Genomic DNA, 48658 nt, shown 5'->3' with positions numbered 1-48658 from the left:
GATATGATTCAACATAATGTTTTTAATAAATATAAAGTAAATGTCGTAATTATAAAGTTTGCCGTATAGTATAAAAATTTAGCGTTTTTGACCAGCGCCAAGCTGAATTTTATGGCACTTTGTGACGTAAATTGACAATATAGAAAGGAAATTATGCAGTATTATTTACGCTATAGATGCATGATGTAGTGATTAAAAACACTTTAAATATTCAATTCCAAATTTATAATTAATATGATTAAAAATCAAAATGATAAGTTTAATTCATTTCTTAAATCTCTATCCATTTTTTAAGGTGCTTTATAAGAGACTGACTCACAGAATATTTGACCGAATTCAGTTTTTTATGTTTACAAAATTATTTTCACTATGCGCGTATATTGCTGAGAAGATCAAGCCTGCGCTTTTAACCACGTCACAAAAACCTCGACTTTGGGTAATAAGCGACCATGTGCTGAAGCAAGATAATAATGTTGCTCACACGCCATTAGCATTTCAGGAAATGGAATGATCAACTCGCCTCGTTCAAGCTCTGGCTGAACCAGTCTTTTTCTGCCCATACAAATGCCCAAATGCTGTTTAGCTGCCAAAACCGCCAAATCCGAGCGGTCAAACTGCATGCCCTTCGAGGTATCCAGTTCTAACCCAAAATGATGTGCCCAGCTCTGCCACTCTTCGGTTCCCCTACCATTGTTCCATGCTTGGCTGTCATGCAGTAAAGTACAATCCTGTAGCTGCTGCACATGCCCCATCAAATTCATCTTTTTGGCATATGCTGGACTACACACGGGAATGATCTGCTCATCCATCAAATACTGATAATTCAAATTGGCTGAAGGTTGATGATCAAAATAAAGCGCCAAATCAATGCCTGTGCGTTGAAAATTAACACTGTCATTGCCGGTTAAAATCGACAGCTCAATCAATGGATATTGCTGAATAAAATCCTGCAATCTGGGCATCAGCCAACATTGGGTAATTGAAGGACGTGCATAAAGGGTCAGTGAGCCCGCCAAAGCCTGATTTTGAATGGCATTCAGTTCATGGTTCAAATGTTCCAATGAGGACTGTAATACAATAAAAAGGCGCTGCCCTTCAGACGTTAGTTCCACCTTACGGTGTAATCTTAAAAAAAGCTGGAGCTGAAGCTCTTTTTCAAGCTGGTTGATTTGATGACTCACCGCACTTGGGGTCAGACATAATTCTTCGGCAGCCAAGGCAAAGGACTGATGTCGAGCTGCGACTTCAAAGGTATACAATTTGGAGAGTTGAAAACCCGTTAAACTGCTCTTTGCCATGTGTACGTTCTCCACGGGATTCAATTTCCTTCATCAACTAGCGAAATCATATGGGTGATGAATTTAAGATTAATTTATCTCACCCTTATGAATATATGTAAGAGATTTCTCTCACTTCAGATGAATTTTTCTAATGTTAAATCCAAATATCATCATTTGACCAATCCCTATAAATCCATTCAAATACATCAAAATAAGTTTTCTGCAAATGGAATATTTCTGCGTTGAAAGCCAGTAAATACCTGAATGAGTGCCCAATATGAATCCTGAGCAAATCCAACAATTGTGTGAACAGCATCCCATCGTAAAGGAATTAATCGAACTGAAAGAAACCATTTGGTTCAACCCCAATTTCACCACTTTGGCAGAAGGATTACCCTTTGTTGGGCTGAACCAAGCAGATATTGAGGATGCACGTGACCGTCTGGCACGCTTTGCGCCTTATCTCATGGCTGCATTCCCAGAAACCGCGGCAACACATGGCATTATTGAATCTGAACTTGCCGCAATTCCCCAAATGCAGCAGCAGCTAGAAACACAATTCGGGAAAAAAACTCAGGGCACACTTTGGCTAAAAAAAGATAGCCATTTACCGATTTCAGGTTCAATTAAAGCGCGTGGCGGGATTTATGAAGTGCTGTGTTTTGCAGAAAAACTGGCGCTGGATGCAGGCTTACTCAGCATCGAAGATGACTATGCCAAACTCAATCTGCCCGAATTTAAGCAGTTTTTTAGTCAATACAGTATTGCGGTCGGGTCGACTGGCAATCTCGGACTCTCCATTGGCATTATGAGTGCACAACTGGGCTTTCAAGTGACGGTGCATATGTCCGCAGATGCACGCCAATGGAAGAAAGATAAATTACGCGCGCACGGCGTTACCGTGGTCGAATATCTGGAAGATTATGGCGTGGCGGTGGAAGCAGGTCGAAAAGCTGCACTCACAGATCCAAACTGCCACTTTATTGATGATGAAAATTCTCAGGCACTGTTTTTGGGTTATGCGGTTGCAGGCGAACGTTTAAAGCAGCAATTGCAGCAACGCCAAATTCAAGTCGATCAAGATCATCCGCTGTTTGTCTATTTACCTTGTGGCGTAGGCGGTGGTCCTGGTGGGGTCGCGTTTGGATTGAAAATGGCTTTTGGCGACCATGTACATTGCTTCTTTGCCGAACCGACCCATTCTCCGTGTATGTTGTTGGGTATAGCTACAGGTTTGCATGATCAAATTTCCGTACAGGACATTGGGATTGATAACATCACCGCTGCGGATGGGCTGGCGGTGGGTCGTGCTTCTGGCTTTGTGGGTCGTGCCATGCAAAGACTACTGGATGGACTTTACACGTTGGATGACCAAACCCTGTATCAATTACTCGGTCTACTCCATCAAACTGAAGAGCTCAAATTAGAACCTTCTGCCTTGGCAGGTATGTTAGGTCCTGTGTTGATTGCTCAACATCCTGAATATGCAGTCATGCATCATTTCACAGCAACGCAATTGCAGCATGCCAATCATATTGTTTGGGGCACGGGTGGTGGCATGGTGCCTGAGCAAGAGATGGCGAATTATTTAGCAAAAGCGCAGAATTAATTGAATTTTCATCCACTTTAACATTGAGATATGAAACCATTCAGCCATTAACTTTGATGGCTGAATGATTCAAAGTTCTTCATTAAAATTTAAAACTATAATCTACATTAATTCGTGTCTCATTCGTCGAGTGGAAGGTCATATTGGTGGGCATATCATTTCGATAATGTGAAAAACGCGTTCTGAGCCCTAAGCCTTTGAGTCGTCCTTCTGGTACGCGATACCCCAATTCAACCTCCATAGACTCTTCTTCAAAACGTTGATCACCAAAGCTTAATAAATCAATATCCTCACCTTTGGCATAGCGCGTCATAAAGCGCAGACCCTTGAGTGATGTTTCTCCGAGTCGAACATTTTTAAAGTCATAGTCATAGCGTACGGAGTAAACTTTTTCATCTTTGTTGGAATAATCTGAACTCATAAAGTCCAGTACAACAGGACTCTCTGCACCCGATAGGAACGGTAAACCGGTATCACCAAATGACTGCATATAACCCAGCGAAAGTGTATGCCCCTGATAATTCAGTCCAAATAAGCCACTGATATGACGGTTGTCGACTTGTCCGATTTTTTCACTCCCAGCATCATCACTATTAAAGAAGCGCACATCACTTAAGAAATTATATTGATCAGAAATCGGCTGTTTGCCATTAAAGCCCAGAAATTGTTGCTGATAAATATCTTGCAATTCAGCATGGTACAAACGCACGCGATAGGCATTATTGAGTTGATACGCCCCGCCTAAGGTATAGAAATGATCCGTTGTCGCCGCATTGTTATAACGGCGATTAATATTATCAATTCCAGCATCGGTGTAATGAATCGAATCTCTTTGACGAACCTGATCGACATAAAATCCTTCCAATTGTAAGTTTGGAATTTCAGTCGAAACCAGTCTCACACCACGATAAGTCTGTGGGAGCAATCGTGCTGGAGATGAAAAAATGGTCGGAAGTTGTGGAACTAAATCCCCAACAAAGAGTTGATTATTCCGAAATTTCGCTTTGCCTGTGACACCAATTTTTCCATAGTAATCGTCTCGTGAATTATCGGAATTGACGGGTAATAAACCCGTACGAGCATAATCATCTGCACGATTGCCTATGAGGTTAAAACCAGCCATTGCCAGAACATCCATACCGAATCCAACCGATCCTTCCGTATATCCAGACTGCCCTTTGAAAATCAGACCTTCAGCCCAATCCCGAGCAGCCGTATAACGGTAGGGATCCTGTTTATAATCCCGATCAAAGTAAAAATTACGCAATGTGAGCTCAGCTTGACTATCTGCGATGAACTGCGCATGTGTCACATTTGCAAATATTGGGCACAAGCAGACCCCCACCCATAAAGATGTCTTTTTCATTATTATCTCAACGTTTAAATTTTATTTAGGTCATTACGCAGAAGTATTTAAGGACAAACTTTGACTCTGCTGATGTCTATAAACCGCTTTACCCAGAATTAAAATCAGGAAAATCGCCAAGATAAAGACAATGCCGTAATACGCATAAAGCTGCTGAGGAGCAATCCCTTGATCTAAAAATATACCCGCAACGGTTGGTGAAAGAATGGCGCCAATACGACCAAATCCAATTGCATAACCTACACCGCGACTTCTGATTTCAGCGTCATAAATCGTTGGTGAAATGGAATACAGTCCAGCAACACAACCGTTAATAAGCGTGCCAAGCAACAAACCAACTGCAAGCGCAATACTAACCTGAGCAGAAACGGCTACAAACAGGAAGATACACAGTGCGGTTAAACCTAAGAATAAACTGAGGGCGTGGAAAATTTTAATGCGTGAAGCAAGAAGCCCAATAATTGCAGCACCAAAAATACCGCCAACACTAATTAAAATACCAGTACTTACCCCTTGATCTCGAGACATCCCCATGGCAATCAAAATCTTTGGCGTCCAACTCATGACAAAGTAAAAGCCAAACATCACCAAGAAAAATGCAAACCATAGACATAACGTCTGGAAACCCTGATGCCCACGAAACAGTTTGGCAACATCGCTGCCCTTTTGCTGTTCTTCACGTTCATACTGCGGCAAGGCATTTAAAACCTTTAACCCCATACGCTGTAAAATCGTATTGGTATTTTCCAAAGCACGTGCTGGTTTTTTTGCCAACAAATAATCTAGTGATTCTGGTAATAACCATAATGCAATCGCGAACATGACTAAGGTTGTTATACCCCCAGCCAAGAAGACTGAACGCCAGCCTAAATGCTCAATCAAGACAAAAGTTAAAATCCCGCCTAAAGTTGCCCCAATGCCATAACCTGTGGACATTAAACTTACTGCAAGACTTCTCCAGCGCAGATTGGCATATTCACTCGCAAGAACGTTACTGCTCGCTAAAATGCCTCCGACACCAACACCGGTAATAAAGCGTAAAATTGCCAACATGCTATGACTTTGCACCAAGGCACATGCCGACATACTTAAACCAGCAATGACTAAGCAAATTAAAATTAATAAACGACGACCAATTTTATCCGCTTGCGGTGCCAATAAAATTGAACCTGCAGCCATGCCAAATAATCCTGCGCTTAACAAAATTCCGATTTGTGCACCAGACAACGCCCACTCTGCAGACACAGATGGTGCGGTAAATGCCATAACCATGACATCAAAGCCATCAATTACATTGAGCAAAATACAAATTAGAATCACGAACCATTGATAACGGCTCATTTTGTTTTGATTGATCTCGTGTAAAACGTTTCTATCCATTGTGTGCCTCTCAATTCGGATAAGAAATGCTTACGAGCATGCAGGAAAGTAGCATTCGGTGATTATGCATATCCTTATCCATAATTGCCTTGACGGAATAATTAAGAATTGAAGTTGATCCTGTGCGAAGACCAGTGTTATAGAGCATCCTGCTCTTTTTCTATACTGCTTGTTTGGATCCAAAAAATCAATATAGCAATCTCATAATTATGAAAAATATTATTAATAATATAAATATCAATTAAATAACAATATTTTATACATCTAATTTTTTATTTTAAAAAAATGTGGATCCAATCATTAAAGTGATTTATTATTATTATTAGCGCCACCGACCTTTAAGCAAAGCGCTCAATACAAAAATATCTTAGTTGCATGATGCACTAAAAAAGAACTTTCAAGGACTGTCATATGACACACACAAAACTAAGCCAATTATCCCTTGGCTTAATCCTCGCAAGCACTTTGATTGAACCTAGCTATGCGGCTAACCAAGTCAAAGCTCCACCAAACATCATGATTATTCTAGCCGATGACTTGGGTTTTTCCGACATTAGTGCCTACGGTAGTGAAATTAAAACTCCCCACATCGACAGCCTACTGACACAAGGAAAAATGCTATTTAACTTTCATACATCCTCTATGTGCTCACCCACACGTGCGCAACTGATGACGGGTGCCGACAATCATGTGGTAGGTTTAGGAGCGATGTATGAAACCTCCAAACGACAAGAGAAATTGGTTGGCGCAGATAGTCCTCGCGCATTATTGAAAATAGACGGCTACTCTGGGCACCTCACCCAAAATGCTTATACGCTTGCAGAAATGCTTAAACATAAAGATTATTACACCTTTATGGTAGGTAAATGGCACTTAGGTTTTGAGACAAATCAAAACCCCAAAGCACGTGGTTTTGACCAATCTTTCGCACTATTGGATGGATTCGACCTACACTATAAAGAGCAACCTCAGAATTATCCACGCACCACACAATATACTGAAAATGGCCAAAAAGTATCGTTACCAGATCACTACTACTCCACAGATTTCTTTACCCAAAAAGCATTTGAATATCTGAACAAGAACACCCAGAACAAACCCTTTTTTGCTTATATGGCATACACCGCTCCGCACTGGCCTATTCAAGCACCAGCACCATATCGTGATATGTATAAAGGCAAATATGATCAAGGTTATGATGCCATTAAAATGGCACGATTTAATAAACAGAAAAAATTAGGTTTAATCCCCGTAAATACTGAATATCCAGCCAATAGCGGCAACAATGCTTTAAACACCAAAAGTTGGGAACAATTAACCCCGCAAGAGCGTAAATATGAAGCACGTAAAATGGAAGTTTATGCGGGCATGGTCACTCAACTGGATGACCGCGTTGGTGATGTGATTCAGTATCTAAAAAAGCACAACCAGTATGACAATACTGTGATTGTGTTTATGTCAGATAATGGTGCCGAAGGTGGAAACCACAACTTCCCGATGGGTGACGCAGACAACCGCTATGAAAATATTGGCAATGCTACTTCTTACGTCTACATGGGACCCCGCTGGGCTGAAGTCAGCAGCACGCCTTTTACCTACTGGAAATCAGCAGCCACAGAAGGTGGCGTACGCGTGCCTTTCCTCGTGAAATTTCCAAGTAATATTTCCAAAGATCGTGGCATCAATAATAACTTTGGAACCGTGCGCGATATTTTCCCTACAGTGATGGAATTGGCTGGTATTCAACCTAACCAGCTATACCCTGCTGATAGCAAAAAAATTCAACCTTCAGGCTACAGCTTAATCCCAGCACTCAAAAACAATGCAGCCCGTATTCGTCCTGTAAACTACCATGAATTTAAAGAACTTCATGGCAGTCGCTATGCCAAAAATGATGAATGGAAACTGGTCGAAAACTCTCCATCAAAATTCAAGAGCCATGGCTGGGAACTTTATAATCTAAAAAAAGATTTTAACGAACAGCACAATGTCTATGCACAGCACCCAGATGTCGTCAAAATTTTAAATACCAAATACCTATCTTATGCAGATCAGAACGGCGTAGTTGATTTTGAGCAATACAACAAGAAATAAGGAACAGAAAAATGATGAAGCAAGCCATTTTGTCTTCATCATTGATCCTATTATGTGCTTGCCAAGATAGCTCCCATAAAGCCAACCAGAATTCTGTTTCAGATTTAGGTAATCGCACCAAGTGCGCAGCCTATTCAGGCTTGCCTCATGGCTGGCCTTCGCAGAAAGATGCTGGAATGGTCAAACTTCCACAAGGAAGCATACAACTTGGCACCACCAATGGATATGATGATGAACGACCACTCAACCAAACAACCAGTCAGGTTCCTGCTTTTTTAATTGATGCAACAGAGGTAACCCATGCACAGTTTGCTGAGTTTGTGAAACAAACAGGCTATATTACGGATGCAGAAAAACAAAATGGCGCAGCCATGTTCGTTCAACCCACCCAACCCGTTGCAGAGTTAAATTGGTGGACGTTTGAACAAGGTGCCAACTGGAAACACCCTTGGGGACCAAAAAGCAGCAAGCAGCCTCAACCGAATGAACCAGTGCGAATGGTGACTTGGAATGATGCCTATGCCTATGCAAATTGGTTAGGACATGATTTACCCACCGAGCTTGAATGGGAATATGCAGCAAAGGGATTTCAGCAAAACTCCGATCTAGGTCCTCAACATAATGGTCACATCACTGCCAACTATTGGCAAGGTGAATTCCCTTATCAAAATAACCAAAATGATGGTTTTTCTGAGGTTTCACCTGTCGGGTGTTTTGACAAAAATCCATTCGGGTTATACGACCTGATTGGCAATGTATGGGAATGGACGCAAACCCCATATACAGGACCACGAGACCAGCACATGGGAGACCCCGCGCAATATCGGGTCAACCATAGCGAGGTATTGAAGTACACCATTAAAGGTGGCTCTTATTTATGTGCATCCAACTATTGTGCACGTTACCGTGCTGCCGCAAGACACCCACAAGAACTCGATTTAGCCACCAGTCATGTTGGTTTTAGGACAGTCAAACGTTTTTAAATGGAATTAAAATGAAACATATTTTTAAAAATGGGATTTTCATCTCAGGGGCTTTTTTTGCCTGTTGTTCAGCACACAGTGCCGAATCTTACAATTTTAAAAACGATCTGGTTTTAAAAACCTTTAGTTTCGATCGAGACTACGAAGACAGCAACAGCAGTGACTCCAGTAGTTTAAGCCAAGGTTTTCTCTATAGGGGCGACTGGTCTATGAAAATTGACCAAGTACAGCTTCATCTTATGCCTAGCCTGCAATATGCTTATCGCCTCAGCTCTGATCAGCATAGCAATGATTTTGTACTTCCTTTTGATCCTGTCAGCAAATCACAAGCGCAAGACTACACAAAATATGGTCTAGGTGCGGGAATTGAATATCAGAATGCTCGATTTAATTTTGGTGAACTCACACCAGATGATCCGCTTACACCTCAAGTCGACACTCATCAGTTAAGAGTCAACTACAAAGGTGCAGAGCTCAAATATAAATATCAAAATCAGAATTTTAATCTAGGCTTAATTAACCGTTACTCCCCCCGAAATGAGGAGGATTACCACAAGTTAGCCATTTCCAAACAAGAGTCAGACGGCTTATATTTTTTAAGTTGGGATGGTAAAACCAGCAAATACTCATGGAAATTTTATGATGGTTATTTACAAGACATCATCAACCAGAGTTATTTTGCATTAGATTATAATTGGACCCCTCAACATACTACGAAAATACGCCTGTTCCGTCATGATGAAATAGGAGCAGCTAAAATTGGAGAATATGACAACACTTCATTAGGTGTCATGCACTTTATTAAATATGGCAATTTGCAAACAGGGTTTGGCTATCAAGAGAACTATGGTAAAGACGGCATCCCGAAACTAGACGGAATGCCTATCCCCCACATGGTCAATTGGACTTTAGGCGCCTTCACCAAAGCCGATGAAAAATCCTACCATTTTGTCGCCTCATATAATCTTCAGGATTACATCAAAGGTCTAAAAATTACCTACAAATATATCTATGGAGATTCGTTCAAAACCAATAATCAGGATAATTTTGAACAAGAAAGCGACATCTTGGTTCAATATGACATGAATCACTGGGTTAAAAACCTCAAATTCCTGTTCCTGAATATTGATTACGACACCAAAAATGGCAAAAGCCTAGATGAACAGCGCTTTATGCTGCATTACACCCTCAAATTTTAATTCAGCACGATCCAAAAACCTATACCGATAGGTTTTTGGATCCATAAATACAATTATGATAAATTAAACCCCAATAAAAGAACAAATAGTACAACTAACAATCAGAATTATCCATGTAAAAATCCATAAATACCCTAAAATTAATCCAAATGCCAATTGACCACATAATCAAAATGCGATAAATTGGATCCAATAATTGACAAGGAGTCATCACAATGTTTATCAAAAATGCTTGGTATGTAGCATGCCGTCCAGAAGAAGTTCAAGAAAAACCCCTTGGTCGTACGATCTGTGGCGAGAAAATTGTTTTTTATCGTGGTAAAGAAAATAAGGTTGCTGCTGTCGAGGATTTCTGTCCGCATCGTGGTGCACCGCTGTCATTAGGTTATGTTGAAGATGGTAATTTAGTGTGTGGTTATCATGGTCTGGTGATGGGCTGTGAAGGTAAAACCATTTCTATGCCTGCTCAACGCGTAAACGGCTTCCCATGCAACAAGGCTTATGCAGTCGTAGAAAAATTTGGCTTTATTTGGGTCTGGCCAGGGGAAAAAAGCCTTGCCGATGAATCCAAACTCCCTGTTTTGGAATGGGCAGATCATCCTGAATGGAGTTATGGCGGTGGCTTATTCCACATCCATTGCGATTACCGTTTGATGATTGATAACCTCATGGACTTAACCCATGAAACCTATGTGCATTCCAGCAGTATTGGTCAAAAAGAAATTGATGAATCCTTACCGACCACCAAAGTTGATGGCGATCATGTGATTACCGAACGTTATATGGAAAAGGTCATCGCACCGCCATTTTGGCAAATGGCCCTCCGTGGTAATCACTTAGCCGATGATGTTCCAGTCGATCGTTGGCAGCGCTGTCACTTCTTTGCACCAAGTAATGTGCATATTGAAGTGGGTGTAGCACATGCAGGTCATGGCGGTTATGACGCCCCTAAAGACAAAAAAGTCTCTTCAATTGTGGTGGATTTTATTACCCCTGAAACAGAAACATCACATTGGTATTTCTGGGGTATGGCTCGCAACTTCCAGCCTGAAAATAGCGAACTTACTGATAAAATTCGTGAAGGACAAGGCAAAATCTTTACTGAAGATTTGGAAATGCTGGAACAACAGCAACAAAACATTCTGAATAATCCACAACGTAAACTGCTCATGCTGAATATTGATGCAGGTGGGGTTCAATCGCGCAAAATTATTGACCGCTTATTGAATGAGGAAAGACAAGCTGCTGTACAACCTGAAGTGGTTAAATTTCCGAATATTCACGTAATTTAAAGAAGGATTAACATGGACGTTATGATCAATAAGATTCACCAACTTACCCCTTCCATTCGTGCATTTGAACTTGTTTCAACCTCAGGCTCGGCTTTGCCGCGCTTTGAGGCCGGGTCACATATTGATGTGCATCTTAAAAATGGACTGATCCGCCAATACTCTCTTTCGAATTGTTCTAGTGAACAAAACCGCTATGTGATTGGGGTACTACAAGATGAAAACTCACGTGGTGGTTCACGCTGCATGCATAATGACTATCATGAAGGCGATGTGTTAAGTATTGGGCAACCTCGTAATTTATTTGCCCTACACCCAAACACGAAAACAGCGGTTTTATTTGCTGGAGGCATTGGGATTACCCCAATCCTTTCTATGGCCTATCGCTTAAAAGCACAAAATATTCCTTTTGAACTGCATTATTTCGTCCGTACGCATGAAATGATTGCCTTTTATGGCAATTTAACTACGCATTTTCCTGATCAGGTACATTTCCATATTCAGGATCAAGACGAAACACAATGTAATATGCAGCAGGTATTGCAGCAGCCAACTTCAGATAAACATCTTTATGTCTGTGGTCCAACGGGCTTTATGCAGTTCGTTATGCAGTCTGCAGAAACAGCTGGCTGGCAAACCGAGCAGCTACATCAAGAACATTTTGTAGCACAACAAAGCAAACATGAAAATGATGAAGCATTTACCGTGGAAATTGCAGGCACTGGACGTCGCATTGAAATTCACCCAGAACAGACGGTAACTCAAGCCCTACTAGAACACGGTTTTGACGTACCTGTATCTTGCGAACAAGGGATTTGCGGTACATGTATTACCCGTGTGGTTTCTGGAACCCCAGATCATCGAGATATGTTTATGACCGATGAAGAGCGCGCTTTGAATAATCAATTCACCCCTTGTTGCTCTCGTTCGAAGTCCAAAAACCTCGTGATTGAGTTATAAGTCAGATCACCCACCCAAAGGCTTTTGGGTGGGAAAATTTTATGATGCTTCAGACAGAATATTTCTGAGCGTTTCGCCCAACAAAGCAACACTGCTGTGTTCTCGCATTAAAGTTTCGGCACGCCCCGATTGGCGTTGCAGCAATGCTTCATAAATTGAGCAATGTTGCATATGCGCATAATGCAGGCGTCGATATTCCGATAATGCCCGTGATTGATCATAGGTAATCGCTTGCACCGAAGCCATTGGAAGCTGATTGTTTTTCGCCAATGCCTGAATCAAAGCAACATTTTGCGCCCCTTGAATAATGGTGTCATGAAAAATCACATTATATTCATGATATCGCTCTAGGATTTCTTCGTTAAATTTAGTATTTTCCACAAAAAGCTGTTCAATTTGCTCAATACAGTTTTTGAGGATCTGCTGCTGCTCAGCCGATAAACCTTGTTCAGCCAAAGTCTTAGCAGCTAGACCTTCTAACACGCCACGAACTTCCAAAGCATCATTGACCAATTCATTTGAAATCTCGCGGACTGTATAACCACGGGTCGGATTCTTAAGCAACAGCCCTTCTTGTTCAAGCAAGCGAAACGCCATACGCACAGGTTGGCGTGACACGCCTAGTAATTCTGCTGTCGGAATTTCAGCGATACGACTGCCGCCTTCCAGTTCCCCAGCAATAATCATTTTTCTTAATTTAATTAAAACTTGTTGTCCTGAAGACATCCTAGCCACACTTTATACAAAAACTTTTAAGCCATGCTAACAACTTCATTCCGCTGGTGACAATAGCTTTCTGGTCAAGAACGTATTCCTACCCCAATGCATTTAGCACTGATCGTGATATTTCATCATCATTCACCATCAGCAAACGGGTGTTTATTTCAGATTATTCACCATAATATCTAGGTTATTACGAATCAGATAAGCCAAATTCAGATCAATCCCTTGCAACATTTTCTGCTCCAAAGCTGCAACCACTTGATTACATTCAGCCAGTTTCACTAAGCCCGTTTCAGTCACAGTCACTAATATCCGCCGACCATGCGTTGGATCGGGCTTCTTTTCGATCCAGCCATTACTCAGCAAATCCTGCAAGGTTTTATTGGCGGACTGCGGTTTCATAAATGACCGTTCAGCCAGTTTGGCATTGGATAAATTACTTTTGGATGCCAAGACAGACAGCGCAGTAAATTGCGGCAAGGTAATATCCAAGTCTTTTAAATGTTCTGTTAAATATTGACTGACCACCCGATCTAAACGAGCAATCATATAACTCAAACGTGGTCCATCTTCTATTTTCTGATCCATTGAACGTGTACGTACCATATTGTTTCATCATCAAAAATAAACAAAAAGAAGTATGAGATGACACTCCCATACTTCTCATCGTTAAAACAGATTAAGGTGCAGTTGTGCTTTGCATTAACTGTACAGTTTGTTTAGGTTTTCTGACAAGCAGCAGTGCAGAAATTGCTGCAATCAGAATCACAGGAATACTTGAACCAATCACAATCGTGGCACTTTTACCAATCGAAAGTAAGAACCCTGCCAATAATGGACCCGCAAATGAGCCGATTCGTCCAATTGCCACTGCCGCACCCACGCCTGTACCACGCATTTCGGTTGGATAGTACATGGTGGCCAGACCATATAATGCAGACTGTCCACCCACAATAAATAAACCACAACCCACCGCAGATAAAGCCAGCAGAGCAACCGTTGGTGAAAAGGACAAACAGCAGAGTGAAACCAAAATCCCCAAGTAGATAAATTTAATCACAAAACTCATGCGCATTTTATCCAACATCATGCCCATCAGAATCGAACCAAACATACCGCCCACGTTATAGCCCATTTGAATATAATTGGCTTCGAGTTTTGACAGCCCTTGCGCACCCATGAGCAGTGGTAACCAGTTTAAGAGGAAATATAACACCACCAAAGTACAGAAAAAGCTGATCCAAATCTGAATGGTCGACATGCGACGGTCTTTGGCAAACAACACGTCCATAAACGGTGTGGTGTGTTGCGTTTGGTTTTTTCTGTCTAAATAATCGGTAGATTCTGGCAAGAATTTGATTAACAACGGAATCAATAAGATGGGTGCAATGCCTCCCACATAGAAAATATGGCGCCACTCCGCATCACCTGCCAGCATCATCGCAACCACTGAGGTTAATAGCCCACCAAAGGGAATACCACTGTACATGACACTCACCGCAGTACCTTTACGGTCTGAAGATACAGCTTCAGATGCCAGTGTAATCATCATTGGCAGTGCACCACCCATTCCCAATCCTGTCAGGAAGCGAATGAAAAGCAGTAAATCATAGTTCGCGGCAAAAGCGGTCAGAAGCGACATCACACCAAATAACAGGATACTAAACATCAGTACCTTTTTACGCCCGATCACATCGGCTAACCGTCCACCAATTAGTGCACCAGGCAAGGTACCTAAAATTGCAGCACTAAAGGCCATTGCCATTTGTGCATTATCCAACATAAATTCTGCACGCATACGCGGTGCTGCGACGCCCATGGATTGAAGATCGAAACCTTCAAATATGGCGATGGCAAAGCACAGCAATAGCGTTATCTTCGCCCTTCCCGACGGATGTAACACATTATCCATAGTTCAATCCTTTATTTCACAGTTATTTCCATTACATCTTGTTGTTTTGTGCTGTTCATAGAACACTCACAAAATATCAGTTAGACTGATTAAAAAATCAATACCAAATTCAATTTTATTTTTTAATAAATTTATTTATTGTTATTTTTCAATTGAATAAAAAATTTATCCAAATTTTATCAAAAAACACTTGAATGTAAGTTTAACTGATATTATGTTGAATACAGAACAAACAAACTGTCATCCAAGGAGTAAGCACATGACATATGAAAAGCGCTGGGAAACTGTTGATGTTAAAGTTGAAAATGGAATTGCATGGGTAACCTTCAACCGCCCAGAAAAGAAAAATGCCATGAGTCCAACATTAAATCGTGAAATGATTGAGGTACTAGAAACCATCGAGCTGGATCAAGATGCTCGTGTGGTGGTACTGACAGGTGCTGGCGATTCATGGACTGCGGGTATGGATTTAAAAGAGTATTTCCGTGAAGTAGACTCTCAACCTGAAATTTTCCAAGAACGTATTCGTCGCGATTCATGTCGTTGGCAGTGGCAATTACTACGCATGTATTCGAAACCGACTATTGCTATGGTCAATGGCTGGTGCTTCGGTGGCGGCTTCTCCCCTTTAGTGGCATGTGATTTGGCCATTGCTGCAGATGAAGCAACCTTTGGCTTATCTGAAATTAACTGGGGCATTCCTCCTGGCAACTTAGTCAGCAAAGCCATGGCAGATACGGTCGGTCATCGCACTTCGCTGTATTACATCATGACGGGTAAAACCTTCAGTGGTAAAGAAGCGGAGAACATGGGCTTGGTCAACAAAAGTGTGCCTTTAGCGCAACTCAAAGCTGAAGTAACGGAGTTGGCAAACATTCTGCTTGAGAAAAACCCTGTGGTGTTACGTACTGCCAAAAATGGTTTCAAACGTTGCCGCGAACTGACTTGGGATCAAAACGAAGACTATTTATATGCCAAGCTTGATCAATGTATTCATCGTGATACCGAAGGTGGACGTCAAGAAGGTCTGAAACAATTTTTAGATGAGAAATCGATTAAACCTGGTTTACAAAGCTATAAGCGTACTGGTTAACTTTCTCTTTTTAAAATGGTTATGTAAGGATACAACCCATGCACAATGTACAGTCACTTAGACAAGATGAATCTGTAGATCATGCTGATCACAACACGAATGCATTTACAATTGGCAGTGCTACAACTGCTATCAAGAAAGTGGAACTGACACCACTACTGATTCATGGCCAGTCTGCTGCAGCATCCAATCAGGCAAGCTTTGAACGGATCAGTCCAATTGATGGTCAAGTTGCCAGTATTGCTGCTGCGGCAACACTGGAAGATGTCGATCGTGCCATTGAATCTGCGGCTCAGGCATTTCAAGTTTGGGCAAAGCTTTCTCCGACAGAACGCCGTTTACGTCTGCTCAAAGCAGCAGACTTAATGGATCAGAAAACTGAGCAATTTATTCAAATTGGCATGCGTGAAACAGGTTCAACTGCAACATGGTATGGGTTCAATGTCCATTTGGCTGCCAACATGTTACGTGAAGCAGCAGCCATGACCACACAAATGGATGGTAGCCTGATTCCTTCCGATGTGCCCGGCAATATGGCGATGGGCATCCGCGTCCCTTGCGGAGTCGTAGTCGGTATCGCACCGTGGAATGCACCGGTCATTTTACCAACACGTGCTTTAGCCATGCCACTGGCGTGCGGTAATACTGTGGTGCTCAAAGCCTCTGAAGCCTGCCCTGCAACACAGCGCTTAATTGGACAAGTGCTACATGAAGCAGGCTTGGGGGATGGCGTGGTGAATGTGATTACCCACGCAGCGGAAGATGCACCACAAATTGTCGAACGTCTGATTTCACACCCTGCCGTCAAGCGTATTAATTTTACTGGTTCAACCAAAGTTGGAAAAATTATTGCAGAAACCGCGGCAAAATATTTGAAACCAGTGTTACTCGAACTCGGTGGCAAAGCCCCTGTTGTGGTACTGAATGATGCAGATGTCGATGAAGCCGTTAATGCAGTCGCCTTTGGTGCCTTCTTTAACCAAGGACAAATCTGTATGTCTACCGAACGTGTACTGGTACAGGATGGCATTGCGGATCAATTCATCAACAAACTGATTGAAAAAACCCGTACGATTCGGGCAGGCAATCCAACTACTCAAGAATATGCACTCGGTGTTTTGGAAAGTGCCCGTGCTGCACAGCGTATTCAACATTTACTGGAGGATGCACTAAGTAAAGGTGCCGATTTGCCCTTGGGGATTCAAATTCAAGACACCACCATGCAGCCGACCTTGGTGTTAAATATCCAACCTGAGATGGCACTGTATCGCGAAGAATCTTTTGGTCCAGTCTGCACCGTGCAACGTTTTAACAGCATTGAAGAAGGCATTGCCCTCGCCAATGACAGCGAATATGGCTTGTCCGCTGCGGTTTTTAGCCAAAATATAGCGCAAGCACTGGATGTTGCTAAACAGATTGATTCAGGAATTTGCCATATAAATGGTGCAACCGTGCATGATGAAGCACAAATGCCATTCGGAGGCACCAAAGCCAGTGGTTATGGTCGCTTTGGCAGCAAAGCTTCAATTGCAGAATTTACCGACTTACGTTGGATCACCATTCAAACCCAAACTCGCCATTATCCAATCTAAGCATTGGATAGCGGCTAAAATACTAAATATAAATTGCATGATGCAAAAAATATAAAGCGCAGTGATGCGCTTTCCATGGAGTGAAACACAATGCAAATGAATGCCACTCAATCACAAGATCGCGAAAGATTGGTAAAACTCGGGCGTCATGATATTGATTACGTCTATAAAGATCAGGTCTTGTATCTTCAACCTAAAGAACAACTGAACAGCTATCCGCAAAAATTGACTGATCGCCTGATTCATTTTGCACAAACCAAACCTGAGCATATTTTTGCAGCCAAACGTAATTCGCAAGGCGAATGGGTAAAACTCAATTATGCCGAAACATTGCAACGTGCTTGGCATTTTGCGCAAGCCTTGCATAATCGAAACTTAAGTGAACAACGCCCATTAGTTATTTTATCGGGCAATGATCTAGAGCATTTAACCCTGTCTATGGGTGCCATGCTAGCAGGGGTTCCATTCTCTGCTATTTCCCCAGCCTATTCACTGGTTTCCCAAGATTTCGGAAAACTCAAGCACGTGTTTGATGTGCTCACCCCTGGTATGGTCTATGCCAATGATGGTCAGGCTTTTGCCAAAGCCATTGCAGCATGTGCCCCTGCGCACATTGAAATAGTCACCAATAAAGGCATTATCGGGGATCATGGCTGTACTGCATTTCAAGAACTCTTAGATACACCTGTAACCAATGTTCAGGAGCATTATCAAAGTTTAGATGAACACCAGATTGCCAAATTTTTATTTACTTCGGGTTCAACCAAACTACCTAAAGCGGTTCCAACCACGCATCTGATGCTCACGGTGAATCAGCAGATGTTGCTACAAACGTTCCCTGAGTTTGAAGAAACACCACCAGTATTACTCGATTGGTTATCTTGGCATCACACCTTTGGTGGTAGCCACAATGTTGGGATTGCCCTATATAACGGTGGGACCATTTACATCGATGATGGCAAACCAGTAGCTGGCAAGTTCGAAGAAACCATTCGCAACTTAAAAGAAATTTCACCAACAGTATATTTGAATGTACCTAAAGGTTGGGAAGAACTTACCGATGCCCTAGAAAAAGATGCCGAACTGCGAGATCGCTTCTTTGCCAAAGTCAAAGTGCTGTTCTTTGCTGGTGCGGCATTATCCGAAGCTGGCTGGAACCGTTTAGATCGTATTGCACAACAACATTGTGGTGAAAAAATTCGCATTATGAGTGGACTCGGCATGACCGAAACGGCACCCTCTTGCGCGTTTACCACAGGTCCACGCGTGATGGCAGGCTTTATCGGTTACCCTGCACCAGGTTGTGAAATCAAGCTGGTGCCTTATGGTGACAAACTTGAATTCTGCGTGCGTGGCAAACACGTCATGAAAGGCTACTGGCGTTTAAATGCAGATCAACAAAGTACGGTCTTTGATGAAGAAGGCTTTTTCCATACGGGCGATGCGGTACGTTTGGTCGATGCAACTGACCCGACCCAAGGACTGATGTATGACGGACGTATAGCCGAAGACTTTAAGCTTAATACCGGCACTTTCGTGAATGTCGGTACCTTGCGCAATAAAGCCTTAATTCAGGGCAATCTACTGATTCAAGATGTCTGTATCACAGGTTCGAACCTGAATAGCATCGGCTTTTTGATTTTTCCAAAAATCGCGGCCTGTGCAGACTATGCGGGCTTAAATCTTGCCGAGCATTCACCAGAACAGATTCTCAAACATCAGAAAATCCAACAATGGTTCCGTCAATTTTTAATGCACTACAACAAGGATGCGACGGGAAGTTCAAATCGTGTCTCGATGCTGTATTTGCAAACTGAACCACCGCAACTGGATGCAGGCGAAGTCACCGATAAAGGCAATCTCAATCAAAGCAATATTCTGAAGCGACGCGCTGAGAAAATTGCCGAGCTATATCAAAAGCAAACTGAGAATTCTCTAATTATTCGAATTCCAACGCTAAACAACTAATCCACTGAAATTAAAGTAAAAAAGCTCAATTCATTTTGGGCTTTACCCCTACTTTTGCCAAAAATAAGGTTTGAGTATGCAACAAGATACTGAATTTGAATTGTTTCGAGATAACTATCGACGCTTCCTGAAAGAGTTTGTCGCGCCACATTATGAGCAATGGGAACAGGATGGACTAATCCCAAGAAAATTGTGGAACCAGCTGGGTGAAAATGGCTTTTTATGTGTCGATGTCCCAGAAGAATATGGCGGCTATGGTGCCCCAGTACACTACTCGCTGATGTTGGTACAAGAAACTGCTCAAGCAGGTTTTACCTCTTTAGCGGTGGCAATTGGCGGGCAGAATGAACTGGTCTCCCCTTATATTCAAAACATCGGCAGCGAAGAACAGAAACAATATTGGTTGCCGAAAATGGTCAGCGGTGAAGTGGTCACCGCGATTGCCATGACGGAAGCCAATGCAGGATCCGACCTACAAGCGATTCGCACCCAAGCCATTCTGAACGATGATCATTATCTGGTGGATGGTTCTAAAACTTTCATTTCCAACGGCATTCATGCCGACCTGATTGTACTGGTCAGTAAAACCGATCCTGAAGCACGCGCCAAAGGCATTTCCCTGTTACTGGTGGATGCCTCTTTAGCTGGTGTAGAAAAAGGCAGATCGTTGAAAAAGATTGGTTTACATGCCCAAGACACTGCTGAATTATTTTTTGATCAGGTCAAAGTGCCGAAAGCACAACGACTGGGTGAAGAAGGTAAAGGCTTTGCTTACCTGATGCAGGAACTGCCACGTGAACGTTTAAGTATTTCTATGATGGCTTTAGGTTCCATTTTGGGTGCCATTGAGATCACCAAAAATTACGTACAAGAACGCAAAGCTTTTGGGCAACCGCTGAGCCAAATGCAAAATACGCGTTTTGTGCTCGCCAATACGCAAATTAAAGCCAAAGCAGCGCAAGCCTTTGTCGATCAATGTGCCGAGCAATACAGCCGAGATGAACTCACGGTCAGCCACGTTGCTGCTTTGAAATGCTTTATTACCGACACTCAATGTGAAGTGATTGATCAGTTGCTGCAACTATTTGGTGGCTACGGATACATGCAGGAATACCCAATTTCACGTTTCTTTGTCGATGCGCGCGTGCAAAAAATTTACGGTGGAACCAATGAAATTATGAAAGAAATCGTAGCGCGGGAGCTGCTCGGGAAATAATTCTTTTCAACAAGAAATCAAGAACAGACCTCCATCCGAGGTCTGAATGCAAAACAACAATGATATTTCAGGAAGAAATGCAATGCAGTCTAAATTATGGATGTACTCTACCCTTATGCTCTCCAGTTCAGTCTTTGCGGGCAGCTTTATTGATAACAGTACGGTCGATTTAACCACGCGAAATTTTTATTTTGATCGTGACTATCAGGAAGTATCCAAATATCCGGCAGCTAAAGACTGGAGCCAAGGTCTTATTTTCAGAGCCAATTCAGGCTATACCGAAGGAACGGTGGGATTTGGTCTGGATATTTTAGCCACTGCAGGTTTTGCACTGGATGCCAGCGCCGATTATGCAGGAACAGGAAACTTGCCACGTGATCCCGTCACCAATGAACCTGCATCCAGTTATGGACAAATCGGAGTCACAGGTAAATCCAAAATTAGTAAAACTGAGTTAAAAGTGGGTACGCTGCGCCCGATGAATCCAGTATTGGTCGCATCACCAGCACGCCTGTTACCCCAAACCTATCGAGGGATTTCACTAGAGTCGAAAGATATCCAAAATCTGGATTTCCAATCGGCTTATATTGATCAGGTCAACCATCGTGATTCGACCAACTGGGAAAATATGAAAATTTCAGGGGTCAATGGTCGCTTTAAACCTGCCGATACTGACCAACTGTATTATCTTGGGGGGAATTATCAGCTCATTCCAAGCACCAAACTGACCAGTTTTTATATGGATGTAGAAGACCTGTATAACCAGTCCATGTTTGGCGTCACCTATAATCACAAATTCAATGACAGTAATAATTTTAGCTCACAATTGCGCTACTACCGCAGCCGTGAAGATGGGCAAGCCAAAGCGGGTTTGGTGGATAACGATCTGATTCATGCTTATTTTGAACTAAAACATCAAAATCATAAATTCATTTTGGCGACCTTCCACCATAATGGTGACACCGCATTTCCATATTTAACCAATGGCGAAACAGGGCTACTCATTGACACTTGGCCAGCGGAATTTTTAAATCCCAAAGAGCATGTTTACAGCTTCCGCTATGAATATGATTTTAAAAATTATGTGCCGGGTTTACGTTTCATGACCCGTTACACCACAGGCGATAATATTTATGCGCCAAATTTGGGTGGAACCAATTTAAAAGAACATGAAACCGATTTTGACATTGGTTATACCGTACAAAATGGGCCTTTAAAAAATCTCGGTTTGCGTGCCCGCTACGCAATGTATGACAACAATATGCTCTCCACCGCTAACATCAAACCTTCCAACGAAACCCGCTTCAATATCGACTACACCTGGAAATTTAAATAATGCCTAGCGAGGTTCTGCATCTGTCAGAACCTCTTTTTTTACGAGAAAAATCTGATGAAAAAAATACTTGGTCTTTGCTTTGGATTGAGCCTATTAAGCCAGAGCTATGCTGAAACGCAATACCATCCGCCAGCCCCCCATCTTGAGCCACTAGCGCAATTTAGCGTGGATTTGAATGCACCTGTTTGGGAACTCGGCACCACCAGCGATGGTGGTAAACGTCGCATTATTCCGATTACAGGCGGTACCTTCCAAGGTAAACAACTCAAGGGACGTATTTTGAATAACGGTGCCGATTGGCAAATTGTGGATAGCAAGGGACTTGCGATTATTGATACCCGTTACCTGCTCGAAACAGACGATGGCGCTTTAATTTATTTGCAAACCAAAGGCTATAGACATGGTTCCAGTGAGGTTTTAAAGCAAGTTGCACAAGGTAAAGATGTCGACCCGAATAAATACTATTTCAAGATCACCATGCAATTTGAAACCAGCTCACCGAAATATGCATGGCTGAATCAAACCGTTGCCGTCGGCAGTGCCATACGTCTAGGCAAAGCCGTGATTTATGACGCTTACACACTGCAATAAGCATCAAAGCCCTCGCTATCTTTTAGTCATCGTTCGAAAAATGGATCTTTCCTTATGACCCTAAGTACCTTAGCAACACTGCCCCCCATCCACCATCTTCTGGGAGGGCACAATATTCAATGGAATGCCGATCAGACTGAACTGGAAATTAGTTATGTCGCACTAGACAGCTTTACCAATCCTAGAGGAACCGTTGAAGGAGGCATGGTCTGCGCCATGTTGGATGATGTGATGGGACTGTTTGCTTATCTTGCAAATGATCAAACCCCTGCAACCACCATTAACCTCACAATGGATTTTTTACGTCCCTGCCAAGTCGGAACCGTACTCACCAAATGTCGCTTTACCAAACAAGGCAAAGCCATTCTCTGCCTTGAAAGTGAAGCATGGCAAAACCAAAAAATGATTGCGCGAAGTACCGCCAATTTCATGGTCCTCCATCCTTAAAATCCAACATTGATTGATATGGAACTTCAATAATGCAAACAACCTTAAAACAAAAAAAATGGCTGAAACAACTGAGCTATCTGATGTTATGTACCACCCTTTCAGCTTGTGGCGATGGGGATAATGACAATACAACGGCAACCCAAACCACTGCCACTATTCCTCAACTCACGCCTGCCGTGGGCACCAATTTAAAAGGGTCATGTACCGACTTAAACGGCTTTCAGTATGCCAATACCAGTATTACTTCAGCAACCTTACAAGCAGCGGGCACGCTCAAAGTTGCAGGGCAAGACATTGCCGCCCACTGCCTGATTACAGGCTATATGCACCAACGGGTCAGTCCAGTAGATGGGCAAACTTATCAAATTGGTTTTGAAATGCGCTTACCGATCGACTGGAATGGTCGTTTCCTTTATCAAGGCAATGGCGGTACCGATGGCAATATTGCCACTGCCACTGGACAAGTCGGCAGCGGTGGACCGCTGACCAATGCACTGCATGATGGCTTTGCGGTGATTTCATCCGATGCGGGACACAATGCTTCACAAAATCCATTGTTTGGTTTAGACCCTCAAGCCCGCATTGACTATGGTTATGGTGCCATTACCAAACTCACGCCGATGGCTAAAAATCTAATTCAGGCGGCTTATGGCAAACTACCAGACCGTTCTTATGCGGGTGGAACCTCAAATGGTGGGCGACATGCCATGATGGCAGCAACCCGTTTGGGCGATCAATATGATGGCATTCTTGCCAGCACCCCCGGTTTTCACTTACCTCGTGCGGCTGCAGCACAACTGTACACCGCACAACAATTACGTCGAGTTGCCACCGATGAAAATGATTTAAGTACTGCCCTTACAGTATCGGAACGCAAAGTGCTGGCTCAAGCCATTCTCAATCAATGTGATGGGCTCGATGGTGTGGCAGACGGCTTAGTGCAAGATGTCGAAGCCTGTCGTACCGCATTTGATATTCATCGCGATGTTCCTGTATGTTCCAGTACACGTGATGGTAGCTGTTTAAGTACCGATCAAATTGATGTGCTTGCCAATATTTATCGTGGTCCAGTCAACTCTGCGGGCGAAGCCTTATATGCCACGCAACCGTTTGATCCGGGGCTGATGGGCAGCAATTGGGCCAGCTGGAAATTTGAATCTTCTGTTGGCACAGCACGTGACCCTGTGGCGGTCGGGATTATTTTTCAGGTTCCACCAAATCCAGATGTCATGCTGAATTCTCGCCAATTCGCTTTCAACTTTAATTTCGATACCGACTATGCAAAACTATCTGCCACCAATGAAACTTACCTCGAAAGTGCCATGTCTTTCATGATTCCACCTGATGAATTGAATCTGGATAAACTGCACGAACATGGCGGTAAAATGATTGTGGTACAAGGTACGGCTGATGGCGTTTTTTCTGTAGATGACACGCAGAACTGGTACGATAAACTGCTTAATAAGTATCAAAATAATACCTCAGGCAATGCACCAAGTTTTGTCCGTTTTTTCCGAGTGCCCGGTATGAACCATTCACGCGGCGGTATCGCCACCGATCAATTCGATGCGCTGACTGCATTGGTCAATTGGGTGGAATACGGTCAAGCACCTGACAAAATTATTGCTTCTGCACGTGGTGTAGGCAATGCCAGTGGTGTTATCAATACTGAGCTTCCTACAGATTGGTCGGCAACCCGTACTCGCCCACTGTGTCCTTATCCGCTAATTGCCCGATATAACGGTCAAGGTGATAGCGAGTTGGCTGAAAATTTCAGTTGTAAATAAGCAGCAAAAATAAAGAGAGCAAAGTTGCTCTCTTTATTTTATCTAAAGATAAAAACAGAATGCCGCCTTAATCCTGTTGTTTAATCGATACGAACTCCTGTTCAGGTGTGCCCGCAATCAGGTGATGAGCCAGTCATCAAAACAATCAACTTTCATTTCGATAAATCTGAATAGCTCTAAATGTGAAAAGGCTTAAACCCTTACAGTTTAAGCCCCTTGATGACTAACACCCATTATTTGAAATATTGAGCATCTTTTTAAATTACCTAGCTTCCTCGAATAAAATACCTTTACCCATTCGAAATCAATGCATTTTTAATTGTGGTCGAGAAGACTTCGCCAAGACATCTTTTAACATCAAAACGCCTGTTTTAAATAACCCATGCAAGGCAATTTGATGAAACCGATAAAGCGACATATACATCATGCGCGCGACAAAACCTTCAATATTAATATTGCCCATGACATGCCCCACACTATTGCGATCACTTAAAGACACCAAGGATCCTTTGTCTTTAAAGACGAACTGCGGCAGCGGTTGCCCCATGACATAAGCAGATAACGCCTTTTCTAAAAAAATAGCTTGCTGATTTGCCACTTGTGCACGTGGTGCTAAAGGACGATCCTTGCCTTCTGGGGTAAAGCTTGCACAATCGCCCATCGCAAAAATGCAATCATCCCGAGTCGTTTGCAAAGTCGCTTGAACCACCAGTTGATTAATTCGATTGGTTTCCAAATCAGCAATATTCTTCAAGAAATCAGGTGCTTTAATACCCGCAGACCAGACCTTTAAGTCCGCTGGTAATTGTGTACCATCCTCAAAATAAATATGAGTTTCATCAATTTTCTTCACTCGGCTCTGGGTTCGCACGTGAATGCCCATGTTGAGCAACTCTTCCTCAGCCAAACTGGAAATTTTGCCGTTCAGTGCGGGCAAGACACGATCCGCAGCCTCAATTAAGGTAATCTGCACATTGTCGGGTTTAATACTATCTAAACCATATTTGCAGAATTGATGTGCGGCAAAATCTAGCTCGGCGGCTAATTCTACCCCTGTAGCACCCGCGCCAATAATGGCGATATTCAGTAAACTCGGCTTTTCATTTTCGATTAAGCTATTGGCTTGCGCTTGCAGATACAGATTTAAAAATTCTTTTTGCAAGTAATCGGCTTGTGCACGTGAGTCCAAACACACGCAATGTTCTTTAGCTCCTTCGGTATTAAAATCATTGGAGGTTGAACCGACTGAAACCACTAAAATATCATAGGCAAGCGCACGACTGGGTGCGATTGTTTCCCCTTGATGCGAACTTAATTCCTCCAGTTGAATGGTTTTATCGGTTCGATCAATATTGATCATTTTCCCCAAATAAAACTCAAAATTATTCTTCTTGGCATGTGCAAAGTAATTTAATTCATCATCATGTGAATTTAATGTCCCCGAAGCCACTTCATGTAAAAGTGGTTTCCAAATATGCGTAAGCGTAGCATCCACCAAGATAATCTCGGCTTTATTTTTTTTACCTAAGCGATTGCCTAGGCGTGTCGCAAGTTCGAGTCCACCTGCTCCACCACCCACAATCACGATCCGCATTTTACACTTTTTGTTTTCACTATTTTTCAGCAGCATGGCTGTTTCTCCAATTGTTTGATGGTTATGAAACATACGACGCATAGCCATCAAATAATTGCCTAAGGAATGAGCATCTTTCAAGATGTTTCAAAATGTATCCTAAAAAATTTAAATAAACAAGAGTGATAGCCAACATTTTTTATTGAAATGATAGTTTTTTAGAGCGTGAGAAAATTACCATTAAAGTTTTATTTTAAGCAAAATTAAAATTCCATTAATAATATATACAATTGTTTTATAATTATTTTTTAAAATAAGTTTAACGTAAAAATGACGATCCAAAATCCAGATATCATCAATAAAAATATCATTCCCTAAGCATGGGACGCATATTGACATTTATAATAAAATAAAATCTTATCTTTTGATTACTTCTTTTTCCAAGTTCAAATAAGCTCACAATGAATCAACATGCATTTGGTTGAATATTCAGTAAGCTATCGAAAGTTAAGTTTATTTAAAATATTATTTAACCCGAATCCTGTTTAAGCCCGTTGATTTTTACAGACCGGTAGAGTGGTTGAATCAACCCATAAATATTGGCTGCGTTGGTTTTTCATTAAGGCGACATGTAATGCATGTAGTGCCAATTGATGCATATTGATGAGGTGAATCATCCGTTGGTAGCAGGGTAAGCTTTTAAATAAATGATTTTTATCCTGTTTCAACCATGAAAAGAATGCTTTGAAATTGTTGATATGAGAACACTTATACCAAATGTCGATAAAATTGATTTCTGAGAGACTCAATTGGGCTGGTCGAATTCTTATAGAGTGACGACTTTGTTTGAGAAATTTCCAATAAGTTGCTTCAAATTTAAGAAAGAAATCATCGATTACGCAGAATAATTCGGTACTATTGAACATCAGGACTAGAGCTTTAGGTTTGGTGTGGTAACTCAACTGATGGCTCTAGTTCTTCTATTTTTCAAGTCAATTTCTTATCCGCGATTCGGGTTATTTAATATTTAACAATTTTTTCTATTTTATTAAAAATAAATACACCTAAAGGTACACTTAATCAAAATTATTTTTTGATTTAATTTTAAGTTCGACATAAATAATGTGCATCTAACACCAATCTTAAAGTATCTAAAAGAATTAACTTACACTACGTTCCTAGACAAAAATAATTTTCAAAGTTAAGGCAATCAAACCCACACACATTTAATCACTTACTTTGATTCAAAGGGTTAAGTATATCGCATGCCTAAATTATAATTTCAAATGAAGCAACTGATACTCAGCTACCTTTTTTAATTTTTCCACCATCAACCTGATAATGCGCAACCAAACACATTAATAAAATAAATTAAAAAATCAATCACATAAAATCCTAAACGAAATTACACAAATAAACAAATACCCCTTAAATGATAATGATTATCGTTAATATATTAATTATTATTTAAGCAACATAAAAACCAGAGAAGATCTACCATGATCCATGAAAATATTCTCGACTGCATAGGTAAAACGCCACTATTACAACTATCAAGGCTATTCACGCATCAATCGATCTCAGTGATTGCGAAAATGGAATTGTTAAACCCAGGAGGAAGTATTAAAGACCGTCCGGCATTATTCATGCTACAGGAAGGCCTGAAATCTGGAGTGATTAATAAAAATAGTCATATTGTTGAAAGCTCATCAGGGAACTTAGCGATTGCGCTTGCAATGGCTTGCAAAATATATGGATTAAAATTTACTGCCGTTATTGACCCGAAAATTGCCTCAGCAAACTTACAAATGCTGAAGCTCTACAAGGCCAATATCGAAATGGTCTCTAAAAAAGACCAAAACGGCGGTTATTTAAAAACCAGAATTGATACTGTAAAACGACTCTGCCAACAGCTTCCAAATGCTGTTTGGATTAATCAGTATGCAAACCCAAATAACTGGAAGAGCCATTATTTTGGTGAAGCAGAAGAAATCCTAAATCAAATTGATCGCAAGATTGATTACCTCGTGATTGGAGCAAGTACCTCCGGCACGATTATGGGCGTGTCTCGTCGCCTTAAAGAAAAGTTCCCCGAATTAAAAGTCATCGCTGTCGATATTGTCGGCTCTGTGCTGTTCGGTGGTACATCTGGTCAACGCGAAATTCCCGGTATTGGTGCAAGTACTGTCCCACCGCTACTCTCCCCCGATGAAATTGATGATGTCATTTATGTAGATGACTATGAATCTGCACTGGGTTGCAGAGAACTTCTTGAACATGAAGGAATCTTTGCAGGCGGTTCGAGTGGCTCATCAATTTCAGCCATCAAAAAACTGATTCCAACCATTCCTGATGGATCGTGCGTCTTAACGTTGCTGCCCGATCGCGGTGACCGTTATCTCGATTTGGTTTATGAAGATGAATGGTTCGAAATGATCAAGAAGCGTCACTTCAATCGAAATGTACGACGCCAAGAAAACCTTACTTTACAAAATATTGTTTAACCATCTCATTAGGAAATATTCATGAGCAATTTGGCTACCCTTCGCTATTTAAGTCAATCAGATTTATTAAATCTTGGCGCAAATCATAGCAATTCATTTATTGAAGCGATTACTGAAGGTTTAACTCTGCATGCAAATAAACAGTTTGTACAACCCTTAAAACCTTATCTTCGCTGGCAAGGTGCAAACCATATTGCTGACCGTATTATTGCCATGCCTTGTTATTTAGGTGGCAATGACCCAATTGCCGGCATCAAATGGATTGGTTCAAGACAACATAACCCTAAAAAATTCAATATTCCGCGTGCTAGTGCATTAATTGTTCTAAATGACTCAGAAACAAATTATCCAGTTGCAGTAATGGAAGGCAGCTTAATCAGTGCCATGCGAACTGCTGCAATTACGGGTGTTTCGATTAAGTATCTAGCAAAAAAAGACTTTTCTGACATTACTGTAATTGGCTGCGGACCAATTGCCCAAATGCAGATTAAGACGGTACTTGAACAATATGCTCAAGTGAAAAAAATCCATTTATTTGATGTGAACCCTGAAGCAACTGAAAAACTCAAAGCGTTGTTCTTATCGGAATATCCACATCTAGAAATTGAAATTCATGACAGTGCCAAGTCTGCGATTCAGCAAGCCGATGTCCTCATTACCTGCACAGTTTCAGATAAGCCTTACATCCCATTTGAGTGGCTTAAAAAGGGCTGCTTTGTTTCAAATATTTCAATTATGGATATTGAGCCTGAAGTGTTCTTAAAAGTGGACAAAGTTATTGTGGACGACTGGGACCAATCAAATCGAGAAAAGAAAGTCATCAACGTACTGGTTGAAGATGGCTTATTCAGTCGTGAAAAACTGCATGCTGAACTTGGCGACATCATTATTGGTCATAAAAACGGCCGCGAACATGAAGATGAAATCATTTTGCTCAATCCAATGGGGATGGCGATTGATGACATTGTTTGCGCTAAATGGTTCTTCAATGCTGCACAAGAACAAAACGTTGGAACGGTTCTACCACTTTTATAAGAATAGGAATAACTAAAATGCTAGATCGGATTTACACAGCACAACTACAAAAAACAATAGATGCCCTCTACATGGAGAATTATGGAGATTTTAGAGATCATATTTCATATAAAAAGCCTTATCTGGCAATCACTCTAAATGATGAGTTGGAACTCTATTTCAGCTGTTTAAAAGTAGATGGTATAAATCCTTTCTATATTACTCAACCGGAAGTTTTACTTCATAACCTCTTGAGTAATACGACTTCTAAAATTTCTATTTCTGAAGTTTTTAACTATTTAACCCAAGCAACTTGGTGGCCATCGCCACACCATCAAAAAGCAATTAATTATTGGCTAGACAACTTAGTAACTGCTGAAAAAATTCCTCAAATTTTACAGTCAGCCCTTTCATTTTCTTCGCCTTTAATCAAAAGCGAGTTGCTATCGCTGGTAACTGATCGTCCATTTCATCCGTTCGCTCACTCAAAAGGTGAACTTGCACCACTCACAACTCAAAAAGAAATTGAGGTGTACTGGTGGGCTTTTAAGAAAGATGATGTCATCAATAATATGGAATCAACTCCTCATAAAGAGCTTCTGTTATCAGAAGCTGAGGAACGTCTAATTGCTGACAAAATGGCTGAGCTTTCAGATGACTACTTAGCCCTACCTTTGCTAGAGACTCAACATCGTTATTTAAAGTTTGATGAAAATAAGTACGGCGGTATTGATCTAAACCATGTCACCATAATTGGTTTGCCGACTTCTTCTTTAAGAACTCTTATTCACAACGCAAACCCTACTCTGCATTTAAAACTTTCAACCAATGCCAAAACATTAGGCGCAATCCGCTCTATGCCAGGCCGTTATTTAATGAATGGTCATACGGCATATGATTTTTTAAATGAAGTCATTAATGAAACTGCTTTATTAAAAAATCGTCTCTTTTTAAGTAATGAAACACATTGGTGGGTGCTCGGTAAACAAGAGCCGATTGTAAAAAATTTAGGTGTAATCGGTTGCCAAGTCCGACATTTACTGGATATTTGCCAAGATAAAAATGTCACGCCAATCACTATGTCAGCTTTAAGCTGTACGTATGTTGACCCTTGGGAAACGTTGGGCGTTGAAGGTGACAAGTGGACATTACTAAAAGCCTTAACTTTTCATTTTATTCAAACATTCTTAACACTTTGGGCAAAAGGCATCATGCCCGAATGCCACGGGCAAAATACCATGGTGTGTTATGAAAATAATAAGTTGAAATGCTTTGTTTTACGTGACCACGATACCTTAAGAATATGTACCACAGCCATTGAAAAAAGTGGTTTTACACCTCCGATTTATACCATTGATACGAGCACACCGAACAATCTTATCTTTACCAAAAATGAAGACTTATTTAATTACTTCATTACCCTAGGGATTCAAATTAACCTCTACCCGATTGCTTTAGCTACCTTGAAATATACGGATCATACAGAAAGCGATTTCTGGAAGTTGGTTCAAGACATTATTCAAGATTTTGTAGAAACCCAACCCATTTCAGAACAAACAAAATCGCAAATTCAAACCTATCTTTTTGATAATAAGACTTGGCCATTCAAACAGCTACTTACGCCTTTACTCGCTCAAGAAAGCGACTCAACAGGCATGCCAAGTAAAATAGGAAGTACGCCCAACCCTTATCACAGCTTATCTATTTCTAGCTATGAGACCATGGATATCTAAATCATGCGCTCATCTCGCCTAGATCATTTCATTATTTTGCTCTGTCAGTTTTTTTCTACTTTTGGGCTTATGGTGCTTATTCCAATCATGCCGCTTTATATGGAAAAACTGACGGCGCATATGAGTACTCCCACTATCTGGGCAGGTTTGGCACTCGCAGCTCCGGCTATTGGCAGCTTATTTACAGCACCAATTGTGGGTCATCTGTCCGACACATTCGGCCATAAAAAAGCATTATTACTTTCTCTCGCTGGTTTCTGTATTTCAATACTGCTCATGGCGAGCGCCCGGCATTTATACCTATTTATTTTTGCGCGGATTCTACTTGGTTTTTGCGGCCTTTCCGTCATTCTGAATGCCTATGTTTCATATCTTTCGAATGAACAACAACGAGGTGCCGCTTTTGGACAACTACAAAGTAGTGTTGCGCTAGCTTGCCTGTGTGGTCCAGTACTCGGCGGGATATTTATGGACCACTGGCGGGTTGAAGTATTACTCAACGCGACAGCATTTGTTGTGATGACACTCATTGTGATTGCGTTATTTGTACTAACCAATCCTGTTAAAACTGAGGCTGTAAAAACCAAAGAAAAATCTAAAATTCCAGACTTTTTTGATAGAACAATTTTTTCTTGGTTGAGTGCTGGCATCTTGGTGCAAGCCGGCGGCTTTAGTTTAGTGTCTTGCTTCGTTTTATACATTAGTGAAATAAGCCAAAGCACTCACTCATCGTTATCTGCTGCAAGTTTAACAGGCACAATCCATGCGCTTTCATGGGGAGCAGCCTTTATTGCTGCGACCTATTGGGGGAAAAGAAATGATGATAAAGGAGATTCTTTTAATAACTTCATTTACGCATCTTTAATTTGTGGCATCACGATTTTCGTATTGATCTGGGTGTCTAATCTCTGGCTGGTTCTTGTATTACGACTCATACAAGGCTTTTGCTTTGCAGCACTTATTCCTTCGATCTTACACACAATTTCTCTAAAAGCTGGCACTCAAAGCCAAGGAAAAGTGATTGGTATTTCTAACAGTGGCTTTGTCCTAGGGCAACTTATTGGCCCAATCACCATCACGCTCACCTACTCATTTTTCAATATCACCGCTGCATTAATCTGCACCTCACTATTTTTTATCGGTGCGGGATTGGTGGTGATTTTGAACAGATTCTTAATGGATACAATTTTAGAAGAGGCACAAGAATGAACTCAATTATTACAACAGATGCATGGTCTTATAAACTTTTCGAACAGTACCTGAATACTTTCTTTCGTGAACTTAAAGTGAACCTTGAAGAGCATATTATTCCAACTCAAGACTCCCCTTTATTCACACTGTATGCGGAGCAACTAGACACCCTGTATTTTGCTTATACGTTTAATGCATCTAACACGACTGTTTATGGCGTAGTTCAGCATCTTTCAACTACGGGTTATCACAGATATCAATGTGGTTTTGTTCTACAAAACTTAAACGACAATACATTTGACTCACTCACCGACCCTAAACAGTTAGTGAAGTTGATTACTGATGAACTGAATAGCTTATTTAAAGACAAAAACCAAAATAAGAACCTGTATTCCGATATTGCCAATAGTATCGATAACACAAAATTCTTTTTAGAAAATAGACCCACTCAAACAATATCTAAAGCATTGAGTGGTTTTCAGGCAACCGAACAAGGCATGTTATACGGGCACCCTTTTCATGTGACCTCTAAAGCCAATTTAGGTTTTTCTAAAGAAGACATGAAAAAATATAGCCCTGAGTTAGGCGCAAGTTTCCAACTCCACTACTTTGCAATTCATTCGTCTTTAATCCAAAAGCTTGTAAGTGAAGAACAGTCTTCTCACCATATTGAAAATGAAGTTTTACAAAAAGCAAAAGATCGTTTGCAAGAAAACTTCGCAAACTATGAGCTCATGCCCACCCACCCTTGGCAAGCTAACTTCTTACTCCAACATCCATCTTTAAAGAAACATTTAGATAGCCAAGACGCAATCTATCTGGGAGCTTTAGGCCAAACCGTATGGCCAACCTCATCCGTTCGTACGGTGTGGTTACCTCAATCGAACCTATTTTTAAAGCTCTCAATTGATGTGCGAATTACCAGTTTCATTCGTAATAACCCAATGGATGAAATGGAAAGAGCTATTGATGCAAGCAAAATTATTATCAATCACAAGATTAATGAACAATATCCAGAGCTTGTGATTCTGCCGGAGTTAGAAGCAAAAACAGTCAATATTCCAGAGTTAGAAAGTTCATTTGGCATTATTTATAGAGCTGGGCTCACTCCAGATGTATTAGAAAATACCCGAATGCTGGGCGGCTTGGTTGAAGAAAACGAAAACCATGAAATCCCGCTTTTAAGCTTTATTCAGCAAGCGGCACCGAATCAAAATCTACAATCGAACGATGCCAAAGATTTCATTACTTTTTGGTGGAAACAGTACGTTAAAGTTTCACTCATTCCATTAATTGAGTTGTTTGCAAATAAAGGCATTAGCGTAGAAGCGCACATGCAAAACAGTTTAATGGAATTTAAAAATGGCTATCCACATCGCCTTATTCTTCGAGACATGGAAGGCATTAGCATTGTTCCAGAAATGATAGAAGACAACTCATCTATTTCTGAAGATAGTACCGTTTGGTTCTCTCAGAAAGATGCATGGATCTTTTTAAAATATTACCTCGTGATCAATCACATTGCACATCTCATCAGCGCAATTGCACGTGTTACGGTTATTGAAGAAAGCGAGCTATGGCAAGCCACTCGCCTTACGCTCACTAAAGAAAGCTTTACCGATAAAGGTCAGCACTACCGCGATTTATTAATTAATTCACTCACATTACCAATTAAGGCAAATATGATAAATACGCTCTACCACAGTGGTGGCAATCCTATCTGGATTGAAGTTGAAAACCCTATTTATAAATATCGCGGCGCAGAAGCGCTTTGCCCTCTTCAAGCTACACAACAAACCAATTATAAAACCCTCGCGGAAAATCGCGTGATGGGCCAATTATTAGAAGCACTCATTTTTGAAAATACTTTTAAATACGAGTTTTCTAAAGGTCAGATCAAGTTTTATGTTTCCGATACTGTTTTTTATACCTGTGCGGCCAAACGACATTTCAGTTTTAAACGAATTAAGTTAGATCCTTCAAGTTTAGTCCGTTCTGATATTACTTTAGGCAGTGAAACTCGCCCTAACTTAAAAACTCTACTTGCCGATCTAAAAAATATTATTGAAGCTGACCCAGTGAAATGGCAAAACTTTAATGATGAGCTTAATTTAACTTACGTTAAACATGCACAGACTTTGAGCCAAGCCCCTGCCCAACCTTTAAGAACTTTGCCGTACCTAGAACAAGAAGCACGCATCACCAACGCACATTTATATCACCCAAGCTTTAAGTCACGTATTGGTTTCGATTTAAAAGAAAATCAAAAATATGCACCTGAGCTTTCTGAAGGTTTTACGGTTCAATGGGTGGCGACTCATAACAGTTTATGCAAACTGGTTTTAAGTGAAACCATTAACTTAGAACAGCTTTATAAACAGCATTTTTCAGAAAAAGATCTACAAGCTATTAGCAATCAATTGAAAGAGCAAAGTGTAGATTTTAAAGATTATATTCTCACCCCAATTCATCCGTGGCAGTGGGATAAAATTATTGAATTATATTATCAAGATGCGATTAGCAACCAACTGATCATCCCTTTAGACATTGAAGGTCCAACTTATTTACCACAGCAGTCGATTCGAACCTTATCAAATTTTAGCGACATCTCGGCGCTTTCTCTCAAGTTGGCAATGAACTTGGTCAATACTTCAACCTCTCGTGTATTGGCACCGCATACCGTTCAAAATGCAGCGAAAATGAGTGACTGGCTTTATAATATTGTTGAACACGACCCTATTTTAGAAAATCAGCGTAAGCCTGTTATTTTAAGAGAGATTGGCGGTCTTTCAGTTAACCAGCAGATTGCACTTCCTGTTCAATACGGCGCACTGGCTTGTATTTGGCGCGAAAGTATTTACAGCTACTTAAAAGAAGGTGAATCGGCCACTCCAGTCACGGGCTTAATGCAAATTGATACAGATCAAAAGCCTTTAATTGATAAGTGGATTCAAGAGTACGGTATTGGGTTCTGGTTAGAAAAATTACTCACCAATGCTTATTTACCTATCATGCATATTTTGTGGTGCCACGGCCTTGCATTAGAGTCACATGCACAAAACATGGTGCTGATTCATAAAAATGGCTTACCTGTTAAAGCTGCCTTGAAAGATTTCCACGATGGAATCCGTTTTAGTCGTCATCTTTTACGCGAGCCAGAGCTTTTACCAAACTTGCAAGATGCACCAAAAGAGCATGCCAAGATTAACCCAAACTCGTTCTTGGAAACCCACTCTCCAAATGAGTTAAGAGACTTTACTCAAGATGCGCTTTGGTTTGTAAATCTGGCTGAGTTAGCGATTTTCTTAAATGAACATTATGACTTCGATGAAGTCAAATTCTGGACCATGTTAAGAACTATCATCAATCAGCACAAAGAAGCTCACCCAGAGTTTGCCGAACGATATGAATTATTTAACTTTACAGATGACACCATCGACATTGAACAGCTCGCAAGCCGCCGTTTCCTTCCAGAAATTCGCTTAAGAGTACAAACTACGCCAAACCCGCTAAGTCTCATTAAGGAAATTGAATATGAATAAGCATTCGATTTCTTTTAAGAAGAGAATAGCAAATGGCAAGACACTCTACGGAATATTTTGTTCCGTAGCTTCTCCCATTAATGTCGAGCAACTGGCACTTGCTGGTTACAACTTTATTATTATCGACTTGGAACATACTTTATTTAGTACGTCTCAAGTCGAGACCATGATTTTAGCTGCTAGATCTATGTCTCTTGATGTGTTTGTAAGAGTGCCTTTAAATGCCAATCATTTAGTTCTCCCCCTGCTCGATGCAGGTGTAACGGGTATTGTGTTTCCGCGTATTGAAAATGCTCAGCAAGCACAAGAAGCTGTGAACTATTGCCACTATATGCCGCTTGGGCAAAGAGGACTCAACTCGACCAGATTAAATCGCTATGGCATAGATGATTTAGCTAGTTTTGTTGAACAAGCAGCAAACGAGACGATTGTGGTTGCCATGATTGAAAGCTTAGAAGGACTAGAACAGCTTGATGAAATATTAAAAGTTGAAGGCATTGATATTATTCTGGAAGGTGCTGCCGACCTTTCTCAATCGTTGGGAATGCCTTGGCAAACAAGCCATCCTAAATTAAAAGAAAAAGTTCAAGAAATGTACATGAAAACTAAAGATAGTCAGAAGGCATTCTGTGCTATTCCACGAAGGCCTGAAGACATTACTTACTGGATACAAAGAGCTGTCAATCTTTTCGTGCTTGGTGATGATAGGAGTATTGTTCGAAAAGCCCATCAAAATCATATCAATTCATTTAAGAAGTTTATTTGAACTTTCTAATTAAACCAGAAGATATAAAAATATTTTCTGGTTTAATTAATATATTTAATTCTCATTTCTATATTGTAAATATAATGATTCTTATTTACTATAAGCGCAATTTTAGAATAATACTTGAAATGTAGGATGGGGTTGCGCGTGGAAAATTTGAAGTTAATAACTAAGAAACCTGAATTAATAAACTTAATTCCTATTTTATCTATCACTGGATGTATTTTTTTAACGAACACATCTTACGCGGCCTCCCCTACATCTATTGCAGAAACAGAAAATAATGCCGAGATACTTCCAACACTCACCATTACTGCTACACGTTCTGATGAAGTACAAGAAAAATCTAAGCAAGTCACCAAACTTGATGAAAAGCAACTTGAGCTATTAAAAAATGGTTCATCTGGAAATATTGCAACAGTATTAGCAAAAGCAGTTCCTGGTTTATCTGATTCAAGCCGTACAATTACAGATTATGGTCAAACACTCCGTGGACGTAATGCCTTAATTTTAGTTGATGGCGTACCAATGAACTTAACGCGTGATACTTCACGAGGACTCTCAGCAATTGATCCTGAAAGTATTCAAAGTATTGAAGTGATTCGTGGGAGTAATGCGATATATGGTAGTGGTGCGGCTGGAGGTATTATTTCAATTACCACAAAAGCCGCTGGAGGCGCTCCAACTGCAAAAACTGTTGTCGGTTTACAAAGTCCTTTAACTAACTTTAGTTCTGATGCATTAGCTGGCGATATCCATCAATATTTTACTGGTAGCCGTAACAATTTTGACTATGCTTTAGATTTTGGATATCAACGTATTGGTAGCCCTTATGATGCAAGTGGCGACAGAATTGCGCCTGAGCCAAGCCAAGGCGATTTATTTGATGCTGATGCTTATAGCATTGGTGGAAAACTGGGTTATCATATTGATGATCATCAATATATTCAATTCGCTGCGAATTATTATAATGCAGAACAGGATTCAGAATATGCATCTGATCCAAGTGTAGCCTCTCTCCCTGCAGGGAGTGTTCCTGCTAAGGCAATTAAAGGTTTGAAATTAGCAGATCAAAATAAAAATGAAAACCAAATCTATAATTTGACCTATAGCAATAAAGATTTTCTAGGCAATAAAGTCGATGCCCAAATCTATTATCGCGATTTCTTTACGCGTTTCTCACCTTTTGATGCACGTAAAGTCAGCACCCGTGGTAGACAGGTAGATCAGATCTATCAAGAAAACAATGTCCTCGGTAGCCGTTTAACGGTCAGTACGCCACTAACGCTTTTAGGGGACACTACTGTCGTTTGGGGTGGTGATTTCAGTCGTGAAAAGAGCGAAATGCCTTTAGATATCTTCGATCCTCAAATTTATGATCAATCAGGTGGATTGGAATTTGTCAAAATTGGGACTTTAACTTATTTACCAGAACTTACCACACAAAGTATGGGTGGATTCGCTCAATTCAAACATCGTTTTAATGATCAATGGTCTGCTGAAATTGGCACTCGTTATGAAGATAGCTATGCGGAAATTGATAGTTTTATTCCACTCTCTCAACTTGGTAAAGCAGACCCATATACTGTGCAAGGTGGAAAAGTCAAAGCTGATGCATGGCTATACAATGCCAATGTGGCATATTCCCCTGTAGATGCACATACCATTTATGCTTCATTTAATCAGGGCTTCCAATTACCAGATGTAGGCGTTGTGCTTCGTAATGCGACTGCTGGCTTTAACTTAGCTTCTTCATTTTTAGAGCCGGTCAAAGTCGATAACTATGAGTTAGGTTGGAAAGGTAACTTTGAAAACTTTAACTCTAGTTTGGCTGTCTTCCACTCTACTTCTGATCTCGGTGGTGTGCAGTCTTTCAACAATGGCTTGATTCTTGCGAGAACAAAGGAAAAAATTTCAGGGGTAGAGGCTACTTTAGATTACCTTGCTGACAATAATGTTTGGGGTTCTGGTGGTAGTGTCACATGGATGAAAGGTCGTGAAACTCCTCAAAGTACCAGTATTGAACAAGACATGACAGGCTTCCGTATCCCACCATTAAAATTGACAGGATATATTTCTTATAGCCCGACAGACACTTGGACGAATCGTATTCAGGCGACATATTTCGGTGCAAAAGATTATCGACTGAATGGTGTGAATGGTTTTGGTCGCTATGATGTGAAATCTTATACCACAGCAGATTTATTGAGTAGTTTTGCAATTAATCCAAAGGACACTGTGACGATTGGTATTGAGAATATGTTTAACCGTAAGTACTATCCGCTATATAGCCAACTTATGCGAAGCAACAATAATACCAGCCATTTATTAGCGAGTGGTGTAACGCTGAAAGTGTCTTATAGCCATAAGTGGTAAAGGATTTTTTAATTAATTTATCACTGAGTATTCTATACATTTAGAGCATAAAAAAGCCCGATATCCTGTCGGGCTTTTTCATATTGGGTGTTTAGGTATAACTCCTGTCGTACCTCACGTTCTGGTGTCGCACTTATCATTATTGTTTTATGTGTTGGAACATCCTGTTCTCTATGTCCCCATCATATGAAAAATCCCGCTAGTAGCCTAGACTCTATAGTCTCTAATTCATGTCAGCATGAACGTATATCTGAATAGCTACCACTCTCCCTGACAAATATATCCTATTCTTTTTATCCATAATAACTCATTGATTATAAAATTATTTTTAAATACTATAATTGTAAAAAATAACTATAAAGTAAAAAACCACTCTTATTCCCTCTCTAAGTTATTTAAGCAACCCTTAAACTAACTTTTAACTCACCCAAAACTTTTGATAATTTAGTTAAATTCTGCTCTGGATCTAGTCAACTGTCCATACCGACAATACCTGCCAATCTAATCCTTGTAATACCGTTGGTCTGAGCTGATCACTGTCTCTTGCTGTCGCTACTTTTGCATAATTTTCACCATCTACTAATATATCTACAATATAACTATCTACATGCAAGTCATCTTTAATAGCAAGATCAATACAGCTGTCGCCCTGACCCTATTCCGAGGTCCACGCTCCAACCTTGTTCTTGTAGCTTATTTTGTAAGTATTGCTCAAATTCTTTTTTAGTCTACTGTTTGTTTTGATCAACATAATTTAAATTCAGCTGACCACTACGAGCAAAAACTAAGAAGTCTTTTAAGTCCCTTACACCTTCACTAAGTGCGGGCTTATTCATTTGAGAATATATGGGTAGATAAGCCTTTATAGATGAGTTTGTGCAATAAAGCCGTATAAAGTTGCATCTTTACTGAAGATTCAACCAAAGAAGCATAATAATTCCTTAGAAGAGCAGGAAGAGGCATTGATATTTTTGCAGAAGAGCTGTGGCAGTCCAAAGAACCCCATTTTGTTTATATCCCTTCCGACGCTCCAGCGATGAGTTTGCGGACTTCCTGAACCCAAGATATTGCCTCTTCATCGCGGAAGAAGGCTCCGATCCTTACTTTGATGCCATCAGACATTCTAAGCGTGACAATTGCAGCATCGTAAACTGGATAGTCGGATTCCAGTTCGACTTTGTATATTTGCAAACTCGCAAGAGGATAACGGGTCAGCCTGTTTCGAAACGGGGATTTTCGCTGAAGGGTGATCTCACCTGATTGGGCATTTAGCTTCAAGTCAACTGCATCACCGAAAAGGGCATACCACAAAATCATAGCTGAAAAACCTAGAGGGAGGATCATAAATCCGAAGGTTGCAAAAATTGCCCCTAAAATTGGAGTGTTTGCCCAATCGGTCGATTGTACGAGGCCTAGATAAAAGAGGATGAAAGGAATACAAAGCAGAGACCATGGCAGCAGAAAAAGACGAATCCAGAATGGAAATTTTCGCTCATACCGCATACCATTTTCATTTGATACGATAAATTCCCCTGATTTTTGTAAAAAAATTGGATTTACCATTCGCTCGAATCTCACATTTGTTTAATGTTACTTAATTGGTTACTGGTTTTTTCAAGATTTACTTGCGCATTCCAGACGTATATTTCTATGTGTGACAGATATGGGGGGATGGTGGTCCCCACAATACTGTCTAGGATCAAATAGAGCTGTATAGTTAAAGATAATTGCGATAAAACACGATCTTCCTTATCTAGCATCAACAATTCACGTTCAGCTTCTTTTATTTGTTGAGTAAGCTCTTTTTCAAAAGGAGGTTGTTTTTCAACTAAATGCATAATCAATTCCAAACGGTAACGTTCTCTAGAAATTTCCTAAAACAAACTACTCTTCACTCGCCCAATACCAATAAACCTCTCCCCAATCTAATTCAGAAAATGTAGGAAGTATTTCACCTTGTTCAAAATACTGTCGTAAATCTGGTCGTGCTGGTGTATTCCAATACCCTGTTTGTGGACATAACGCTCCACCTTTCACTTTTAGTTTCTCTTCTTCTAGCGGTAATCCATTAACCTTATTAACTCGTTTCCCTTCAGGCCAACTACTGTCTTCGTCAAAACGACACATCCATGCAATCCCTTCTTCATAACTCAGATGCTCATTTGGATCATCATCCCATTGTGCATAACCGACCAGTTTCAGCTCATCACAACGTATTGGTTTAATTAATGCATTGGCATAAACAGGTAAAACAGGCACACCATCTTCAACAGGGTACATAGAGAGTTCCCCGAGTCGAATCCATAAGCCTGTTTGATTTTCTGGATACCCAATTTCCTTAACCTCTACCTCTTTAAAGCAGCTAAAGTAAGCTTTGATCTCTTCAGCAGTTGTATTTAATTTTGCAATCCAATATGGATCAAGTAAAAAACTCCAAACAGGTGTTCGAATGCCAGAGCCTAACCGTTGATAATCAATATAGCCATCTATCCGTTCATGATCATGAGTACCATTAAAATCTGGATGATCAATGTCTACACCATAGAAGGCTTGAGTAACAATCTTTTCAAGACTGTTAATCTCATAACTCCCCAAATGCATAGATGCAGCTTGGGCAATCTCAAAGCCACTATAAGCATGACGAGGCTTTAATTTATCAATACAACGTTCAACAAACTGATTCCACTTCTCTTTATTCTCCTGACTTGCAATATACCAGGCATACCTAAAGTTCATTTTTAAATGGCTGTATCGCATATATGGTCTTTCAGCAATAGTCATTGAATATGACCACACGGCTGAACTAATTTCAGTATCGTCTGAGACAGTTGCTGTAAAATAAACAGAATCCGTCTTCTGACACTGTCTTTGGCAAATTGCATCTAAATCCGCCAGTAATGCTTCAGCCTTTTCTGCTTTAATAAATACATCTTTGATTGGATGTATAAAATGCGTCCATTCCTCATTCTTAATTTGATTAAACTCATTAAAGAGTTCAATAAATTTAGTAATCAGTTGAGGGGCTTCTTCTACTGAATGATAAACATAAAAAGAAACATAGGGACCTATTCCATAAGCATCTTCCCCTTCATCTCCAGTCACCCAGAGCTTATCTGTAGCTTTAATCTCTTCGATCCACTCTACTTGCTCTTCTACCGTTAAGTAAGGCATTACCGTACCCATATCATTCTAAAACAAACTACTCTTCACCCGCCCAATACTAGTAAACCTCTCCCCAATCTAGTTCAGAAAAAGTAGGAAGAATATCACCTTGTTTAAAATACTGTCGTAAATCTGGTCGTGCTGGAGTTTGCCAATAACCAGTTTGTGGACATAACGCTCCACCTTTCACTTTTAGTTTCTCTTCTTCTAGCGATAATCCATTAACCTTATTAACTCGTTTCCCTTCAGGCCAACTACTGTCTTCATCAAAACGACGCATCCACGCTATGCCTTCGTCATAACTTAAATGCTCATTTGGATCATCATCCCATTGTGCATAACCGACCAGTTTCAGCTCATCACAACGTATTGGCTTAATTAAAGCATTGGCATAGACAGGCAAAACAGGCACACCATCTTCAACAGGATACATGGAGAGTTCCCCGAGTCGAATCCATAAGCCTGTTTGATTTTCTGGATACTCGATTTCCTTAATCTCGACTTCTTTAAAGCGGCTAAAGTATGCTTTGATCTCTTCAGCAGTTTTATTTAATTTTGTAATCCAATATGGATCAAGTAAAAAACTCCAAACTGGTGTTCGGACACCCGAGCCCAATTTACGTTCATTGACATACCCATCAGGATCGTCATGAGTATTGCTACCATTAAAACTCGGATGATCAATATCTACGCCATAAAAAGCCTGAGTAACAATCTTTTCTAGACTATTAATCTCATAACTGCCTAAGTGTAAAGAAGCGGCTTGAGCAATCTCAAAACCACTATAAGCATGTCTAGGTTTTAACTTATCAATACATCGCTCAACAAACCGATGCCACTTTTCTTTGTTTTCCTCACTTTCCTTATACCATGCATATCTAAAGTTCATTTTTAATACGCTATATGTATCAGAATAAGGCGTTACTCTAAAATAAGTAGTCCATACTGCTGAGCTAATTTCAGTATCATCTGATACAGTTGCAGCAAATGATAAAAAATCATCTCTAGTATATTGCCTTTGGCAAGTCTGCTCTAAATCTTCTAATAATGTTGGGGCATTTTCCGCTTTAATAAAAATATCTTTAACAGGATGTTTGAAAGAAACCCATTCTTCATTTTTAATTTGGTTAAACTCATTAAAAATTTCGACAAATTGAGTTATTAGTTGAGATGCCTCTTCCGCTGAATGGTAAATATAAAAAGTAACATAGGGACCAATTCCATAAGCGTCCTCCCCTTCATATCCAGTCACCCAAAGCTTATCCGTAGCTTTAATCTCTTCGATCCACTCAACTTGCTCTTCTTCTGTTAAGTAAGGTGTTATGGTAGTCATCTCATTTTCCTCTATTTCCAGCTTTCTTTGTTCCTGATTGTTCACTCGGTTTACCCTTGCCTTCCTCTAAAGCAATATCCTCAGGATAACGAAACAAAGAAAGTAGCCCACCAGCCTTTAGCCCCTTTCCTGAATGGTTGTTATTTTTCCCATACTTAGCTTCTTTAGCAATCTTACATTCTTTTAACAATCGACCATATTGATCAAATTGTGCCTTCGTAATAGAGTCCCCCTGAAACTTGATTTCGACAAGAACTCACTTCTAATATCCTCATTCACAATCTCTGATAAAATTAAACCAGCCCAACTTTCCAATATCTTTTGTCGTGCTTTAGTTAGGCAAATCACTAACTTTGACGCCTCTTTTCTTTTTTAATTGCGGAAATCCATTAGCATTAGCTTTTTCACAAACCTCTGAAATCACTTTTCGAAAAGGTATTCTCTATGAAATCTGCTTCTTAAAGCCTTGATGGCCCCGTTGTCTGGGTTGACGTGCTCAGTATTCTGAGGGTCGTCTTTCCTGAACACAATTAAAACGGATTAGGTTCCATAACAGCTCCCCCATCATCTCTTGAGACTAATTTCCAAACTGCAGGTTTACTCGAAATACGTCCGCTTTTTCTTTGATGCTGTCCCTCTTCTGGAAACTCTTGACCTTGTATTAAAGGTTGAGCTAGCCCCTCAAAGTCAAATGGAGTCCATACCCCACTGTAAGGAACGATCCGATCTTCATTGCCATATTCTCCTAAAATCGGCAATAAATCTTCTTTGATCCCGTCAAAGTCAAAGACACCTTTAGAAAAATTAGCATTGTCCCATCTTCGAATCCAATAATAGACTTGCGACAACGAATAACGTGGCCCGCGATATGCGGTATGCATAGCATCCGTTGGTATATCAGTACGTACTGATTTACACAGCTGATTAACTACAACATAGCTTAATGGCGATGGTTTACTTTTATGGCCTAAACGAGGTAACTCTCCAGCTTTAATTACAAGACTATTACCAATTTCTTTTAATCTGACTTCAGGAGAATTCTTTAAAGTAACATTATAGAATGGCTGATGAATAAACTTATCTTTTAAGTCTTTCCCAATAAATGTATACCAATTAATACTCCGGATCCCCTCATACCAATCTCGTTTAAGGAAACTAGCACCATCAGGTGTTATACCCCAATATTGTCGAGTAACCCCATACTCATAAAATTGATAAGGATGACGATCATAAGGTAATTGAATACTTAGGCCCGCATAGCCATGAAATACCTCAAATTGAGTTAACAATTCTTCAATCCAAGCATTAAATTCTTTTCGCCCATCCTCCTCATAAACAAGTATAATAGGAAAGTTAAGATGCAAATGGGACACCCCATAATTATCTCTGGCAGTAAACACGCCTAATGCATACTTATCAGCTGTGGAGCCATCTTCTCCTGAACATAAATACCACTCAAAAGCATTCGTAGTTCTTGCTTTGTTATAAGCAGATTGATAGCTTTTTTCTGTAAACCTTAAGAACCGATTGCTATTACTATAAAAATGAGATTTGATCGGATATCTATTTCTAAATTTGTCAATAATATTTAAGACTTTCTGCTTCCCTTCATCATTCCCTCCATTGAGATAATATAGTTGGATTGTTAAAGATAATTGCGATAAAACACGATCTCCCTTATGTAGCATCAACAATTCACGTTCAGCTTCTTTTATTTGTTGAGTAAGCTCTTTTTCAAAAGGAGGTTGTTTTTCAACTAAATGCATAATCAATTCCAAGCGGTAACATTCTGTAGAAACTTCCTAAAACAAACTACTCTCCACCCGCCCAATACCAATAAACCTCTCCCCAATCTAGTTCAGAAAATGTAGGAAGTATTTCACCTTGTTCAAAATACTGTCGTAAGTCTGGTCGTGCTGGTGTTTGCCAATAACCAGTTTGTGGACATAATGCTCCACCTTTCACTTTAAGTTTCTCTTCTTCTAGCGGTAATCCATTAACCTTATTAACTCGTTTCCCTTCAGGCCAACTGCTATTTTCATCAAAACGAGCAATCCATAGGGGTGAGCTTTCTATATCAAATCTTGGGTTAGGGTCATCATCCCATGCATCAAGAGTCGTCAACTTCAAATCATTACATCGTATTGGTTTAATCAGCTCATTTGCCTTTACCAATAAATCTGGAATACCTTCTTCAACAGGATAAAGTGATAATTCTCCCAATTGAATCCAAAGACTGAATTTTTCAGGATCTGTTGGATCTAGCAGTTTGGTGATCTCGATTCGTGGATCATCTAGTTTGAAACGGATTTGCTCCTCACTTAATCCTAATTTTTCTAGCCAATATGGTGAAAGTAAAAAACACCATGTTGGAGTACGTATTCCTGCTGCTAATGATGGTGTATAGATAAAACCATCTATATCATCATGAGAATGACTCATGTTACTAGGATGATCGATATCTAGCCCGTAAAAATAGTCACTAAAAATGCGTTCTACAATTTCAAATTCTGGAGAAACCATAGGAAATTGTGCTGCACTCCCAATTTCATAACCACTATAGGCTTGTATTGGATTGAGTTTAATTAAACATTGCTGTACAAACTGATACCATTGCTTTTTATGCTCTTTATACCATTTTTCGCCAAATGATAATTTTAGACTAGAATATCTTAATCCGTTGTCTCTAATATTACTTTGTAAAGCCCACTGCGCACTTTGGTTGTCTGAATCTCCAGTGGTCGCTGCTATAAAATATACAGAATATTTTTTATAGCCTTCATGCATTTCATCCAATAACTCCTGACGAGTTCTTTGCCATTTTTCAGCCTTTTTCCATGTACTTGTTTTATGCCTGTACTTGAGTTTAAAAGGCTTATCAATTATTTTACTTTCAAACTCCTCATAAATATCAATGATTTTATTAGCAACCTCCTCCACTTCATCATCTTGATGATAAATATAAAATGTGATGTATGGGCAAATACCGAATTCTTCTTGTTCATACCCATAGATATGGTCACTATCCTTCTTAAACTCGGCTATATAATCAGTGACTTCTTCTTGGCTTAAAAATAATTCGTCACTATTCACTTCATTACTCATCATTTTTTACTCGCTGATTTCGATTTTTTTTGCTGCTGGCTAGGCTGATCTTTTGGACTCACATCTTCTGGATAACGGAATAATGACAATTTAAACCCCTCACTTGCTGTAATTTTGCTGGCTTTCTTTTCAGCAGCGCATTGCTTTTTTAGATCATCATAATTATCAAACTGTGCTTTATCAATCTTGTCTCCTTGGAACTTGATTTCCACCAATGCAAAAATATTGGTCAAAGTTAAAGGCTCACCACGATATTCTGGAATAATAATATCAGCACCAATTGTATTCTTTCCTTTATATGGCATTGGCCAAAATGGATTGATATCAGTACCTGTACGCTTGATTCGTGTTGTACCCTCTAATAGAGGTGCAAGGTACTTCTTCGTTTTTACATCATAACCAAAACAAACTTCTGATTTTAATGGACTCTTCCATTTGACAAGCTCATCCATGAATTCAAACATAAAGTTCACAGCAAGCTGCTTTAATCTCACGATGATATATTCATCTACATTTGCCCCCGCAAGTTCTTCAGCAGTCATCTTCAAAAGTTTTGCAACAATATCAACTTTGCTTTTAGGTACAACATCCTTTAGCTTTTTACCTTTCTGTTTTCTTAGCTGAATCATAGGCAACTGTTCAGCTTTTTCACAGACCTGACTAATGATTGAACGAAATGGCACCTTTTGTTTAATCGCAGCAGTAATCACATTACTTTTTGTTTGGGGGCGTCCAGATGCAGCTTTAGTATTGTTGCTTTGCTTATCGCCAGTAGTTAACGTCGTTAGTAAAACTTTTTCTTTTTCCTTATCAATTTTATCTGAAATCTCTTGACCAAGATTTTTCATGATTTTTTTAATTTCTTCTTTAGCCTTTTTAATATTGTCCTGATAGTTTTTCACCTCACCATAAGCATTAGAAGCTGTACGATATATTTCATATGCAGTTATTGCATATCCTGCCAATTCAACAACGACAATAATAGCTGGCAGCATCGTTACTCTCCATCCAACTCAGATTCTAGTTTTTTTGATTTTTCTTCTAATTTTGCTTCCCAGTTTTCAGTCAATCGCTCGCTTTCTCTCATCACTGATTTATATCCAATAATTCTTTCTTTGGTTTGTGTAATCACTTGCTCCGTAAATCCCTGCTCGTCTGTAACCCCCTCTTTTAATGAGTTATTCTTGCTATCATGTATTGAAAACTTATAACCTTTAAAGTTACGACCATCTGCTTTAAAAAGCTGATATTGAGCTGAGTAAGGTGACTCAGAAAATTCTAGTTTAGGTAATTGGGGTAAATTGCTAGAAACCTTCTCCCCACCCATAAACACATGCTGCCCCGCCTTCACCTCAAATTTACCGCCAGTCACAGGGAAAATACCTGAACCATTCAGCTTGATCTGAGAACCACCCGCAGTAATCACAATCTCTTTCGGACTGGTTATTTCAATGCGGTCTTCTGTAGAAACAATCTGAATGTTTTGTTTGGCTAAAATACCCAAAGCATCGCCCTGAGCCTGCATTTCAAA

At 40.3% G+C, this 48658-nt stretch carries 36 protein-coding genes and 2 pseudogenes; 21 read left to right on the top strand and 17 right to left on the bottom strand.

The window, feature by feature from the left end:
* Window positions 1–392: 392 nt before the first annotated feature.
* Window positions 393–1298, bottom strand: a complete 906-nt coding sequence (gene dsdC / locus MKI85_RS15980; RefSeq protein WP_241629146.1) for a DNA-binding transcriptional regulator DsdC — start codon at window positions 1296–1298, stop codon at window positions 393–395.
* A gap of 259 nt (window positions 1299–1557) precedes the next feature.
* Between dsdC and MKI85_RS15975 the strand changes: the two genes are divergently transcribed.
* Window positions 1558–2889, top strand: a complete 1332-nt coding sequence (locus MKI85_RS15975) for a D-serine ammonia-lyase (protein WP_241629144.1) — start codon at window positions 1558–1560, stop codon at window positions 2887–2889.
* Window positions 2890–2971: 82 nt separating this feature from the next.
* Here the strand turns inward: MKI85_RS15975 and MKI85_RS15970 are convergent, their stop codons facing one another.
* Complete coding sequence (locus tag MKI85_RS15970; protein WP_241629142.1) at window positions 2972–4255, bottom strand: OprD family outer membrane porin; 1284 nt, start codon at window positions 4253–4255, stop codon at window positions 2972–2974.
* A gap of 33 nt (window positions 4256–4288) precedes the next feature.
* Entirely contained in the window at window positions 4289–5635 is a 1347-nt protein-coding gene (locus tag MKI85_RS15965) for an MFS transporter (RefSeq protein WP_241629140.1), read from the bottom strand.
* A 411-nt stretch (window positions 5636–6046) separates the two neighbouring features.
* Here MKI85_RS15965 and MKI85_RS15960 point away from each other — a divergent pair, with 411 nt between their 5' ends.
* From MKI85_RS15960 to MKI85_RS15940, 5 genes are all read left to right on the top strand, one after another.
* Window positions 6047–7729, top strand: a complete 1683-nt coding sequence (locus MKI85_RS15960; protein ID WP_241629137.1) for an arylsulfatase — start codon at window positions 6047–6049, stop codon at window positions 7727–7729.
* Between the two features lie 29 nt (window positions 7730–7758).
* Window positions 7759–8712: a formylglycine-generating enzyme family protein gene (locus MKI85_RS15955; protein ID WP_241629162.1), complete on the top strand. Its 954-nt coding sequence runs from the start codon at window positions 7759–7761 to the stop codon at window positions 8710–8712.
* 11 nt (window positions 8713–8723) lie between these two features.
* A complete protein-coding gene (locus tag MKI85_RS15950) occupies window positions 8724–9911 on the top strand; it encodes an OprD family outer membrane porin (RefSeq protein WP_241629133.1) in 1188 nt (395 codons plus the stop codon).
* Window positions 9912–10126: 215 nt separating this feature from the next.
* Window positions 10127–11203, top strand: a complete 1077-nt coding sequence (locus tag MKI85_RS15945; protein ID WP_241629130.1) for an aromatic ring-hydroxylating dioxygenase subunit alpha — start codon at window positions 10127–10129, stop codon at window positions 11201–11203.
* Between the two features lie 12 nt (window positions 11204–11215).
* Window positions 11216–12160 carry a PDR/VanB family oxidoreductase gene (locus MKI85_RS15940; protein ID WP_241629127.1) on the top strand — a complete coding sequence of 315 codons (945 nt, stop codon included), beginning with the start codon at window positions 11216–11218 and terminating at the stop codon, window positions 12158–12160.
* Window positions 12161–12199: 39 nt separating this feature from the next.
* On the opposite strand, the gene MKI85_RS15935 is transcribed toward MKI85_RS15940, so the two are convergent.
* The 3 genes from MKI85_RS15935 to mhpT all read right to left on the bottom strand — a co-directional run bounded on the left by MKI85_RS15935 (window position 12200) and on the right by mhpT (window position 14795).
* On the bottom strand, window positions 12200–12886 hold the full coding sequence (locus tag MKI85_RS15935) for a GntR family transcriptional regulator (RefSeq protein WP_241629124.1): 687 nt from the start codon (window positions 12884–12886) through the stop codon (window positions 12200–12202).
* Window positions 12887–13039: 153 nt separating this feature from the next.
* Window positions 13040–13489 (bottom strand): MarR family winged helix-turn-helix transcriptional regulator, encoded by a 450-nt coding sequence (locus tag MKI85_RS15930; protein ID WP_241629122.1) that lies wholly within the window; start codon window positions 13487–13489, stop codon window positions 13040–13042.
* Between the two features lie 73 nt (window positions 13490–13562).
* Window positions 13563–14795, bottom strand: a complete 1233-nt coding sequence (gene mhpT, locus MKI85_RS15925) for a 3-(3-hydroxy-phenyl)propionate transporter MhpT (protein ID WP_241629120.1) — start codon at window positions 14793–14795, stop codon at window positions 13563–13565.
* Window positions 14796–15054: 259 nt separating this feature from the next.
* On the opposite strand from mhpT, the gene MKI85_RS15920 reads away from it, so the two are divergent.
* From MKI85_RS15920 to MKI85_RS15885, 8 genes are all read left to right on the top strand, one after another.
* Window positions 15055–15888 (top strand): p-hydroxycinnamoyl CoA hydratase/lyase, encoded by an 834-nt coding sequence (locus MKI85_RS15920; RefSeq protein ID WP_241629117.1) that lies wholly within the window; start codon window positions 15055–15057, stop codon window positions 15886–15888.
* Between the two features lie 38 nt (window positions 15889–15926).
* Window positions 15927–17480: an aldehyde dehydrogenase gene (locus MKI85_RS15915; protein ID WP_413350776.1), complete on the top strand. Its 1554-nt coding sequence runs from the start codon at window positions 15927–15929 to the stop codon at window positions 17478–17480.
* A gap of 90 nt (window positions 17481–17570) precedes the next feature.
* The gene (locus MKI85_RS15910; RefSeq protein ID WP_241629114.1) at window positions 17571–19448 is read left to right on the top strand and encodes a feruloyl-CoA synthase; all 1878 of its coding nucleotides are present in this window, start codon (window positions 17571–17573) and stop codon (window positions 19446–19448) included.
* A 76-nt stretch (window positions 19449–19524) separates the two neighbouring features.
* Window positions 19525–20664 (top strand): acyl-CoA dehydrogenase family protein, encoded by a 1140-nt coding sequence (locus MKI85_RS15905; RefSeq protein WP_241629111.1) that lies wholly within the window; start codon window positions 19525–19527, stop codon window positions 20662–20664.
* A gap of 82 nt (window positions 20665–20746) precedes the next feature.
* Entirely contained in the window at window positions 20747–22000 is a 1254-nt protein-coding gene (locus tag MKI85_RS15900; protein ID WP_241629109.1) for an OprD family porin, read from the top strand.
* 54 nt (window positions 22001–22054) lie between these two features.
* Window positions 22055–22591, top strand: a complete 537-nt coding sequence (locus tag MKI85_RS15895) for a DUF3237 domain-containing protein (RefSeq protein ID WP_241629105.1) — start codon at window positions 22055–22057, stop codon at window positions 22589–22591.
* Between the two features lie 54 nt (window positions 22592–22645).
* Complete coding sequence (locus MKI85_RS15890) at window positions 22646–23038, top strand: PaaI family thioesterase (protein WP_241629103.1); 393 nt, start codon at window positions 22646–22648, stop codon at window positions 23036–23038.
* Between the two features lie 83 nt (window positions 23039–23121).
* Entirely contained in the window at window positions 23122–24828 is a 1707-nt protein-coding gene (locus MKI85_RS15885) for a tannase/feruloyl esterase family alpha/beta hydrolase (protein WP_241629158.1), read from the top strand.
* Between the two features lie 304 nt (window positions 24829–25132).
* Here MKI85_RS15885 and MKI85_RS15880 read toward each other — a convergent pair whose 3' ends face one another.
* Together MKI85_RS15880 and MKI85_RS15875 are read right to left on the bottom strand one after the other, a co-directional pair.
* Window positions 25133–26422, bottom strand: coding sequence for an NAD(P)/FAD-dependent oxidoreductase (locus MKI85_RS15880; protein WP_241629155.1), 1290 nt, complete (start codon window positions 26420–26422; stop codon window positions 25133–25135).
* Between the two features lie 530 nt (window positions 26423–26952).
* Window positions 26953–27327 (bottom strand): annotated as a pseudogene (locus tag MKI85_RS15875) (IS982 family transposase); the annotation flags it as partial.
* Between the two features lie 573 nt (window positions 27328–27900).
* Here MKI85_RS15875 and sbnA point away from each other — a divergent pair.
* The 7 genes from sbnA (at window position 27901) to MKI85_RS15840 (ending at window position 39527) form a co-directional block, all read left to right on the top strand.
* Window positions 27901–28905: a 2,3-diaminopropionate biosynthesis protein SbnA gene (sbnA, locus tag MKI85_RS15870; RefSeq protein WP_241629101.1), complete on the top strand. Its 1005-nt coding sequence runs from the start codon at window positions 27901–27903 to the stop codon at window positions 28903–28905.
* A 21-nt stretch (window positions 28906–28926) separates the two neighbouring features.
* A complete protein-coding gene (sbnB, locus tag MKI85_RS15865; protein WP_241629098.1) occupies window positions 28927–29940 on the top strand; it encodes a 2,3-diaminopropionate biosynthesis protein SbnB in 1014 nt (337 codons plus the stop codon).
* Between the two features lie 71 nt (window positions 29941–30011).
* Window positions 30012–31652, top strand: coding sequence for an IucA/IucC family protein (locus tag MKI85_RS15860; RefSeq protein ID WP_241629152.1), 1641 nt, complete (start codon window positions 30012–30014; stop codon window positions 31650–31652).
* 3 nt (window positions 31653–31655) lie between these two features.
* Entirely contained in the window at window positions 31656–32861 is a 1206-nt protein-coding gene (locus MKI85_RS15855) for an MFS transporter (RefSeq protein ID WP_241629095.1), read from the top strand.
* Entirely contained in the window at window positions 32858–36385 is a 3528-nt protein-coding gene (locus MKI85_RS15850) for an IucA/IucC family protein (RefSeq protein WP_241629092.1), read from the top strand. The genes MKI85_RS15855 and MKI85_RS15850 overlap by 4 nt, the downstream gene beginning before the upstream one ends.
* Entirely contained in the window at window positions 36378–37151 is a 774-nt protein-coding gene (locus tag MKI85_RS15845; protein WP_241629090.1) for an HpcH/HpaI aldolase family protein, read from the top strand. The genes MKI85_RS15850 and MKI85_RS15845 overlap by 8 nt, the downstream gene beginning before the upstream one ends.
* 147 nt (window positions 37152–37298) lie before the next feature.
* Window positions 37299–39527, top strand: coding sequence for a TonB-dependent receptor (locus MKI85_RS15840; protein ID WP_413350769.1), 2229 nt, complete (start codon window positions 37299–37301; stop codon window positions 39525–39527).
* A gap of 395 nt (window positions 39528–39922) precedes the next feature.
* On the opposite strand, the pseudogene MKI85_RS15835 reads toward MKI85_RS15840, so the two are convergent.
* The 9 genes and pseudogenes from MKI85_RS15835 to MKI85_RS15795 form a co-directional block, all read right to left on the bottom strand.
* Window positions 39923–40345, bottom strand: a pseudogene (locus MKI85_RS15835) (hypothetical protein); the annotation flags it as partial.
* A gap of 193 nt (window positions 40346–40538) precedes the next feature.
* Window positions 40539–41090, bottom strand: coding sequence for a hypothetical protein (locus MKI85_RS15830; RefSeq protein ID WP_241629084.1), 552 nt, complete (start codon window positions 41088–41090; stop codon window positions 40539–40541).
* A gap of 11 nt (window positions 41091–41101) precedes the next feature.
* Window positions 41102–41365 (bottom strand): hypothetical protein, encoded by a 264-nt coding sequence (locus tag MKI85_RS15825; RefSeq protein ID WP_241629081.1) that lies wholly within the window; start codon window positions 41363–41365, stop codon window positions 41102–41104.
* 46 nt (window positions 41366–41411) lie between these two features.
* Entirely contained in the window at window positions 41412–42698 is a 1287-nt protein-coding gene (locus MKI85_RS15820; RefSeq protein WP_241629077.1) for a hypothetical protein, read from the bottom strand.
* Between the two features lie 49 nt (window positions 42699–42747).
* Window positions 42748–44067, bottom strand: a complete 1320-nt coding sequence (locus MKI85_RS15815; protein WP_241629074.1) for a type VI immunity family protein — start codon at window positions 44065–44067, stop codon at window positions 42748–42750.
* Between the two features lie 485 nt (window positions 44068–44552).
* Window positions 44553–45788, bottom strand: coding sequence for a type VI immunity family protein (locus tag MKI85_RS15810; RefSeq protein WP_241629071.1), 1236 nt, complete (start codon window positions 45786–45788; stop codon window positions 44553–44555).
* A gap of 46 nt (window positions 45789–45834) precedes the next feature.
* Window positions 45835–47115: a type VI immunity family protein gene (locus MKI85_RS15805; protein WP_241629149.1), complete on the bottom strand. Its 1281-nt coding sequence runs from the start codon at window positions 47113–47115 to the stop codon at window positions 45835–45837.
* Window positions 47116–47126: 11 nt separating this feature from the next.
* Window positions 47127–48122 (bottom strand): hypothetical protein, encoded by a 996-nt coding sequence (locus MKI85_RS15800; RefSeq protein ID WP_241629068.1) that lies wholly within the window; start codon window positions 48120–48122, stop codon window positions 47127–47129.
* Window positions 48123–48124: 2 nt separating this feature from the next.
* The coding region (locus MKI85_RS15795; protein ID WP_241629065.1) for a DUF2345 domain-containing protein at window positions 48125–48658 on the bottom strand (534 nt) is incomplete at its 5' end.

Source organism: Acinetobacter zhairuonensis (assembly GCF_022601715.1).
In the GTDB taxonomy this organism is placed as follows: Bacteria; Pseudomonadota; Gammaproteobacteria; order Pseudomonadales; family Moraxellaceae; genus Acinetobacter.
This window is presented reverse-complemented; position numbering and strand designations above follow the sequence as displayed.

What these genes read in the sequence shown, in the direction of transcription:
- MKI85_RS15850 (WP_241629092.1), top strand. Translation starts at nt 32,858, where the DNA reads ATGAACTCAATTATTACAACAGATGCATGGTCTTATAAACTTTTCGAA.
- MKI85_RS15910 (WP_241629114.1), top strand. Translation starts at nt 17,571, where the DNA reads ATGCAAATGAATGCCACTCAATCACAAGATCGCGAAAGATTGGTAAAA.
- MKI85_RS15930 (WP_241629122.1), bottom strand. Translation starts at nt 13,489, where the DNA reads ATGGTACGTACACGTTCAATGGATCAGAAAATAGAAGATGGACCACGT.
- MKI85_RS15935 (WP_241629124.1), bottom strand. Translation starts at nt 12,886, where the DNA reads ATGTCTTCAGGACAACAAGTTTTAATTAAATTAAGAAAAATGATTATT.
- MKI85_RS15880 (WP_241629155.1), bottom strand. Translation starts at nt 26,422, where the DNA reads ATGCGGATCGTGATTGTGGGTGGTGGAGCAGGTGGACTCGAACTTGCG.
- MKI85_RS15900 (WP_241629109.1), top strand. Translation starts at nt 20,747, where the DNA reads ATGCAGTCTAAATTATGGATGTACTCTACCCTTATGCTCTCCAGTTCA.
- MKI85_RS15945 (WP_241629130.1), top strand. Translation starts at nt 10,127, where the DNA reads ATGTTTATCAAAAATGCTTGGTATGTAGCATGCCGTCCAGAAGAAGTT.
- MKI85_RS15960 (WP_241629137.1), top strand. Translation starts at nt 6,047, where the DNA reads ATGACACACACAAAACTAAGCCAATTATCCCTTGGCTTAATCCTCGCA.
- sbnB (WP_241629098.1), top strand. Translation starts at nt 28,927, where the DNA reads ATGAGCAATTTGGCTACCCTTCGCTATTTAAGTCAATCAGATTTATTA.
- MKI85_RS15975 (WP_241629144.1), top strand. Translation starts at nt 1,558, where the DNA reads ATGAATCCTGAGCAAATCCAACAATTGTGTGAACAGCATCCCATCGTA.
- mhpT (WP_241629120.1), bottom strand. Translation starts at nt 14,795, where the DNA reads ATGGATAATGTGTTACATCCGTCGGGAAGGGCGAAGATAACGCTATTG.
- MKI85_RS15830 (WP_241629084.1), bottom strand. Translation starts at nt 41,090, where the DNA reads ATGGTAAATCCAATTTTTTTACAAAAATCAGGGGAATTTATCGTATCA.
- MKI85_RS15940 (WP_241629127.1), top strand. Translation starts at nt 11,216, where the DNA reads ATGGACGTTATGATCAATAAGATTCACCAACTTACCCCTTCCATTCGT.
- MKI85_RS15920 (WP_241629117.1), top strand. Translation starts at nt 15,055, where the DNA reads ATGACATATGAAAAGCGCTGGGAAACTGTTGATGTTAAAGTTGAAAAT.
- MKI85_RS15810 (WP_241629071.1), bottom strand. Translation starts at nt 45,788, where the DNA reads ATGCATTTAGTTGAAAAACAACCTCCTTTTGAAAAAGAGCTTACTCAA.
- MKI85_RS15800 (WP_241629068.1), bottom strand. Translation starts at nt 48,122, where the DNA reads ATGCTGCCAGCTATTATTGTCGTTGTTGAATTGGCAGGATATGCAATA.
- MKI85_RS15970 (WP_241629142.1), bottom strand. Translation starts at nt 4,255, where the DNA reads ATGAAAAAGACATCTTTATGGGTGGGGGTCTGCTTGTGCCCAATATTT.
- MKI85_RS15845 (WP_241629090.1), top strand. Translation starts at nt 36,378, where the DNA reads ATGAATAAGCATTCGATTTCTTTTAAGAAGAGAATAGCAAATGGCAAG.
- MKI85_RS15825 (WP_241629081.1), bottom strand. Translation starts at nt 41,365, where the DNA reads ATGCATTTAGTTGAAAAACAACCTCCTTTTGAAAAAGAGCTTACTCAA.
- MKI85_RS15965 (WP_241629140.1), bottom strand. Translation starts at nt 5,635, where the DNA reads ATGGATAGAAACGTTTTACACGAGATCAATCAAAACAAAATGAGCCGT.
- MKI85_RS15855 (WP_241629095.1), top strand. Translation starts at nt 31,656, where the DNA reads ATGCGCTCATCTCGCCTAGATCATTTCATTATTTTGCTCTGTCAGTTT.
- MKI85_RS15895 (WP_241629105.1), top strand. Translation starts at nt 22,055, where the DNA reads ATGAAAAAAATACTTGGTCTTTGCTTTGGATTGAGCCTATTAAGCCAG.
- MKI85_RS15905 (WP_241629111.1), top strand. Translation starts at nt 19,525, where the DNA reads ATGCAACAAGATACTGAATTTGAATTGTTTCGAGATAACTATCGACGC.
- MKI85_RS15890 (WP_241629103.1), top strand. Translation starts at nt 22,646, where the DNA reads ATGACCCTAAGTACCTTAGCAACACTGCCCCCCATCCACCATCTTCTG.
- MKI85_RS15950 (WP_241629133.1), top strand. Translation starts at nt 8,724, where the DNA reads ATGAAACATATTTTTAAAAATGGGATTTTCATCTCAGGGGCTTTTTTT.
- MKI85_RS15885 (WP_241629158.1), top strand. Translation starts at nt 23,122, where the DNA reads ATGTTATGTACCACCCTTTCAGCTTGTGGCGATGGGGATAATGACAAT.
- MKI85_RS15860 (WP_241629152.1), top strand. Translation starts at nt 30,012, where the DNA reads ATGGAGAATTATGGAGATTTTAGAGATCATATTTCATATAAAAAGCCT.
- MKI85_RS15915 (WP_413350776.1), top strand. Translation starts at nt 15,927, where the DNA reads ATGCACAATGTACAGTCACTTAGACAAGATGAATCTGTAGATCATGCT.
- MKI85_RS15820 (WP_241629077.1), bottom strand. Translation starts at nt 42,698, where the DNA reads ATGCCTTACTTAACGGTAGAAGAGCAAGTAGAGTGGATCGAAGAGATT.
- sbnA (WP_241629101.1), top strand. Translation starts at nt 27,901, where the DNA reads ATGATCCATGAAAATATTCTCGACTGCATAGGTAAAACGCCACTATTA.
- dsdC (WP_241629146.1), bottom strand. Translation starts at nt 1,298, where the DNA reads ATGGCAAAGAGCAGTTTAACGGGTTTTCAACTCTCCAAATTGTATACC.